Source organism: Paracoccus sigandri (assembly GCF_003709565.1).
In the GTDB taxonomy this organism is placed as follows: domain Bacteria; phylum Pseudomonadota; class Alphaproteobacteria; order Rhodobacterales; family Rhodobacteraceae; genus Paracoccus; species Paracoccus siganidrum.
Genome location: NZ_QNRC01000021.1, coordinates 1 through 52,933 on the forward strand (window position 1 = coordinate 1; position 52,933 = coordinate 52,933).

Here is a 52,933-nt window from a genome sequence, read left to right on the forward strand (position 1 = left end):
CCACCTATGTCGAGATCTACACCGGCCAGGCACCCCAAAAACGCGAAATCGCAAGGTTCAACGCAGCCGTGAACAGAAAAGCAAATCCAAAAGCCTAACAGCACCAGAACCGAGAGCCAGAGAAGGCACGCCGGGTCCCATTTCGCGGGGGCCCGGATCGAATGGCCAGCCGCCGGAGGCCCGCGCCTTCATCACTGAAAATCGCGGCCTCGGGAATGCGCGGGACCAGGATCCGCGTCGTCTGCGCCGAACAGGCGGTGGTGCTGCCCGCTTCGGCGCTGCAATTCGTCGTGGTGCGTCCGGCGGGGCCGTCCTTCTGCGCGGGCAAGCGGACCGTCCAGCAATTGCCGCAGAACCTGGCCTGAATGGAGCACCTAATCCCGCCCGGATCCCGGCAAGCGCCGAGGGACAAGGACTTCTTGGTAGGATGTGCCCGTCCCGACCCAACGAGGCGCGAAGAATACCCTCAGCCACGTGCACCCTCATCGCGGCATGGCGGGGCCAATTCAGGCTGGTGGCCTGGCCGAGAGGGAACGAAATGGCGGCGCGTCATGGATTTCCCCTGCCGAACCCGAGACTTATCGCGGTCGCCTGCACCCCGCCCGGCCTCACCGGTTGCAGTCGATCCAGCGCGACAGCAGCTGCCGGTCGCGGAAACATTCGTCCGGGACCGTGCGCCGCTTGATGCGCGCCAGCCGTTCCGCGAAGGCCACCTGCTTCGAGGTCGGCAGGCTGTTCGGCGCGGGCGTCATCTTCGCCTGGGCATCGATCCAGGCGCTGAGCGCCCGCCTGTCCTGCAGCGCGTCCCATGGCAGGGGCGCGTGGTTCCTGACTGCCAGGGAGCGGGCATAGGCGATCTGGCGCGGCGTGGCGGGCAGCGCGATACTGGTGGATTCCATCTCGGACCTCCGTAGCTGACCATGCCCCGGATATAGAACAGATCGGGAACAAAATCAATCCCGGCCGTTTCGGACCAGAACAGGCTCGCGCCCGGCGGGACTGCCGCGTCACGAATCGGCAGACCCCCGCGCAAGCCGAAGGATGCAGCGCGCCGCAGACCTGCGGGGGTCGCCGCGCAGGGGGTCACCGGGTCAGCGCAGATCGACGCTGTAATGAAAACCCTCGCTGGTGCATGTGCTGATCCGCCATTCGACGGGCTGGTTTTCCAGCGAATAGGCAATGCGACTGATCTGCAGCACCGGGGCGCCGGGGGCGAGCGACAGGAGCTTCGCCTCCTGCGCGCTGGCCGCGACGGCCTTCAGCCGTTCGGTCGAGCGCATGATCACCACCCCGAAATTGACCGCGAAAAGGCCGTAGAGGTTGTTCGGCAGCTCCATCCCCTGCAGCGCGCCGAAGATCCCCGCCGGAAGGATGACCGTCTCGACGATGGCGGGCAGCCCGCCGATCGAGCGGAGCCTTTCGATGCGGATCACCCGCGCGCCGGGATCGAGACCCAGAACCCGCCGCTCTTCCGCGCTGGCCGGGAAGGTGCCGGTCGAGAGGATGGTGCTGTCGGGAAACTTCCGCTCTCCCGCGTCGGGTTTCAGGCGGAAGAACTGGAACATGATGCGTTCGTCGTCGTGGCGGGCGACGAAGGTGCCGCGCCCCTGCTTGCGCACCACCAGGTTCTCGGCCGCCATCGCGTCCAGCGCCTTGCGCACCGTGCCCTGGCTGACGCCAAGCTCGGCGGCAAGCTGCATCTCGCTTGGCAGGATGTCGCCGGGCGCCCAGACCCCGTCCACCAGCCGACGCAGCAGCTTCTCGCGCACCTGCACATAAAGCGGCCGCAGACCGAGGCCCGCCGTCTCGTCCGTCCTGGCTGTCGTCATGCCGTCCCGCCCGTTTTCCATCGCCCCAATCTACGCATATGCCGCAGCGGTGAGAAGAGGCTTGACTATTATATAAGACATAAGATAGCTGTTATATGACCAAATCCCCGACCATCGCCGGGGCCATGCGTCTGACAAGCAGATCTTTCCCTTGAAAAACAGGGCGAAGGACATGACCGGCATCGCGACCAGGGGAAGGCCGCGCGGCACGCATCGGGGGGATGCGCGGGGCCTGATCGGGAAGGGAATGCAGGGGTCGCAACCAAGGACAGAGGGGAGGAGAACATGAACCCACGGCTTCAATCCGCGACGCTGGCCCTGCTTGGTGCGGCCGCGCTGGCCGCGCCGGCCCTTGCCCAGGACTATCCTGCGCATCCGGTCACGATCGTCGTGCCCTTCTCGGCCGGCGGGCCGAGCGATACGGTGGCGCGGGTCATCGCCCATGCGATGGGGCGCGAGATGGGCCAGCAGGTCCTGGTGCAGAATGTCGGCGGCGCGGGCGGGACGCTGGGGGCGGCTCAGGTCGCGAATGCGGCGCCGGACGGATACAACCTCCTGGTCCATCATATCGCGATGGCGGTCTCGGACGCGCTCTACGCCAACCTGCTCTTTTCCCCGACCAAGGACTTCACGCCCATCGGCCTTGCCACCGACGCGCCGATGGTCATCACCGGCCGGCCCGGACTGGCGGCCGACAGCATCGGCGAATTGCTGGAGCTGATCCGCGCGGAAGGCGCCGACATGACCATCGCCCATGGCGGCATCGGCGGCGCGGCGCATCTGTGCGGCATGTTGCTGCAAGAGGCCCTGGGGGTCGAGATGGTCACCATCCCCTATCAGGGCACCGGCCCGGCGATGACCGACCTGATGGGCGATCAGGTGGATGTCATGTGCGATCAGGCGACGACTACCGTCTCGCCGATCCGCAACGGCAGCATCAAGGCCTATGCGGTCACCTCGGATGAGCGCATCGACAGCCTGCCCGACCTTCCCACCACGGCCGAGGCCGATCTTGCGGCGGTCCGGATCGGCGTGTGGCACGGCCTCTATGGCCCCGCGGGAATGGAGGAGGCGGTCGTCTCCAGGCTGGAGACCGCCTTGCAGGCGGCGATCCGGGATCCCGAGGTGATCGCGCGGCTGGCCGATATCGGCACGGTCCCGATGCCCGTCGACGACGCCACCCCCGAGGCCCTGCGCGCGATGCTGGACAGGCAGATCGCCCTGTGGGAGCCGATCATCGAGCGCGCGGGCGTCTTCGCGCAATGACCGGCAGCCACCGGCCCGCAAGGGCGGTATCGTCGCAGCACCCGCGCCCCGGACGGAGGACACGAGCTTGAAGGCAGTCGTATCGGAATTCATGGAAGAGGATATCCTGCGCGAGCAGCTGGCCGGGTGGGATATCCTCTATCGCCCGGATCTGGTCGAGGACCGGCAGGGGCTGCTGGCCGCGCTTGCCGATGCCGATGCGCTGATCGTCCGCAACCGCACGCGGGTGGATGCGGAACTGCTGGCCCGCGCGCCCCGGCTTCGCGTGGTGGGCCGGCTGGGCGTGGGCCTGGACAATATCGACCTCGCCGCCTGCAAGGCCGCCGGGGTCGCGGTCTGCCCGGCGACCGGGGCGAATGACGTCTCGGTCGCGGAATATGTCATCGGCGCGGCGATGGTGCTGCTGCGGGGCACCTTCGCCATGCCCTCGCGGCTGGCCGGGGGCGACTGGGCGCGCAATGCGCTGATGAACGGGCGCGAGATGCAGGGCAAGCGGCTGGGGCTGGTCGGCTTCGGCTCGATCGCGCGGGAAACCGCGCTGCGCGGGCAGGCGATGGGGATGCGCGTCGCGGCGCACGATCCTTTCGTGGCGGCAGAGGATCCGGCATGGACGACGCCGCTCGGCCGCATCGAGCCGGCCGGCCTCGACCGGATCCTGCGGCAAAGCGACGTGATCTCGCTGCATGTTCCCCTGACGGACGCGACCCGCCACCTGATCGGGCCCGAGGCCATCGCCGCCATGAAGGACGGCGCCATCCTGGTCAATGCCGCGCGCGGCGGGGTGGTGGACGAGGCGGCGCTGGCACAGGCGCTGGCGGCGGGCCGGCTGGGCGGCGCGGCGCTGGACGTCTTCGAGACCGAGCCCCTGCCCGCCGATCAGGCCAGGGCCTTCGCGGACCTGCCCAATGTCATCCTGACGCCGCATATCGCCGGGCTGAGCCGGGAATCGAACCGCCGCGTCTCGGAAGTGACCGTCGCCTCGGTGCGGGCGCATCTGGCAGGGGAGGCATGAATGGCCAGGATCTCGCTTCATGACGCGCAGGACGTCGCCGGCGCCGCGCTGATCCGCAACGGCGCGGCGGGGCCGGTGGCGCAAAGCGTGGCGGGCGCGCTGGTGCGGGCCGATGCCGACGGCTTCAAGGGCCACGGGCTGGGGCGGCTGCCGTCCTATGTCGCGCAGCTGCGGGCCGGGAAGATCAACGCCTCGGCCAGGATCCGGCCGTCCCGGCCCCGGCCCGGCACCCTGCTGGTCGATGCCGATCACGGTTTCGCCTATCCGGCGCTGGACCTTGCCACTGGCGCACTGCCCGACATGGCGCGCAGCCAGGGCATCGCCTGCGCCGCCATCGCCCGTTCGCATCATTGCGGCGCGGCGGGCCTGTTCGCCGAGACCCTCGCCCGGCAGGGGCTGATCGCGCTGCTGTTCGCCAATACCCCCGCCGCGATGGCCCCCTGGGGCGGCAATCGCGCGGTCTTCGGCACCAACCCGATCGCCTTCGCCTGCCCCCGCGGCGCGCAGGATGATCCCATCGTCATCGACATGGCCCTGTCCAGGGTCGCGCGCGGCAACATCGCCGCGGCCGCCCGGCGGAACCAGGCGATCCCGCCGGACTGGGCCTTCGACAGCGACGGCCAGCCCACCACCGATGCGAAGCGCGCCCTGGAGGGCACCATGGCCCCGCTGGGGGACGCCAAGGGGATCGCGCTGGCGCTGATGGTCGAGCTGCTGGCGGCGGGCATGACCGGCTCGAACTATGCGGCCGAGGCGTCGTCCTTCCTGGATGCCGAGGGCCCGCCGCCCGGCACCGGCCAGTTCCTCGTCGCCATCGACGCGACGGCATTCGCGCCCGATGCCACGGACCGCTTCGCCGCCCTGGCCCGGGCCATCGAGGGACAGGAGGGCGCAAGGCTGCCCGGCGCAAGGCGCTTCGCCATGCGCGCCGAGGCCGAAAGGCAGGGGATCGAACTGGGCGACGACCTGATGCGAGAGATCGCCGCGCTCTGATCGCGGCACATGGGCGGCGGATCGGGACCTGCCTAGCCCATCAGGTGAACGCCGATCAGGACGAAGCCGGCCAGGAAGATGGTTTCCGCGACGATCAGGCCGACGGCGGTGCCGCCGACCGCCATCATCCGCACCAGCGAGGTCTTGATCCCGACCGCCGCGATGGCGGTCAGCAGCGCCCAACGGCTGAGTTCCTCGGCCGCATGGGCGACGAAGCCGGGAATGAGGCCGAACGAGTTCGCCGCCGCCAGCAGCAGGAAGCCGATGACGAAGCCGGGCAACAGGGGCGGGCGCCCGCCGCCCTCGGCGCCGGCCAGCCCGCGCGCGCGGATCGCCAGCGAAATGACCAGCACCACCGGGGCCAGCATCGCCACGCGGATCAGCTTGACGACGGTCGCGGCCTCGCCCGCCTCGGGACCGACCGAGAAGCCCGCCCCGACCACCTGCGCCACGTCATGGATCGTGCCGCCCAGGAAGACACCCGATTCCAGCGCCGAGAAGCCAAGCGTCGAGGACAGCGGCGGATAGGCGATCATCGCGACGGTGGACAGCACCGTGACGGCCATCACGGTGAAGGCCAGGTTGCGCTCGGACTTGTCGGTCCGGGGCAGGACGGCGGCGATCGCCATGGCCGCCGAGGCCCCGCAGATCGCGACCGCGCCCCCAGACAGCAGCGCCATCCACCAGCCGCGGCCGAAGAGGCGCGCGGCGAGCAGCGCGAACAGGATCGTCGCCACCACCCCGCCGATCACCAGCAGGACCATCGCGCCGCCCAGATCGGCCAGCATCCCGACCGAGATCCGCGCGCCCAGAAGCGCGACCCCCAGCCGCAGCACCGCGCGCGCCGCATGGTCGACGCCGGCCTGGGTCCGGGTGCCATCCTCGGCCAGGAAGTTCAGCGCCAGCCCCAGAAGCAGCGCCATCAGCATCGCCGGCGCGCCGTAATGTTCCGACAGGAACTGCGCCGCGACCGCGACCAGGATCGAGACCGCAATGCCGGGGAAAAGTTCCGAGAGGCTTCGCATCGCATTCTCCGGGGCCAGCACCGGCACCTTCAAGGCCCGGCGAACAGGGACGAACGGCCAGCCCCCGGATCGCGGGGCCGGCCGGCGGCGCAGTGCCGCGTTCAGGCGCTGCGATACAGCTTGGTCATCGAGAATTCGCGGTGTCCAAGCGCCTCGGCCGCCGTGGCGCGGCCATTGGCGGTGCGCAGGATCATCTCGATCAGCGCGTCGCCGGCCTGGTCGATGGTCATCTCGCGCGTCAGCACCCCGGTCACGTCCACGTCGATATGTTCGGACATGGTGCGCAGGGTGCGCGGATTGCCCGAGATCTTGATGACCGGCACGATCGGGTTGCCGACCACGTTGCCCTGCCCGGTCGGGAAGGTGTGGATGACATAGCCGCCCGCCGCCATCAGCGTGACGCATTCCGCCGCCGCCGAGGAACTGTCCATGAAGTAAAGCCCCGGCCCCTTCGAGGGCGCCTCGGCCGGCCCCATCGCGTCGATATAGGTCGAGCTTCGGCCGATCTTCTCCAGGTTCCCCAGCGCCTTTTCCTCGATCGTGGTCAGCCCGCCCAGGATGTTGCCCTTGGTGGGCTGGCTGTCGGACAGGTCGCTGGTCTTGAAGGCCTCGATCACCTCGTCCTGATAGGCCTGCCAGATCTTCCTGAACCTGGCCGCGGCCTCGGGATTGGCGGCGCGCTTCTCGCAGATATGCTCGGCCCCGGTGATTTCCGAGGTCTCGCCGAAGCAGCCATGGATCCCCAGCGGCAACAGCTTGTCATACATGTTGCCCACCGTCGGGCAGGAGGACAGGCCGGTGGTCGTGTCGCTCTCGCCGCATTTGGTCGAGATCCACAGCTCCGAGACCGGGCAGTCCTCCTTCTGCAGCTCGGTCGCCCAGTGGACATATTCCTTGGCCTTCCAGCTGGCCTGGCGGATGGTCTCGAAATCGCCCTTCTGCTCGATCGAGAAGCCGGCGACGGGCTTGCCGGTCCTGGCGATGCCGTCGACGATGACCTGCGTCCATTCCGGCTCGATCCCGATCACCACCACGGCGGCGACATTGGGATTCGCGCCGGTGCCGATGATGGTGCGGAAATGCAGCTCCAGGTCCTCGCCGAACTGCAGGCGGCCATAGGCGTGCGGGATCGCCAGCGTGCCCTTGACGTTGTTCGCCACCGCCTCGCAGGCCGCGTTCGAGATGTCGTCGACCGGCAGGATCAGGACATGGTTGCGCACGCCGACGCGGCCGTTCTCGCGGCGCCACGCCCGGACGGTCGCATTGCTGAAATCAAGAGCCATGGCTTACCACCGTTTGGTTTTGCAGTTGTGGGTATGGACGTGCTCGCCCACATCGGCGTCACCGACCATCCTGCCGATGTCCTCGCCGTATTTGACGACCGTGTCGCCGGCCTTCAGCGGCTTCAGCGCGACCTTGTGGCCGATCGGAATGTCGGCCTTCGCGGTCAGCCGGAAATCCGAATCGTCGGCGGTAACGACGCAAAGCATCTCGGTCCCCGCCGAAAGGTTCTCGACGACGACGACGCCGACATTGTCCTCGTGATCATGGACCAGAAGTTGTGGAATGCCCAAGTGCTCCTCCTGTGCAAGGGTAGCATGAAACCCGTGGGCCGACATTTATCATGTATAAGATGTCTTATACAAGAATAATCTTGGAAGGCGCCGCGAGCGGTTCCGCCATGGGCCGTCCGGGGGTTTCTCGCACGGGGAAAAGATCGCGCGGGGGGCGGTCCCGCGCGCTAAGTTCCGGACAGCGACGGGCCGGACCTGTTCGTCGCTGTCCGGGACGCCGAGGGAAGCCAGGACCGCGCGTCGGGCCATGGCCGTGGCGGCCGCATGTCGGCCCGCAGCCGTCGCGCGGGCCTTTCGCAAGCAGCCTGGCATTGTTTCAAAACTCGGGGTTAAAGCGTGGTTTCCCGTTGCCCCGTTCACGTCACGCCACGCGCTGGATCTCGGCAGTGCCAACTGCGTTGAAGCGGTTCATGAACGCGATGCGGATGTGGACTTCGGCCGTCTGTCTGTCCGGGTCTCGCGAGGCGATCCGCTCGCCGAAGGCTTGAGGTCGAGCAGGTGAACGCCACAGGTTCGAGAGAACCTGCGAGGTCATCTTCGTCTCGATCCGACTTCGGATGTGATAGCCGGACCAGCGCTTCCAGTTGGCTCGCCCGCAGGATGTCGTTGCGGGCACGGGCGGCGGGGCCGTCCTCCTTCCAGAAGCGTCCGTTCCTGCGGACGGGTATGACGGCCGCGCCGCCGCGATCCACGATTGCGGTGTGGCAACACCGGGTGTCGAAAGCGCCGTCGCCGGTCACGGTGCCGATCTGAAGCGCTTCGTTATAGCTCTTCCAGTTCGTCCTGCGGTAGCGGGCAGGCGCAGGTTTGCTCATGCAAGGGCCCTTAGCCTACCAAAGCGACCGCGTGAATCCCGCAGCAGACCCGAGTTCTGCAACAATGCCGCATTGCTCTGTTGACGGTTCTCATCGCGCCGTCTTGCCGAATCTGCAGATGCGCCGCGCGACGCCCCGGCAAGGACCCTTACCTTCCGCGACATCGGCGCCTATCCTGCGCCGGAACTGCCGCCCTGATCCGAAAGGTTTCCGATGAACTGGCTTGCCCCTGTCGACGCCTATTGCGAACGGACCGGCCCCGACTACTGGTCCGAGCCGATCAATGCGCTGACCAACCTCGCCTTCCTGATCGCCGCCCTGGTCCTGTGGCCGCGGCTGAGAGGGCCAGAGATGGCGATGGGCCGGGCGCTGGCGGCGGTGTTGTTCGTGATCGGCATCGGCTCCTGGCTGTTCCACACCCATGCCAACCAGCTGACCGGGCTGATGGACGTGCTGCCGATCCTCGCTTTCATCCTGCTCTATGTCTTCGCCGCCACCCGCGACTATTTCGGCGCGCGCCCCTGGATCGCCGCCCTGGTGACGGCGGGCTTCATCCCCTATGCCGCCGCGACGGTGCCGATCTTCGCGATGATCCCCGGCCTCGGCTCCTCGGCCAGCTATGCGCCGGTGCCGCTGCTGATCCTGATCTATGCGGCGCTGCTGCGCAGACGCCTGCCGGAAACGGCGCGCGGCCTTGCCATCGGCGCGGGGATCCTGATCGCATCGCTGACCTTCCGCACGCTGGACCAGCCGCTCTGCGGCGCCCTGCCCTTCGGCACGCATTTCCTGTGGCATGTGCTGAACGCGGTGATGCTGGGCTGGATGATCGAGGTCTGGCGCCGGCACCGGCTGGGATCGGCCAGCGCCTGACCCGTGGCGTCACAGACTATGGAGCCCCGTCTCCAGCCCGCCCTCGCCCGTGGCCAGGACCCTGGCGCCAGCCAGTCGGGTGTCACCTCGGCGAAACGGATCGTGCCGGTGCGGTCGATCGGCAGGATCGCCGGCATCGGCAATTCCCAGGTGCCGGCGCCGGTGGTCGTTGGCAGGTCCGAGCCGCAGGCGCTGGCAAGAGCCTCGGCATCCGGAAGGTCATGCCAAGCGCCAGCGCGTTGTCGGGATCGCTGGCGATGGTCAGGCCCGGATCATACCGCGTCCCGATGGCCTCCCGGCCGCTGCGCCATGCGGGTGATATGCGACAGGTTGAAATTCGCATCCGGCCAGGCGCCCAGGTGCGGTTTTCCGTCCGCACCCATCCCGGCGCCTCGATCAGATCAGGGTTTTCTGGAATTCGGGGCATAGCCAAGCTGCGGGCCCTCGCGCGGGTCGCGCAGCTTGGCGACCCATCGCGGATCGCCCAGCAAGGCCCGGCCGATCGCGATCAGGTCGAACTCTCCCGCCGCCATCAGGGCGGGAACGGTGCCGATGCCGGTGCTTTCGGCCGGCGTCGCCGCGCCGCGAATATAGGGCGCCTGAAGCCCGACCGAGCCCACCGCGATCACCGGCAGGCCGAACAGCTGCCGCGTCCAGCCCGCCAGGGTCAGGGGCGAGCCGTCGAAACCCGGCTCGTGATAGCGCCGGGTCGAGACGTGGAAGGCCGTCAGGCCCGCATCGACCACGGGCTGCAGCGCCGCGCGCAATTCGTCGGGCGTGGTCCAGGGCCGCGCGTCGTAATGCCCGCCCTTCCATTGCGAGAAGCGCAGGATCACCGGATAGTCCGGCCCGACCGTCGGGTCGGACCAGTGGCTTTGATAGAGGTCGATGTAATCGGTCTGCAGCCGCGCCAGCGAACCCTCGACCGCCTGCTCGATCCATGTCGCCGACAGGTCGACCCTGCCCTGGCCGATATCCGAGCCGACCTTGGTGACGACATGCACCCTGTCGCGATTGCCCCGCGCCTTCAGCCAGCACCCGATGATCTTCTCGCTTTCGCCGTCATTGCCCGGCACCCAGCACGAATAGACATCCGCCGTGTCCGGCGCGGCGAAGCCCTGATCGACGAAGGCATCGAAAATCGCGAAGGAGGTGGCTTCGTCCGCCGTCCAGCCGGCGGTGTTCGTGCCCAGGACAAGCGGCGCGATGTGAAGATCGGTCTGGCCCAGCTGGCGAAGCGTCATGATCTCGCTCTCTCTTCCGAGGGGTCCGGCTGGGGTGGTCGTCGCCGGCCTTCCTGCCCTCGCCCGGCCGCATCCGGGATGCGTTTCTGCGCGCCGCAAACCAGGGCCATGCCAATGCCACGCTCTGGAAACATGTCGCCGCCAGCCCGTGGCGGGTGTTCGCCGCGCTTCCGTGCACCATGGCGGTCGGGGTGCCCATCGGCCTGCTATCGCCAGGTCGCGGATCGGCCGGGGGATCCTCGATCCGCTGGTCGAGTTCATCCGGCCGCTGCCGCCCCTGGCCTATCTGCCGCTGATCCTCATCTGGTTCGGAATCGGCGAGACCTCGAAAGTGCCGGTCATCGGCATCGCCATGCTGGCGCCGATCGTGATCTCGACCGCCTCGGGCATCCGCGCCGCCCGCGCCTTCGGCACCGGCCCCTGGCAGCTGATCCGCGAGGCGATGTTTCCGGCCGCCCCGCCCTCGATCCCGACCGGCATCCGCATCGCGCTGGGGGCGGGCCGGACCACGCTGGTCGCCGCCGAACTGGTCGCCGCGACGCGCGGGCTGGGCTGCATGATCCAGTCCGCCGCGCAATTCCTGGTCACCGACATGGTCCTCGCGGGCATTCCGGTCATATCTGTGCTGGCGGCGGTTTCGGAACTGGTCCTGCGCCTGCCGGAGCGCCGCTTTCCGCCCCGGATCGGCAAGCACTGAACAGGTCCCGATCCGCCGCCGGCCTGCTTGCACTTGCGTCCGGGCGTCTCTAGCCTGAGCCTCCACGCCCCAGCCTCAGGAGACGTCGCCCGGTGGAAGCCCTTATCGAACACTATCTGGGCAATCCGCTGATACTGGCCGCGCTGCTGTTCCTGGCGAATTTCGTCATGGAGGAAGGCGCGATCGTCGCCGGCGCGGCGCTGGCCGCGGCCGGAGAGATCGGCACCGGGCTGGCCCTGGTCGCGCTGGTCAGCGGGAACATCGTCAGCGACTGGGCGCTTTACGGGATCGGCGCATTGGCGGGCAGCAGCCCCCTTGTGCGCCGCTGGGTCGACGGGGCGATGCTGGCGCGGGGACGGCGGCTGCTGGATCGCGGGGTCCTGCCGGCGGCGCTGCTGGCGCGGCTGCTGCCGCCGGTCTTCATGGCCAGCGGTTTCGTGCGCGTCGATTTCCGCCGCTTCGCGATCGTGAACGGCGTGGTGGCGGCGGTCTATACGGTGGCGCTGTTCTTCGGGGCCTTCGGGCTGAACCTCGTCCTGTTCGACCTGCTGGGCAACTGGGCCTGGCTGGTCGTGGCGGGGCTGGTGGTCGCGGCCGTCTGGCTGAGCCACCGTTTCACGGTCTATTACTTCGCCTCGGACAAGGACGAGGAGGACGGGTCGGCCGGCTGAGGCGGCGCCCCGCCATCGCCGATCACGCAATCCAGCGCCGCGCGCAAAAGCTCGGCATGGGTCCAGGGCAGGAAATGGTCGGCATCCTCGATCAGGATCACCCGTGGTCCGGGATCCCTGGGCAGATGCGCCTGCAGGAAGGGCACGTTATCCGGCGGCACCAGGGTATCGGCCAGGCCCTGAACGATGGTGACGGGCGCGGTGACACGCCCCAGATCGGCGGCCAGATCCTCAAGCCCCGGCTGCAGGTTCATCAGCTCTGCATTGGCATTGGCCAGTTCGGCGGGCAGAAGCCGGGCGAAGAAATCCAGCGCGGCCAGCTGCTGCAGCGGGTGGGTTTCTTCCAGCTGCGGATCGGCGGCGGCGCCGATCAGCAGGACACCCGCCACCCGGTCGGGATGATCGGCGGCAAGCCGCAGCGCGACCGGGCCGCCATAGGAATAGCCGACCAGAACCGCCGGCCGGGTGCCGGCCGTCAGAAGCGGCGCCACGGCGGCGGCCTGGCCGGCCAGTTCGGTCTCGGGCTCTTCCCCGCTGGCGCCGAAGCCGGGGCGGTCCACGGCCATGTGATACTGCCCGGCCGGAACGTCCAGCAGGAACCTGTCCCATTCCTCGGCGGTGCCGGGACTGCCATGCAGGAAGATCACCCGCCGCCCGCCGGGCTGGCCGGCCGCCAGATATCCCAGATATGCCTGCCCGTCCTCGCGCGCCAGCCGCATCCGCCGCACCGTGCGGTCCTGTTCCTCGGGCCAGGCGTCGTCGGGCTCCAGCCCCAGGCCGGTGATGGCCGAGAACTGTTCGCGCAGCGGCTGGAACGGCTCCAGCACGAAGCCGAGCGCCTCTTCGGCCAGCGTCTGTTCCGGCGCGGGAATCACGATGGTTTCGCCGGGGGGCTGGCAGATGGGCAGGTCGGGGATCATGCCTGGCTCCTGTGCAGCGGGCCGGATTGGCCCGCCGATCGATGGCACTGTCCCGCCACGCGCAACATTGCGCAAGGACCGTTTACGAGCTGGGGGGATAGATCCGCCGCAACGCCTCCTGCTGGCGCTGCAGCCGGATCATGCCGCGCAGGCCCACCGGCCGGGCCCCGCGCGCCCGCATCGTGGCGCCGATGGCGAAAAGCCAGCGATACTGCCGCCACAAGGCGCGATAGGCCTGCCGCAAGGTGCCGTCGCCGGCCCAGAAATGCAGCATCTCGGCACCGGCGCCATTCAGTTCCAGGATCCTGAAATCGCGGGCGGCGCCCAGGTCCTCGGGGCTGCGGAAGCGGATGTCGAAGCGGCCGAAATGGAAATCCGGTATCTCGCGCGAGATCTCGTCGATCAGCGCCTCCAGCTGCGGCGTCACCAGCGGCAGCGCGTCGCGATAGACCGCGCCCAGCCTGGCGCTGCGGGCATTGGTCAGGACGTGGAAGGCGCCGGGGCCGGGCACGGTCTCCCAGCTTTCGGGATGGCGGCCGCGATAGATGGCGCTGTTCGGACGCAGGACCTTGTCGGCCTGGACCAGCTGGGCCACGCTGCGCCGTCCGTCGCCGATCACATGGGGCGGATAGACGAAGGCCATCGAGACGATACGGCCCCGCGCCTGGTCCGGGTGGCGCAGATAGAAGATCCCCGCCTCGCCGGGCAGGTCGACCAGTTCCTGCAACAGGACCGCGGCACCCGGCGGCTGCACCGCCAGATAGGCCGCCAGGTCCTCGGCACGCTGGATCAGCCGGACGCCCCAGCCCTGATAGCCGCGATCGGGCTTGGCGACGACCGGGAAGTCCAGCCCGGCCTCGGCCATCGCGGCCAGCGCGCAATCGAGAGGGGCGTCGGCATCGCATTGCAGGCAGGCGAAACGCGCCAGCTGCGCCCTGCCCAACGGCCCGAACAGATCCAGCCCCTGCGATTTGCTTTCGCCCCACAGCCCGCCCGCCTCCATCGCCGGATTGGCGGCGCTGGGAAGCGTCAGGCTGCGATAGCGGATCGCCAGCGCCAGCCACATCAGCGCGGGCAGCAGGTAGAACAGCCGTTCCGGGATGTGACGCTTGAAGGCGGGATAACGCTCTCCCGCGGGTGGACGGAGCTGGGGAGAAGCGGCGTGAGGCGTAGAGGTCAATGGTCCGAATCGTCCTTCGCCGGGATCGCGGGCGGGGATCCGAACATGGCCGGGACACCCTTGCCGGAGATGCGCCCCGGCTTCCAACGCACCATCCGGAAGAAGGGGAACCATGGCGCAATTCGGCCGAAAGGTCCAGATTGGCGGGCCGGAGGCCCCATGGCATCGCGGCAGCGGCATGTCGCCCGGCCGCAGCCTCGCAGAATTTCGGCCCATGTCGCGCGCGCCGCCGATGCAGCGGTTGATGTTCGGCGCCCTCCCCCACATCTTGAGGCCAGACAGCGATCAGGAGACGTCATGAACGATTACACCCCGCCCCAGGTCTGGACATGGGACAAGGAAAACGGCGGCGAGTTCGCCAGCATCAACCGCCCCGTCGCCGGGCCGACGCATGACAAGGAACTGCCGGTCGGCACGCATCCCCTGCAGCTCTATTCGCTGGCCACGCCCAACGGGCAGAAGGTCACGATCCTGCTGGAGGAGCTGCTGGAAGCCGGGCATGACGCCGAATACGACGCCTGGCTGATCCGCATCGGCGATGGCGACCAGTTCGGCAGCGGTTTCGTCGCGGTGAACCCGAATTCCAAGATCCCGGCGCTGATGGACCGCTCGGCCACGCCGCCGCGGCGGGTGTTCGAATCCGGCGCGATCCTGCTCTACCTGGCCGAGAAGTTCGGCGCCTTCCTGCCCCGCGATCCGGCGGCGCGGACCGAGGCGCTGAACTGGCTGTTCTGGCAGATGGGCTCGGCCCCTTACCTTGGCGGCGGCTTCGGGCATTTCTATGCCTATGCGCCGGTCAAGATCGAATATGCCATCGACCGCTACACGATGGAGGTGAAGCGGCAGCTGGACGTGCTGGACCGGCATCTGGCCGATCACCGCTTCATGGCCGGCGAGGAATATTCCATCGCCGACATGGCGATCTGGCCCTGGTATGGGCGGCTGATCGCCGGCGAGGCCTATGGCGACGCGGCGACATTCCTGGATGCCGGGATCTACGGGAATGTCCGGCGCTGGCATGACGAGATCGCCGCGCGTCCCGCCGTCCGGCGCGGGATCATGGTCAACAAGACCTCGGGCGATCCGGCCGAACAGCTGTGGGAACGCCATGATGCGTCGGATTTCCTGACCAAGACCCAGGACAGGATCGGCGAAAAGGCCGACGGCTGATCCGCACCGCGCTGGATCCCCGATGCGCCGGAACGACCCCCGCCGGCGGCGGGGGGCGGGAAGCGGCGGGCTGACGCAGGGCTCACCCCCTCTGCGCCTGCCGCGCCATCTCTCGCGCCATCGCAAGGAATGCGGTGAGTCCCGCCGAGGGGTTCCTGCGGCCGGGGTAATACAGGCAGAAGCCGGGGCGCGGCGGGGTCCAGTCCTCCAGCAGGCGGATCAGGCGGCCGGCGGCGATGTCCTCGGCCACGTTCTGCTCGATGAAGAAGCCGATGCCCGCGCCCTCCAGCACGGCGGCGCGGGCGATGGCCGCCTCGTCCAGGATCAGGCGGCCGCGGACGTCGATCTGCACCACCTCGCCCTGCCGCTCGAAATACCAGCGGAACAGCTCTCGGTTCGGCAGCCGCACCCGGATGCAGTCATGCGCCAGCAGATCGGCCGGAACCAGCGGCCGGGGCCGGCCCACCAGCCAGGCCGGCGTCGCGACGACCGCATGGCGCTGCGGCTTGCCAAGCGGCAGGGCGATCATGTCGCGGGGGACCAGGTCGGCGATGCGGATGCCCAGGTCGAAGCCTTCGGCCACGATGTCGACCAGCCGCTCCTCGGTCACCAGGTCGACCTGCATCCGGGGATGGCGGCGCAGGAAGTCCAGCACCAGGGGCGAGATGATCTCTCGCCCCGCCACCGCCGAGGCATTGATGCGCAGCATCCCCGAGGGCGTCTGGCCCTGCGCGCGCACGCTGTCCATCGCCCCGCGGATCTCGGCCAGCGCCGGCGAGACGCTTGCGACGAACTGCCGTCCGGCATCGCTCAGCGACACGCTGCGGGTGGTCCGGTTGAACAGCCGCACGCCGAGGCCCGCCTCCAGCCGGGCGATGGCATGGGACAGCGCGGTCGTCGACATGCCCAGCTCGATCGCCGCCGCCCGGAAGGAGCCCCGGCGCGCGATGGCCAGAACGGCCTCCAGATCCCTCAGCCCGGCATCCTTCATTGTCCCGATCCTGTCATCACCAGATGCCATCTTATCCCGCTTATCCCGATAATGGTCGAGGCCCATGTTCCGCCTGCAAGCAACAGAAGGAACGGAACATGCAGCTTCCCGCGCCGATCAGAACCTATTTCGAGGCCCAACCCCCGCAGGATGCCCAGGCCCTGGCCGCGGCCTTCGCGCCCGATGCCGTGGTGCATGACGAACACCGGGCCCATCGCGGTCCCGAGGAAATCCTGGCCTGGTGGCAGGCGGCCAAGGCGCAGTATCGCCACAGGGCCGAGCCGCTGGACCTGACCCAAGCGGCGGGCAAGACCGTGGTCCGCGCCCGCGTCAGCGGCGATTTTCCGGGCAGCCCGGCCACGCTGACCTTCACCTTCGGCCTGGCGGGCGGCCGCATCACCGATCTGGAGATCCGCTGATGACCGGCTTTCTGACCCTGCAGGGCAAGCGCGCCTTGATCACCGGCGGCACCCAGGGCACCGGCGCCGCCACCGTGGCGCTGTTCCGGGAACTTGGCGCGCAGGTGCTGACCACGGCCCGCTCTCGCCCCGAGAACCTGCCCGAACAGATCTTCGTCGCCGCCGACCTGACCACCGCGCAGGGCTGCCAGGCCGTGGCCGAGGCCGCGCGCAGCCGGCTGGGCGGCGTCGACATCCTGGTTCATGTGCTGGGTGGATCGAGCGCGCCGGGCGGTGGCTTCGCCGCGCTGACCGACGAGGAATGGCGGAAGGAGCTGGACTGGAACCTGCTTTCCGCCGTCCGGCTGGACCGCGCGCTCGTGCCGGGGATGGTCGCGCAGGGCGCGGGCGTGGTGATCCATGTCACCTCGATCCAGCGCCTCATGCCGCTGCCGGGCTCGACCACCGGCTATGCGAGCGCCAAGGCCGCGCTCTCGACCTATAGCAAGAGCCTTGCGAAAGAGGTGTCGCCCCAAGGCGTGCGCGTCCTGCGCGTCGCCCCCGGCTGGATCGAGACCGAGGCCGCCATCCGCCATGCCGAGCGGCTGGCGCAGGAGGCCGGCACCGACTACGAGGGCGGCAAGCGGATCATCATGGAGGCGCTTGGCGGCATCCCCTTGGGTCGCCCCGCGCAACCGGCCGAGATCGCCAGCCTGATCGCCTTTCTCGCCTCGGATCGCGCAAGCTCCATCACCGGCGCGGAATATGTGATCGACGGGGGAACCGTCCCGACGGCGTGAGGTGCGCCTGGCTACGGCGCGCATGGCCGGACTGCATTTTGCCGATTGCGGGCGGCAGGCGTTCGGCATGTGGGCGGGCCAGATCCCGCGCCGCCCCGACCTCCGGGCCGCCGGCCGATATGCAAGCGGTCGGGGCGATGCGGGTTTCGGCGGCCCGGCCCGGCGGCGCGATCCCGACGGCATCGGCACGTCCCGGACGGTCGCCGAGGATTTTCGGGTCGGCGATTTCGCCTAGCTGTCCAGCACGAAAGTCACCATCATGTTCACCTGATACCGGCTGATCTCTCCGTTCTCGCAATCCACCTTCTGCTCCTTGACCCAGGCGCTCTTCACGTTCCGGAGCGTTTCGTTTGCACGCTGAAGCCCCTGCTTCAGGGCGTCCTCGAAGCTCGTCTCCGACACCGCGGAAATTTCGGTCACCCGTGCAACTGTCATGTCTTCCTCCTTTCAGAACGAAAGCAGGCAATCCTTTCGCGGCGCAATTGTTCCAGCGCGGACGCGAAAGGCATCGCGGTCTGGGTCCGGAATTGAGGGGGGTCGCGGCGCTGCCTGGAACATCCGCCCGCCGCAAAGGTTAGGCGCGACTGGAGGACATATCATGACCATGGACCAGTCGAAACGGCCCACCCCCGTCGCGGACCCGGAAGGCAAGGATGAAGGCGTATCACGCAAGCCGAAGGGGACCGAAGATAGCCGCCCGGAATCCGCCAAGCCCGTGAAGCCCGGCGGCCAGAAGCCGGATACGGCGATGTGCGAGAACCGCCGCCATCCCGGCATGATCGACAAGAACGAGGACTGCTGAGCGATCAGAGCCGGGTTTTGCCCGGCAACTCGTTTCCCGAACGCAATGGCGCCTTCGCTCCGCCACGGCGGCGTGCAGCGCGGCCCGGCTACAACGTGTCGGACAACTGGCGAATGATCGCTTTTCGCCCATGCCGGTTTCGGATCTGCTCGGACCAGGGTTTATCGGACCGCAGAAACAGCAGGTTGTTCTCGTTGGTCACATGGAACACGCGGCGCGCTGCGGCGATGCCGGAAGATGCCGCGGTCACGGCCGCAACGGTTATCTCGATGCGCGTCAGGTCCAGATCCTTCCGCTTCCTTTCGCTGCGCAGCGACGCCCGTTCCAGCAGGTCGTCTATGGAGCCGATCTCGACATGATCTCCGCTTTTGAGCGGGCGCTGCAGCGTTGCCACGTCAAGCGAAGGCCGGTCGCTCGGATGCAATTCGGCCCTGTCCGTGACCGATACGACGGATTCCTCGCCCTCGGCGTCGATCTTCAGGACGACATCGAGGACATAGATCGGCTCCAGCCCCAGGTTGCTGATGATGATCCTGCCGGCCAGCCCCCGGTCGCCTCCCAGGGTGATCAGGATCTCGGTCCGGCGCTGGCGGCGCATCCCCGCCACGAACATGTGCAGATAGGTGATCCAGACCAGGGCCGTCACCATGCCGACCATCGCCTGGACCACCGTGCTGTGCTGAAGGATCCAGTCCCACATGACTGCCAGTTAAGAACGGTTGCCGCAGGCGCAAGGCGAGGCCGGGAAGATCGCGCCCCATGGGCCGTTTTCAGCCGGGTCCCTTCCGGTCTTGCGTCACTGCAGGGCGGACAGCTTTTCCCGCCGCTCCAGTTCCCCCAATGCCTGGACCAGGCTTTCGATCGTGAACGGCTTGGCGATGTAGGACGAGCCCGACCAGCCCGCAGGCAGGGATTCCGGGCCGTATCCGGTGGCGAGGATGAACGGGATGCGCCGCTGCGCAAGCGCTTCGACGACGGGCTGGGCGCTGCGTCCCTTCAGATTGGCGTCGACGATGGCCAGATCGATATGCTGCGCCCCGATCTTTTGCAGCGCCTGATCGATGTTGTAGGCCGGGCCCACGATGCTGCTTCCGGCCGCTTCCAGCGCGGCCGCGATATCCATCGCCACCACGACCTCGTCATCGACGACAAGCACCTGCCGATCACGCAGATCCGCCGCATCGCGCGCCGCGCCCCGATCCTTGCCGGCGGATTTTCCCGAGGATGCCTTGGGTTGCCGGGGATTGTTCAGCAGAAGTTCCAGCCTGACCCGGCGCTCGGTTCCCGCCTGCTCGATCAGGCTCTGGCCGCCATTCGCATCGGCCACGCGCCGCAGCAACGAAGTGCCGAAACCTTCGCGCCCCGGTGTTTGCTGGATGCAGATCCCGGTCTCCGTCCAGGTCAGGGCAAGCCGCTGGCCGGCGTCGCAGGCCTCGGTCCGCCAGTCGACCCGCAGCCGGCCGTGCGTTTGCGACAGGCTGCCATATTTCCGGGCATTGGTCGCCAGTTCGTGGATGACAAGGCACATATGCGTCGCCAGGTCGCCCTCGATCAGCAGATCCGGTCCGTGAAACGCGCAGCGGTCCCGTTCGCCACCGCGCAGGGCAAGTTCCTCCTCCAGCAGGTCGCGCAGGTTCACCCCGGCCAGATCCTCGCGCACCAGAAGGTCATGGGCCTGGGCAAGGGCGCGCAGGCGTTCCCTGAACGCGCCGACGAAGGCCTCGGGATCGGGCGCCCCCGCCAGAGTCTGGGTGGCAATGGACTGCACCACGGCCAGGGTGTTCTTCACCCGGTGGTTCAGTTCGGCGATCAGCAGGGATTGCAGCTCTTCGGCACGTTTCCGCTCGGTGATGTCGCGGGCGATCTTGGAGGCGCCGACGATATTGCCCAGGCGATTGCGCAGCGGCGACACCGTCAGCGAGACATGCAGCCTTCTGCCGTCCCTGGTCAGGCGCTGGGTCTCGAAGTGATCGACCCGCTGCCCGTTGCGCAGCAGGCCCAGGATATGCTCCTCCTCCTGCTGCAATTCGGGGGGGATGATGCACAGGATCGACTGGCCGACCATCTCCGCCTCGGAATATCCGAAGATCTTCTCGGCCCCCTTGTTCCAGCTGAGGATGATGCCCGACAGGTTCTTGCTGATGATGGCATCGTCAGAGGACGAAACGATTGCGGCAAGTCGTTCAAGCTCGGCCTGCTCATCCAGATGCTCCGATGGCATTCCACCCTCCCGAGTATCGTTCATCCCGCCATTTCACACCCTTGCCGGCAGGAACGCCAGCGAACATGCCGCAAGATTGGCTAATAAAGATCAGTCGATACCAGCGAAAAAGGCACGGCACGCGATGCGGGCCGGCGGCGCCGCGTGCTTTCTCGCATGGAACGCCGGCCTTCAGCCAGGACCGCGTTCCTGGCTTTCGCGAAGCGCGGCGATGACCTCTGCATCCTCGACCTGGTCGAAATTCTCGTAATGCAGGCCCACCGCGCGGAAGGGCCAAGGTTCCAACAGGCAGATGATGCGGTCGGCCTCGGGCCGCAATCGCTCCAGCGCATCCGGCGCGGCGACCGGCACGGCCAGGACGATCTCGGCGGGCTTCAGCCGGGCCAGCGCCCGCAATGCGGCCAGGGCCGTCGCGCCGGTGGCGATGCCGTCATCGACCAGGATCGCGCAGCGCCCCGCCACCGGCACCGGCGCCCGGTCGCCCAGATAAAGCTGCCGCCGCCGCTCGATCTCGGCGGTCAGCCTGCGGATTTCCGCTTCCATATAATCATCGGGCGGCCGGAAAGCCTTGGGAATATGGTCGTTCATCACATGCTGCGGCTGCGCCCCATCGACCACGGCACCGATGGCGAATTCGGGATGGCCCGGCGCGCCGATCTTGCGCACCATCAGCAAATCCAGCGGCGCCGACAGCCGCCTTGCGATCTCGGCAGCGACCGGCACGCCGCCGCGCGGCAAGGCCAGGACCACGCAATCGCGGTCGCGGTAATCCGTCAGCCGCCCGGCCAGGCGGCAGCCGGCATCGCGTCGATCGGGAAAGCGTTCCATGACGACCTCCTGTGCCAGAGTGCCATCCCTCGAGAGAGTCGACCAGCATCAGCAGCCCATGAGCGGCCCGCCTGCCGAACCGTCGCCCGGCCGCGGCATCGTCAGGGGGGCGGCATCCCTGCCGTCCGGGCGCTGGCCTGTGCCACGGCGGGATCGTCAGCCGGCGTCGTCAGGCGGCTTCCGTGGCTGGGCCCTGCCCTGCGGCGTGGCGTCCTCCTTGCCGGCCTCGCGCCGGTCCGAGGATTTCAGATCGGGGCGCGGATCGAAATCCGCGCCGGCATTGGTCGTGTCCACGCGCTTCTCGATGATGCGCCTTTGCTGTTCGCGGGTCTTTTTCCCGATCATGGCGAAAGCCCTTCTACTTGTTCGTGCGGCCCTTCTGCCTTGGATCCACCGCCCCTTCGGGCGTCGTGTCGTTGAGCACGTCGCCCTCGAAGGTGCTTTCGCCACCGATCTGCGGATCCTTCCGGCTGGCGCCTTTCGAGCGGCCGATCCCCGGATCGCCCCGCAGGTCGGCATCCGAGGGGTTCTTCGATTTCATGTGCTTCGATGTCATGGATTTTCTCCCTGGCGGGGGTCAGGACCCGCCGTCGTCCTCGACTTCGCCATCGCGATTGGCGACATGTTCCTGCCCCTGCTGGGTCTGCACATGCCGGGAATCGAGGCCACGTTGATCGGAATGGCGCGACTTGTCGCGGTTGGTCAGGATTTCGCTGCGCGCGGGCTGCCCGACATCTTCCGGGGCCAGCCCGCCCGAGCCGTCACCCTTGCCCTGATCCTGCTGGCCGGCGCCGAATTTCTTGCTGCTTGCCCGAGCCATGGCATTCCTCCTTCTGTCCGTTGCGAAGGCAGGGAACTGGCAGGTCGCGCGATTGTTCCTGCACGCCGTCCGGCATCTGCCCGTCCGGGCCGGGTCCGGCAGGAACATTTCGGCCCCTTGCCCGTTCCCCAGCCCAACCGCCGCATGACGCGGCCCAGCCCGACGGGTCGGGCCCCGAACGCCGCCATCGCGGCACATCCCGGAACGGAGAAGACCGATGGAAATCCATGACACCTATCTGAGCTGGCTGCGCGACGCCCATGCGATGGAGGAGCAGGCCCTGGCGATGCTGGCCAGCATGAGCGACCGCCTGGCGCATTACGACAGCCTCCGCGCCCGCATCGACCAGCATATCGCCGAAACCCAGCGCCAGAAGGAGGCCCTTCGCCAGCTTCTGGAACGCGATTCCGGCACCTCGCTGATGAAGGATGTCAGCGGCAAGATCCTGGCGACCGGCCAGGCGCTGGGGGGCGTCTTCGCCTCGGACGAGGTCATCAAGGGCACGATCGCGGGCTATACGTTCGAACATATGGAGATCGCATCCTACAACGTCCTGATCGCCACCGCGCGGATCATCGGCGACAGCGAGGCGATCAAGATCTATGAGCAGAACCTGGCCGAAGAGCAGTCGATGGCGAACTGGCTGGCGCAGAACATCGAGGCGACCACGGATTTCTATCTCAGAAGCCTCGGCTCGGACGAGCCGGCGAAAGGCTAGGGCATCGTCTTTTTCCCGCAGCCCCGCCTTTAATGGTATCGCCCTGCCCCGCGAAGGCAGGGCGTCCTCTCGCGCCGATGCGGCGAACCGGACAGCGACGCCTTACCCTGCGGCGTCAGAATGGTGTCGTCAAACCCGGCCGTCGCCGCTGATGAGATGTTCGGGGCCGCCGCCCGCAAGCGCTGGCGGAAATCGCGCGGGCCGCCGGGGCCGGATGCCCGGCGGCCTGCATGTGCGAATGGCTCATTCCCCGCCATTGGTGGCGCGGTCGTTCTGGCGCGCCTTGCGGTCGCCGGCTTCGCGGTTCTGCCCGCCGGCATTCGGCTCGTTCGAGCGGTTCTCGTGCTTGGGGTTCACGAAGGGGTCGGCCTCGGCCATCTTCGCGTCCTGCGCGCCCTTGCGGATGTTGAACTTCTCGTTTTCGGCTTTGGGGTCGAATTTCTCGGCCATGTTGATCTTCCTCCTGTCGGGGCGGAACGGCCTGGCCGGGCAGATGTTCCTGCCCTTCCGGCGAAAGTTGCGCGGCTCAGGTCCCGTCGGGCAGCGCCCAGGCGATGAAATGGTCGCCGATCGGCGTTTCCATGAAGGTATGCCCGCCCGCGTTGATGACCAGGTACTGGCGGCCCTCGACCTCATAGACGGCGGGTCCGGCCTGGCCGCCCGCCGGCAGGGTGTCGCGCCACAATTCCTCGCCGGTCTCGATGTCGATGGCGCGGATCAGGTTGTCGGTGGTCGCGGCGATGAAGATCAGCCCCGACGCAGTCACCACCGCGCCGCCGTTGTTCGGCGTGCCGATGGTGAAGGGCAGCCCCGACGGAATACCCCAGGGCCCGTCGCCGCGCGCCGTGCCGAAGGGCTTGTCCCACAGCACCTCGCGCGTTTGCAGGTCCACGGCCATGATCCCGCCATAGGGCGGCTGGGTGCACAGAAGCTGGGTAAAGGGCACGCGCCAGCCGGCATTCACCTCGATCCCATAGGGCGTGTCGGCCTGCGGAGAGACATCCTCGGGGCTGTTGTCGGCCCAGCCGGGTTCGTCGATGGGCACCACACCATATTCATCGACCTGCTCGCGCGGCACCAGCCGGGTGCGGTTGGCGGTGATGTTGTAATTGGCGACCATGATCCCGCGTCCGGGATCGACCGCCACCCCGCCCCAGTCCGAGCCGCCGTTATAGCCGGGAAACTGGATCCACCAATCGGTCGAGGGCGGCGTATAGATGCCCTCGTAGCGGCTCTGGCGATACTGGATGCGACAGAACAGCTGGTCCAGGGGCGTCATCCCCCACATGTGGCGCTCCTCCAGGTCGGGCTTCAGCAGGTTGGGAAAATCCACAACGAAGGGCTGGGTCGGCGACAGCCGATCGGGCTCGACCCCGCCCTGGGGAACGGGGCGGTCCTCGACCTCGACCAGCAATTCGCCGGTGCGGCGGTCGAAGATCCAGAACATGGACTGCTTGGTGGGCAGGACCAGCGCCGGGACCGGGCCGTCGGGCGTCGGAAAGTCGATCAGCGTCCCCTGCGAGCCCAGGTCGTAGTCCCAGATGTCATAGCGGACGGTCTGGTAATGCCAGGCGACCTCGCCGGTCTCGACATCCAGCGCCACCAGCGCGGTGGAATATTCGTTCTCGGCATCCGAGCGGTCGCCGCCCCAGTAATCCACCGCCGAATTGCCATGCGGCAGATAGACCAGCCCCAATTCGTCGTCGCCCGAGGCGATGGTCCAGACATTGGGCGTGCCGCGCGTATAGGTCTCGCCCTCGGCCGGGGGGCCGATTTCGCCGGGGCGCCCCATGTCCCAGGCCCACAGCATTTCCCCGCTGGCGGCGTCATAGCCCCGCACCACGCCCGAGGGCGCGTCGCGGCGCTGGCCGTCGCGGACCTGCGAATGCACCACCGCGACGTCGCGCACGATGGTCGGCGGCGAGGTCGGCGCATACCAGCCCGGCACGGTGCGGCCGATGCCTTCCTCCAGATCGACGCTGCCGCCGTCGCCGAAGCCCTCGCACAGCTGGCCGGTCCGCACGTCCACCGCCAGAAGCCGCGCGTCCAGCGTGTTCATCAGCACGCGCTCGGCGCAGGGGTCATCCTGGGACAGGTCGGGCGCGGCGTAATAGGCCAGCCCGCGGCAGGTCGCGTTATAGGGGATCGCATCAGGCGAAACCCCCGGATCGTGGCGCCACAGTTCCAGCCCGGTCGCGGCATCCAGCGCGATCACCTGGTTCATCGCGGAACAGACCAGCAGCCGGTCGCCGATCTTCAGCGGCGTGTTCTGGTTGGAAAACCGTTCGTCCGCCTCGGGCATGTCGCCGGTGCGGAATTCCCAGACCTGCTCCAGATCGCCGACATTGGCGGGGGTGATCTGTTCCAGCGACGAAAAGCGGGTGGCGTGATGGGTGCCGCCATAGGCTGGCCAGTCCGCCCCGGCCTGCGGCTGCGCGCTGGCCGGCGGGTCGGGATCGTCGCCGGTGGCCTGCTGGGCAAGGGCGACAATATCGCCGCGTGCAGCCAGCAGCGCGGTCGCGGCAAGCCCCGCAATGGCCGCGACCCCGGCAATGGTCCTGCGGTATCGCGGCCGCCCGCCGCGCAGCACCGGCAAGGTCAGCACGACCAGGACCAGCACAACGGATGGCGCGACCAGCCGGGGGACCTGCGCCCAGCCGTCCAGGCCGGCCTCCCACAAGGCCCAGGCCAGGGTTCCGGCGAAGGTCAGCAGATAGACCCACAGCGCGGCGATGGAGCGGCGGAACAGCAGCCATGCCGTGACCAGCAGTCCCAGCCCGGCGAACAGGTAATACCACGATCCGCCCAGCACGATCAGCCAGACGCCGCCGCCGAGGATCGGCGCCCCGAAGATCACCAGAACGACCCCCAGAAGCATGGTAAGGGCCACGCCCAGGCCGCGGGACGTGCCTGGCTTGCCGGAGGCTGCCATATCCTTTCCTCCCTGTTTTCCGGGTCATGCAACAGGAAAGCCGGGGAAATGTTCCTGACTTGCCGCGAAAGATCGGCAGCGACGGGAACATCCGTGGACGGCCGGGGTTCCAGGGCCCCATTGCAGGAAGGAGGCCGCCCATGCCGGAAGACAGGAAAGACCAGTATGGCCCGTCGGATTTGGATCCTACCGGCACCGAAGCCGAGACCGATCGCTCGGCAGGAGAGGCCGGCGAGCTTGCCGACATGGACTATTACCGCAAGACCAGGCCGGTCGGCGCCCGGCTGGCGCTTGGTGCCTGGGCGCCCGCGCTTGTGCTGCTGGCCTTGATCGCCATCGCGGCCCTGTGGTTCTGGGCGGGCTGAGGGACGCCCCCCCGCTTCGCCGGTTTCATGCCGGAAGCAGCCAGAAGACCAGGGCCGGCGCCGCCGCCAGAACCATGATCGCGACCAGCACGAAAAGCCCGTCATGGGCCAGCATCGCCAGCGACATGAGAAACACCACCGTCCCCAGGATCGACGAGGCGAAGGGAAGCAGCTCCAGGAATGGCATGCATAGCCCCGCGATCAGGCAGATCAGCTGCGCGATCCAGCGAAACGGCGGGTGCAGCAGCACGGTCAGCCGGCGCCGGCTCAATCCGTCGACCCATCCGGCGGGCGTCCGCAGCTGCGCGGCCACGCTGCGCAACCGCTTGCTGGAAATGCTGCGCCGCATCAGGAAATCGGGCAGCCAGATGTGATCGCGCTGCAGCATCATCTGCGCGGATACCAGCGCGATCCAGATGCCGCAGGTGCTGGAGAAAAGCGGGATGCCCGACAGCGGGGAAACGATCGCCAGCGCCGGCAGCATCAGGTTGGGGATGAAGGATGCCTTCCCCAGCGCGGCCACCACGTCGCGCATCCTGGTCTCGGGCCCCGCCGCGCAATCGTGGATCCGGTCCAGCACCGATGTCACCCCGGCATCGGCCGGGACATCCGGCCGGGACCGGCCTGGGCCGGGGTCATTCATGGCACGCGGCTTTCGCAACAGGCCCATCGTCGCTATCCGCCATCCCGCCGGCTGCCGCCCGGCTGCTTGCTGTTGTCGTCGCCGCGCCAGTTCGGGTCCTCGGTCAGTTCTCCGGCCGGATCGATCCGCTGCTGGCGCTGGTCCAGTTCGGCAGGCGCGGGACGGCGCAACCTGTCCAGGGCCGTCGGCGGCTCGTGTTCCGCAGCGGGTTCCTGCACGGGTCGGGCAGGATGGATGGGCGCTTGGGGGTGGCGCCTTCGGACCATGTCCAGCCCCAGCGCGATGCCGATCCCCAGCGCCGCCAAACCGGCAACGACGCCCCAGGGCGGCAGAACCAGCTCCCATCCGGGGCTGAGGCGAGCGGGGATCACCCCGTAATCGACCACCCCCGCCAGCAGGGCGGTGCCCAGACCGGCTGCCCAGGCCGCACCGGCGCGTGCGCCGCCCGCCGCCCGCAGCAGAAGGATCGCGACCGCGGCCCAGAAGAAGGCCGATCCGACATGGATGATCGCCCCCAGGGCCGTGTGGCCGAGATTCGCGTCGGTGACGGTCGCGGCCGCGGGACCATGCAGCACATGCGAGGTGGCATTGAGCGGCATCCAGGGCGGCAGGTCGCGAAGCATGGCCGACAGGCCAAGCGCCAGTGCGGACAGAACCGCCGCAAGCGTGCCGGCCAAGGGCAGGGCAAGCCGCAAGCGTGCCATCGGGTTGCGCAGGGTCATGGGGTTCTCCCTTCATGCTGGCCTGGTTAACCGCGATGCCCGCGACATGTTCCCGCAAGATCGCCGAAGGGGAAACTTGCCAGGGATTTTCGCGGGATGGGGCGCAGGGATCGATTTCCGCGCGGCGCGGCAGGAACATCCTGCCCGGCTTCTTGTTGCTTTCGCCGTCCGCCGCTGGACGCGGCGCAACCCGAAGGAGATCCCGATGAAGACCAAGGCACTCGACGATCTGTTCCACGATACGCTGAGGGATATCTATTACGCCGAACGCCAGATCCTGAAGGCGCTGCCCAAGATGGCGCGCGGCGCGCGGTCGGAAGAGCTGCGTTCCGCCTTCGAGGCCCATCGCGAGGAAACCGAGGCCCATGTCGAACGGCTGCAGCACGTCTTCGAGCTGATCGGCAAGCGGCCGCGCGGCAAGACCTGCCCCGCCATCGACGGCATCATCGAGGAAGGCGAGGAGATCCTAGACAGCTTCAAGGATTCCCCGGCGCTGGACGCGGGGCTGGTCTCGGCCGCGCAGGCGGTCGAGCATTACGAGATCACCCGCTATGGCACCCTGAAACGGTGGGCCGAGGTGCTGGGCATGGACGAGGCCGCCGCGCTGCTGTCCCGGACGCTGGACGAGGAATCGGCCGCGGATGAAAAGCTGACCGGCATCGCCGACAAGACCGCCAATCCCGAGGCCGCCGAACCGGTCGGATAGGCCCTGCCGATCCCATGCTGAACAAAGGAGATGTCATGCCAAGGATTTCCGACGCGAGGATCCTGATCCTTGCCACCGACGGGTTCGAGCAATCCGAACTGGAGGTGCCGCGCGACCGCCTGCGCGAGGCGGGCGCGACGGTCGATATCGCCTCGCCCGATGGCGAAAGCATCCGCGGCTGGCAGGACGGCGACTGGGGGCAGACGGTCCAGGTGGATCTGCCCCTGGGTTCCGTCGATGCCTCGGCCTATGACGCCATCGTTCTGCCGGGCGGCCAGATCAACCCCGACAAGCTGCGCACCGAGGCGACCGCGGTCGCGCTGGTGCGGCGTTTCCACGAGGACGGCAAGGTCGTCGCCGCCATCTGCCACGGCCCCTGGCTGCTGGTCGAGGCGGACCTGGTCCGGGACCGCAAGGTCACGTCCTACAAATCCATCCGCACCGACATGGAAAATGCCGGCGGCCAGTGGACGGACAGCGAGGTCGTGACGGACCAGCGCATCATCACCTCGCGCAGCCCCGAGGATCTGGACGCCTTCTGCACCCGGATCGCGGCAGAGGTCGAGGAGGTCGACAACGGATAGCAGAGCGGCCGCCGGTCAATCTCGCCGGAATGCCCCCTGCACGCGGCTTTCTTCCGTGCTGGCCCGGAACTTCCTGCCGGAAGCGACGTCGCGGCCATCGACGCGCCCGAGCGGGACCATGCGCCTCGCCCTATCACCCCGCCCCCCGTGCCATTCCTGGTGCGGGGGGTTTCCACCGACGCCGCGCAACCATCGGGCAAGGACGGTGTTGACCCCGAAGCCCCCTGCCCGCGGATCACGACATGCCCAAGGACGCGCCTGCCATTCCCGATGCCTGCGACGCCGCGAAACAGGCGGGGCTGGTCTATGTCAATGACGACATACCGGGCATCACCCGCATCCGCGCGGGCAAGGGCTTTTCCTATCGCGACGCGAAGGGCCGCAGGATCGCCGACCGGGCCGAGCGCGACCGCCTGGCCGCGCTGGCGATACCGCCCGCCTACAGCGATGTCTGGATCTGCCCCGATCCGCGCGGCCACATCCAGGCCACCGGCCGGGACGCGCGCGGGCGCAAGCAATACCGCTATCACCCCGATTTCCGCGCGTTTCGCGACAGCGCGAAATACGACCACATGCTGGAATTCGCGGCGCTTCTGCCGAAGATCCGCGCCCGCGTCGACAAGGACATGTCTCGCCGCGGGCTGCCTGCCCGGAAGGTGCTGGCCACCGTGGTCCATCTGCTGGAAAACACCATGATCCGGGTGGGCAACAGCGATTATGCCCGCCAGAACAGGTCCCACGGGCTGACCACGCTGCGCGACCGGCATGTCCGGTTCAACGGCAGCGAGGTGCGGTTTCGCTTCACCGGCAAGGGCGGCAAGGAATGGGACCTGGGCATCCGCGACCGCCGCGTGGCCCGGATCGTGCGCGCCGCGCAGGACATCCCCGGCCAGCATCTGTTCCAGTATCTGGACGAGGACGGCCGGCGGCAGAAGATCACCTCGACCGATGTGAACGACTATCTGCGCGAGATCTCGGGCAGCGAGGTGACGGCCAAGGATTTCCGCACCTGGACCGGCACGGTGCTGGCCGCCCTGGCCCTGTCGGAATACGAGAGCTTCGACAGCGAGGCGGCGGCGAAACGCAACGTCCGCGAGGCCATCGAAAGCGTCGCCAGCCGCCTGGGCAACACGCCGGCGATCTGCCGCAAATGCTATGTCCACCCCGAGGTCATAGACGCCTATCTGGCCGGCGAGCTGAAGCTGCAGCTGCGCGACCGGATCGACGGCGCCCTGAAGGAACCGGGGCTGCGGCACGAGGAACGGCAGGTGCTGAAATTCCTCGGCAAGCGGCTGAAGGCCTGAACGGCCGGGCCCGCCGGGGCCGCCGCCTTGACCAGCACGGGTCGGGAACATTTCGGCCGCCATCTTGTTTCCGGCCGGTTCCGACATGGGACCGGGCGCGGATGCCGGCGGTTCCTTTCCCAGCTTTCGCACAGGAGGACATCTGATGCCACGCGGCGACAAGTCGAAATATACCGACAAGCAGGAGCGCAAGGCCGATCACATCGCCGAAGGCTATGAGAAGCGCGGGGTGCCCGAGAAGGAAGCCGAACGCCGGGCCTGGGCGACCGTCAACAAGGATGACGGCGGCGGCAACAAGTCCGGCTCGGGGCGCGGGAAGCGGACGGGCAACCCCGCGGCGAAGAAGGGCGGCGAGAAAGGCGGCAAGGCTTCCGCCGCGCGCCCTGCTGCGGAACGGTCCAGATCGGCCAGGAAGGCGGCAGAGACCCGCAAGCGCAACCAGGCCGAGGGCTAGGGGTCCGGGTGGCATGGTCGCCCGCGAAACCACGACCGCGACATCCCGCCCGCAGCGGCGGCGGGTCACGCTGACCCATCCCGACCGTCTCTATTGGCCCGAGGAAGGGATCACCAAGGAGGGCCTGGCCGATTACCACGCCGCGGTCTGGCCGCGGATCGCGCCGTTCATCGTGGGCCGTCCGCTGGCCCTGCTGCGCTGTCCCACCGGCATCACCGGCCCGGCCTTCTTCCAGAAGCACGCCTGGAAGGGCATGAGCAGGCATATCGTCCCGGTCCACGACCCCAGGGACAAGCAGGGCGCGCCGCTGATCGCCATCGAGGATCTGGACGGGCTGATCGGGCTGGTGCAATCCGCCGCGCTGGAGATCCACCCCTGGGGCGCGACAGCGGCCGACTGGGACCATCCCGACATGATCACCATGGATCTCGATCCCGGCGAGGGCGTCGACTGGGCCGCGGTGATCGAAGCCGCGCAAGAGGTGCGGCGGCGGCTGGAGGATGCCGGGCTGGCGGCTTTCGTCAAGACCTCGGGCGGCAAGGGGCTGCATGTCGTCGCGCCGCTGAAGCCCCGGGCGGGCTGGGCGGCAGTCAGGCGGTTTGCGCGGGCCGTCGCGGAGGGCATGGCGGCGGACAGCCCGGATCGCTACGTCTCGACCATCGCCAAGGCGAAGCGGCGGGGCAGGATCCTGATCGACTGGCTGCGCAACCAGCGCGGCGCGACGGCGGTTGCCGCCTACTCGCCCCGCGCCCGGCCCGGCGCGGCGGTGTCCATGCCGCTGGCATGGGAGGAACTGGGTCCGGAGATCGGCCCGGCCCATTTCACGGTGGCGAATGCGCCCACTCGGCTGGCAGCGACGGGCGATCCGTGGCAGGATTTCCGCTCGGCCGAGGTGCCGCTGAGGGCGTGATCATTTCCGTGTCGAACGGATTTGCCGCGTGGCGCCGGCAGGAACCCTTTGCGGCCTCGCGGGTGGCGGGAACATTCCGGCGCGATGAAGGTTGCTCGCCCTCCACGGGTTTGCAGAACCCCCTGAAAGGGAGAAAGCACATGTTCCTGCGCATCGACAGATTGCAGATCGACCTGCCCGCCCCCAAGCGGCAGGACGCGAACGCGGCGGCGGCGCTGCAAGAGCTTCTGGGCGGCAAATACGGCGAGATGTCCACCCTGGGCAACTACATGTTCCAGAGCTTCAACTTCCGCAGCAAGAGCAAGCTGCGGCCGTTCTATGGCCTCGTCGCGGCGATCACGGCCGAGGAACTGGGCCATGTCGAGCTGGTCAGCAACGGGGTGGCGATGCTGGCCAACGGGCCGGATGCGGATCGGGACGACCAGGGGCCGGGCGGCGACATCTCGGACGCCCCGTTCGAGGCGATGAAGGATGCGCGGCTGGCCGCGGCCTTCTACTCGAACGGCGGCGGGGCGGTTCCGGTCAACAGCAACGGGCAGTCCTGGAACAGCGACATGGTGACCACGACGGGCAATGTCGTCGTGGACCTGCTGCACAACTTCCACCTGGAATGCGGCGCCCGGCTGCACAAGCTGCGCGTCTATGAAAGCCTGACCGACCCGACCGGCCGCGAGGTCTGCGGCTATCTGCTGGTGCGTGGCTCGGTCCATGCGCATGCCTACGCGCTGGCGCTGAAGAAGATCACCGGGGTGGACCTGGACAAGTTCCTGCCGACGCCGAACATCCCCTTGGGCAATATCCCCGAATGCCAGAAATACCTGGAAGAGGGCGCGCATCGCCGGCTCTATACCTTCAGCCCGGACGACTATCAGGAGATGCGGGGGATCTGGGGCAATGGCGAGGTGGCGCTGCCCGACGACCCGCCCGGAGAACTGGAGGTGGTGGACGGCGCGCCGGAGGGCGGCAAGATCCACGACCTGACCGGCACGCCCTCGGCCTTCACCCCCGATTACGCACCCGAGGAAATGTTCGAGATCGCCAGCAAGCTGTATCAGAAATCGCGATAAGCGGGGTCGCGGGCGGCGCATCATCGCCGGGGCCGACGGTCGTCCGGCTCCTCTCGGGGCCGGTTGCGACGCGGCCGGGGATGGGCCTTCCCCCGACCATCTGCAGCGAAGCCCTGGGCTTTCGGGCAGATGGTCGGGGCGCGGGGTCAGAAGATCCGGCCCGTGCCTGCCGGCAGCGGATCGGCGACGGGCAGCGGGCACAGGCGGCGCTGCGCCTCCCTGACCAGGATCCGGCCCAGTTCGGCCCCCAGTCTGTCGGGATCGTCGTCCTCCAGGTCCAGGCCGACGATGTCATCCGATCTGACATGGACGGCGCCGCCGTCATAGAGGTTGAAATGCAGGGTGACCGAGGTCAGCCGGGTCATGTTCTTGTCCTTTCGGGGATGAGGATGGTCAATCGTGGTCGGTCGGGGGATCCGCCGCGACCTGCGCAGCGGATCCCGGAGCCTTCGCCGGAACGCGGGAAGGCGGCTCTCAGCCCCCGGTCGTGTCGGGGTCGTCCTCGTCGAATTCGGGCAGCGCCTCCAGCTGTTCCTGGGTCCAGGGCAGGTAGATGCGCAGCTCGTCCTCATTCGTGAACACCACCAGGTCGGCGACGGGAATCGCCACCCGATGTTCGCCCAGGCCAAGGAAACCGCCGACATCGATGATCGCATGGGTGATCTCGGCGCTTTCCAGCGGCATCTGATCCACGGGTCCCGGATCCCCCACGGTGCCCTGCGCCGCGCCGGCCTGCGTCGTGGTCTCGTCGATCTGGCCTGCGGAACCGGCGGCATCGTCGGCGGCGCCCTCGGTTTCCGCTGCGGCATCATCGGGGGGCGTCGCGGCCGCCCCATCGCCATTCGCGCCGCCGATGGAGGAGCTGCCGTTGGAGAAGACCAGGCCGTGAACCTCGCCGATCTCGTCGCCATCCGCGTCATGGACGGTCGCGCCTTCAAGATTGTCGGTGGACAGGACCACGTTCTCCTCGGCAAAGCCTTCGGGCGGGGTGATGGTCAGCCGGGCGTCGGTCTGCGTCGCGGTGGCGTCGGGCGCCTCTTCGCTTTCCGTCTGGGCATGGGCGGGCAGGCAAAGAAGGCTTGCCGCAAGGGCGGATGTCGCCAGCAGTTTTCGCATGTTCACTCCTCCTGAAAATCGATGTTGCTTGCATCGGCGCCATAATCTTTCCAGGCGGCAAATGTTCCCGCGCGGCGTGACCGGATGGGGAACAAGACCGCGCGGCAGCCGTTCCCCTTCCCAACGACGTCACAGGGGGACGACATGGCCAATGGAACCACCCGGCTTCGGGGAATTACCGTCGAGAGAACCGGGGACGGTTTCCTCATTCACCTTGCCGACGACGCGGATGAGGTGTTCGAGATCCGCGCGAGTGCGGAAACCGTCGAACTGATGGTGAGCGAGCTTCAGATGGCGCTGGCCGCGGGCGCAGAGGGATCGCCTTCGGAATGACGGCAAAGGCACCGGCGCCGGGGACAGGGTCGCATGGCGGTTTGCGGCAGCCGCAAAAAGCCGTGCCACAATCGGAGACTGCACGTCCTGTGCCTGCAATCTGCGGATTGCAGGGAACCGAAGCCTGCGGGTTGCATTGGGTTGGTTGGAGAGGAAAGGCAGACGCCTGATGGCTGACCATGTCGGATGATATCCTGACGCATGTAAGGGCGCTGCGCGCCTATGCCCGTTCGCTGTGCGGGACCGCCGCCGATGCCGAGGACCTGGTGCAGGAAACGCTGCTGCGCGCCATCGAGAAGGCGGACAGCTATCAGCCGGGAACGCATATGCGCGCCTGGCTGTTCACCATCATGCGCAACAAGTTCTTCACCGACGTGAAGAAGGCGGCGCGCGAGCGGACCGGCAGCGGCGACTGCGCCTCGACCCAGCCCTCGGTGCCCGCCGGCCAGGAATGGCATCTGCGTCACCAGGAACTGCGCGTCGCGCTGAACGAGATGCCGCTGCACTATCGCGAGGCGATCGTCCTGGTGGCGGTGATCGGCGAAAGCTATCTGGACGCCGCCCGGATCCTCGATTGCGACATCGGCACCATCAAGAGCCGGGTCAACCGCGCCAGGAACATCCTTCGGCGCGCGCTGGAGCCCGAGCATAACGATTGACCGCGCCGCCGGGGCGCGGCAGGTCCGGGCCGGTCATTTCATCCGCGACTTGCGGCTTCTCTCCAGCGCGGCCTCCAGCTGCCGGGCCAGTTCGCGCAGCCGCGGCGAGATCGGTTCGGCATCCACCTGCGCCAGAAGCTCGGACAAGGCGGCGTCCAGTTTTGGATCCAGCGCCGGATCTTCATTCGTGTCGCGGTTCATTCAAAGCTCCAGATGCGCCTCTTCAGTTGCCTTATGTTAAGCCATCCCCGCTGTGCAAGGGGGCACGATCATCCAAATTTGTCCCGTGGTGTTGCAGGTTTTCCCAGTTTTTCGCACCGTTCACGGCAGTTCCCGGCGGCATCCGCTTCCCGACAGATGCCTTCTGCTCAACGGGTTAGGCAAGACATCTGCCCCCGGAACGGCGCAAGGTTTCGCCCGTCGCGCAGGCCTGACAACAGGATGTTCCCGGATTTGTTCCTGAAGATTCCCGCTTACCCGGTCCCGCGCCGTCAGGGTTCCGCGAGGCCGTCGCGATGGCTGCGCGCCAGGCCGATCAGTCCGCCGCAATCCTGACGGGCACGGATTTGGCGGCCGGCGTCTTGCTTTTCTCATCGTGATGCCACAGCGGGATCAGCGCGTTGCATTCGGGATAATAGGCGGCGATCGTGCCCGCCGGCAGGTCGCGGTCGATCGCGCGGAAACCGCCCATGCTGCGAGTCACGCCGTCCTGTGCCGCACAGGTCAGGCGCACCATGCCGCCGCTTGCGATACCGTGCCGGATGCGGTCGTCGGGATTGAGCATGACGATCATCCGCGATCCGTAGATCCCGCGCAGCCGGTCGTCATGGCCATAGATGGTGGTGTTGAACTGATCGTTCGAGCGCAGGGTAATGAGGCGCAGGATATCGCCATCCTCCCCCGCGCCGGCATCCGCCGACAGCGCGCGGGGGCGCAGGAAATTCGCCTTGCCGCTGTCGGTTTCCCACTGGCGCCGCCGCGCCGGGACGGGCCGGGCAAAGCCGCCGGGCAGGTCCAGCCTGCCGTTGAAGTCGCGGAAATCATCGGGGAAGCTGGCCTCGATCGCATCGCGGATCAGCGCGTAATCCGCCACCCATTCCTGCCACGGCACCGCCGGATTGTCGGGCAGCGTGGCCTGGGCGATCCCCGCCACGATGCGCGGCTCGGACAGCAGCTCCGGGCTGGCCGGGCGGAACTTGCCGCGCGAGGCATGGATGCAGGTGGTCGAATCCTCCATCGTGACGATCTGCGGGCCGGTCGCCTGCTGGTCGATCTCGGAGCGCACCAGGGTCGGCAGCAGGAAGCTGCTGCGTGCCGGCACCAGATGGGTGCGGTTCAGCTTGGTCGCGATCTGCACGGACAGGTCCATCCCGGCCCATGCCCGCTCCATCAGCTCGCGTTCGGGGACCGCGCGCAGGAAATTGCCGCCCAGGCCCAGGAAGGCCCGCACCCGGCCCGCGATCACGGCCTCGCAGACCTCGACGGTGTTCATCCCGTCCTTGCGCGGCGGCTGGAACCCGTATTGCGCGGCCAGCCGGTCCAGCGGCACCAGATCCGTCTTTTCCGCGATGCCGACGGTGCGCTGGCCCTGCACGTTGGAATGGCCGCGCACCGGGCAGATGCCCGCGCCCGGCCGTCCGATATTGCCGCACATCAGCAGCAGGTTGATCAGCATCTGCACATTGTCGCAGCCCAGCCGGTGCTGGGTCAGGCCCATGCCATAGACCGCGATGACCGAGCGCGCCCCGGCATAGGTGCGGGCGGCAGCCTCCAGCGCGGCGCGCGGCAACCCGCTGACGGCGGTGATCCGCGACCAGTCGGCGGCCCTGACCTGCCGCTGGAACGCCTCGAACCCCTGCGTATGCTCGGCGATGAAATCCGCATCGAGGATAGGCTCCGACCCGCTTGCCTTCGCCGCGTCGTCCCATTCCAGCAGTGCCTTGGCCATGCCGGTCATGGCCGCGATGTCGCCCGCCGCCGAGACCTGGTAATATTGCGTGGCGATCCGGGTGGGCCGGTTCGCCAGCATCTGGCCGGGACGCTGGGGATTGACGAATTCTTCCCAACCGCGTTCGCGCAGGGGGTTGAAGACCACCACCGGCACGCCGCGGTCCCGCAGCTTCTGCAACTCGTGCAGCAGGCGGGGAGAGTTGGTGCCGACATTCTGGCCGAAGGACAGCACGCAGTCGGTCCTTTCGAAATCCTCCAGCAGAATCGTGCCGACCGGCGTGCCGATGCTTTCGGGCAGCGCGACCGAGGTGGTCTCGTGGCACATGTTCGAACTGTCGGGCAGGTTGTTGGTGCCGTAAAGCCGGGCCAGCAGCTGATACATGTAGGAGGTCTCCAGCGAGGCCCGCCCCGAGGCGTAGAACACCACGCTGTCGGGATCGCGCCCCTTCAGCCCGGCGCCAATCTCCGCGAAGGCGTCCTGCCAGGATACCGGAAGATACCTGTCGCTGGCCGCGTCATAGCGCATCGGATGGGTCAGCCTGCCCTGGTTTTCCAGGTCGTGGTCGGACCATGCGCGCAGGTCCGAGACCCTGTGCGTGGCAAAGAACTCGGGCGGGACGCGCCTGGAGGTCAGGTCCCAGAAGGTGGCCTTGGCGCCGTTCTCGCAGAACTCTCCGACATGCGGTCGGGCCGGCTTCGCCCATGCGCAGCTGGTGCACATGTAGCCGCCGGTCTTGTTGTGATCGCGAAACAGCCCCGGCCCGGCGCGGAGGGCGCGCTGGCGCAGGACGTGCCGGGCCAGTGACTTGATCGACCCCCAGCCGCCGGTCGGCTGACGATAGGGTTTGTCGCGCGTGCTGTCTGTCATAACATCCTCCTTGGGGATGCGAACCGGCAGGCGGGGGATATGTTCCCGCGAGAGGCCAGATGGGGCGGGCAGGAGCAAGCGGATATGGACGATTTCGACAAGCATTTGCAGGCGCTGGAGGGCCGCATCCTGGCGCAGCGGCGGGTGCTGGCCCGGCTGCTGGCGCATTGCCCCGACCAGGAATGGCGGCAGCTGGCCGACTGGCTGGCGGATCGCCAGATCCTGCATGACGGACAGGAAGATCCCGGCGCCGTGCCGGCCGAGGGGATGGCGCAGGAACTGGCCATGGCCACCGAATTCCGCGAACTGGCGGACCTGGCCAGCCGCTACCGGCGGGAAGAATAGGCGCTCAGACCCGCCACTGGTCCAGCAGCTCGGCCAGCGGCGCGGTCTCGACCTGCTGCCCGAAGCGCGCCTCGTAGATCCGCAGCGCCGCATCATGGGTGGGGTCGCTCGAAGAGCAGACCGCGTCCGACACCAGGATCACCCGATAGCCGCGATCGATCGCGCCCAGGACCGTGGCCAGGACGCAGACCTCGGTCTCGCCCCCGGTGACAATCAGGGTCGAGATCCCTGCTCCGCGCAGGAACCGGTTCAGCCTGCCGGAACTGCTCCCGCGCGCAACCTGGGCACATCGACCGAGTTTCGATTGTTCATGCAGGGCGCGTTTGCAGGCGTGTTCACCGCGATCGGCATCTGCGATCATGTTCCGGATGTAGACGCACGAGGGGCGGCGCGGGCATGGGCCACGGCCCTCATCCCCAATGCCGGATGAGGGCCGTCGGGTTGCCCATCAACGAGGTGGTTAAAGGGGGCCGAAAGGCCCCCTCTGCCTGTCAGGATCGAGCCGCCTATCCAGCATCCTGACGGAAAAATTTTCGTGCCAAAGCTAGTGCCACGTTCTGCCAAAGCTGGCGCGCCGCTACACAGGAAAGCCTCCTGCCCCGCCGCGCGGCCCAGATGCAGCGCATCGGCAAAATCCACCCCCCGCTCGGCAAGATCGAAGGCAGCGGCCATCGTCGCCACGTCCTCGATGGTGACCTGCGGCAGACCGCCGAAGGCCCGCAAGGCCCGCGCGACATCACCCAACTGGCCCAGCCAGAGGAGATCTTTGTCGAGAAAACGCCCTGTTCAGCCATCGGCTTGGGCGGGCCACCATGAATAAAGCTGGGCCTGCGCCACCTGATGATCGCGGAATATATTTTACGAACCAGATCGACGTCAAATGATGTGTCTTGAAGGGGGCGGCGGATTGTAAACTCCAGGTGGTCATTCATCCACACCCAGTCTTTTTCCCATTGGCATCTGCACGACGATACTGCGGGGTCATTGCCGTCTTTGGAAACGAGTGCGGAGAAGACATCTTCCTCATCCGGCAGTTGATGCATCTCCCATATTTTGACATATTCCTCAAATTGAACGAGTGGCGATGTCTTCAATCCGGTCTCCTCATCCAGCATCATAATTTTGGTGAAATATTCAGAAACGGATTCGGCACGCCTGAGTAATCGGCTCCATAACTCGATACCATCCCGCAATCCAAGCCCATCTTTTGGGATGAACGCGCAAATTGAGAGGCCGGAAACATCTTTATTTGCAACTCAGAAGCAATGGCATTCCGTCTATCTGAAAACCGCGCGATGCGGGGCGGTCCAGTCGGGCGGCATGTCATAGGGCGGCAACAGCAGGAGATCGTTCAGTCCGACCTCGACGTCCTGCATCCTCGCGATCTCCTGGCTGTACTCCTCCATTCGCCAGCCGAAGGGCTCCGGGGTCGCGAAGATCAGCGAGCCTCCCTCCAGCGGATCGACGGAATGGGCCATCGGCAGGTCGGCATGGGTGATGGCTTCGGGCACCCAGCTGGCCCAGCCGGAAGAGATCTTTGTCGAGAAAACGCCCTGTTCAGCCATCGGTTTGGGCGGGCCACCATGAATAAAGCTGGGCCTGCGCCACCTGATGATCGCGGAATACATTTTACGAACCAGATCGACGTCAAATGATGTGTCTTGAAGAGGGCGGCGGATTGTAAACTCCAGGTGGTCATTCATCCACGCCCAGTCTTTTCCCCACTGGTATCTGCACGACGATACTGCGGGGTCATTGCCATCTTTGGAAACGAGTGCGGAGAAAGCATCTTCCTCATCCGGCAGTTGATGCATCTCCCATATTTTGACATATTCCTCAAATTGAACGAGAGGCGATGTCTTCAACCCGGTTTCTTCATCCAGTATCATCATGTTTGTGAAATATTCAGAAACGGATTCGGCACGCCGGAGGAATCCGCTCCACAACTCGATACCGTCCCGCAATCCAAGCCCATCTTTTGGGATGAACGCGCGAAAATCCGAGGCTGGAAATATCTTCATTGGCTTTCCTCGTCTATTTCATTTTCCCCGATTTCAGGTTCGCGACTGAACAGAGAAGCCGGTGCCTTTATGAGATAGACCCAGATTCGAGTTGATATCCGTGCTTGAAGAGCGTGTTCCCGCAGGCACAACTCCATCAGGCTGTTACTGACAACCCAGATGACATTGTGGTCGTGCTCAGAAAAATACTTTCTCTGATATTTTGCTGCAATCGAGTGATGAGATGAAATTTGTGTCGTTACACGCTTCATCGCGCGTTCTGCAGACGGTGTATCACGCCAAACGACTTTGCCCCTCTCCCAGTCCTGCCTGAGATACTTCGAATATCCCAGCTTCGCCTCGACCAGAAAGCAGGGATGGATCGCCAGACCGTCCATCGCCCGCTTGCCGCCGCGCGCGGATGCGTCGGCGATGTCGAATTCCTGGATCTGCCTCGCGCTCGGAACATGCGGCTGCCAATGGATGACGTGATGCTGGTACTTCATCGCCCACACCATGAGCTGGTTGCCGCCATAGTTCTTCATGGCGAACTCGCCATCGCGCAGGAAATCACAACGCTCGCATTCCTGGCACTCGTCATCCTCACGGGATTTTCGCGCCAGTTCCTGTTCCATGCGGGCATCGACCTGGGTCGTCGGAGACGCCGGTGCCCCGCCCATCGGTGGTTGAGGTTGCGGATCTCCGACATGCTCTCCCGGGGAAGGTGCCGGCGGCGCCGACGTTCCCGAGCCGGGCATCGCCGGCGGAGATCCCGGCGGGGTCAGGATGATCCCCGGCCGCTCGGCGCCGTCATCATCCGGTGCGGGCATCTCGCCGGGGGGCGCCCCCCATTCCTCGGGCCATTCTTCCGGGGCGACGAACGGCACGCCCGACCCGTAATCGCGTCGCAATGGCGCCGGAGGAACATCGGTTGCCGGAGGAGCAGACCTTCGATTGCCGAGCCACTCCATGGTGCCCTGAATGCCCTGGTTCAGCGCCTCTCCCATGAGACCAAGCAAACTGGGCCGGCCTCCTCGTTGACCTGCTAGTCCAGCCATCCGGTACCCCCTTTAAGCAGGACGGTCACCACCATGCCCTGAATCCCCCGTCCATTCTTGAAAGTTGCAGCTTCAGGACGTCAAGGGAATCCCTGAGATTTTCTTCCGCGGTTGCGCCTGGCCGTGTCACGGCTGCCCGGAACGCCGGGCTTTCCTGCAGTTTCGGCAGGTAGACCGTCGAAAGCAGGATGTAACGTCCGATCAGCAAGCCGTCCGACACCCCGATCGACCGCATGAACGATTGTGCGAGGTCCACCCGCCGATAGACCTCCCGCAACGCGACAGCCGCCAGCTGCGGATAGGTCCCTTTCAGGTCGCGTGCCATCTCATAGGTATTCTGCTGCCTTCTCAGTGCCTTGAGGGCCGCCCGTTCCTGCTCGTCAAGGATCGGCGGTGCCGCATCCACATGTTCCAGCAGATCGACGCGCGGCGACGCCTGCTGGAACACCTCCTTGCCAAAGGAGCAGTTGATGAAGGTGATCGGCATGCCATCACGGGTCAGGCACAGCCGCCGGATCAGGTCGGGCCGGTTGGTCGCGAAATGACGCAGGTATGAATAGAGATAGCCCGTCTCCCAAAAACGGAAAAGCAGCCAGTTTTCCTGACTGTCCCTCATCCGGATGAACTTGCGGAAGTGCTGCCAGAGCTCTTCAAGCGATGCGGTAGAACGCAAATAGATGCCGGGATCGCTCTGCCAAAGATGCCATGATGCGTCGCCCCTGGTGAACAGGTTGCGGGTGAAGCCGTTGTTCTCCTCCAGGCGGACAAGCCATGGGGCAACGTCCCCCAGGTCGTCATAGGCCTTGCCCTTGAAGAGACAGCGATGCTCCAGCCCGCTGTGCTCGAGCATTTCGCTGAGGCCGGTGACCTTGGCTGCGTCGAGAATTGCAAAGGTCTGGCTGTCCGTCTCTGCGAACAGGGCATCGCGCAGGAATGCGGGCACGTTGCTCTTTGGAAACCACCCTATCTGCAGGTCCAGAGGTGTCGGAGGAGAAAGTTCCGAAATGACCAGGGCGCCCTGCCCGATGGCAACCTGGTCCTCCGGCCGGTCAGGCGACGGAATGCTCCAGGGGTCGTCTATAGGCATGCGATGACCAGCAGCTTCATTCAATAATCCAGATGACCCGCACCTGCTGGCGCAGCAGAGCAAAATATCGGCGGCATCAATAATACAAGGATTCCATACCCCAGAAGGCCAGTTTCAGCAAGTCGCGGGCAGGCTAATCGACCATATCCGTGCCATCATCTGCCCTGCACTTCCATGCGGGGCTCCTCCCTCCCCTGTTTCCCGAGATGCGGGATACTTCTCCTATCGCAGGGACTGCCTGCCCATGCGACCGATCTCCAAGCCACTCCACGCCTGTGACTTTTGAGCGAACTGAGCGGGTGGGGTTTCCCTGGCGGACACGCTGTGCATACCGTCGCGGTCGGTCCATTTCGTGCCATAGCGGTGGCCACGGCCAGCTTCTGCGCCCGTCCCGCCATATTACCGGACCGGGCCAACCGTAACCTGGATCGGCATGGCAATAACATCCCTCTCCTCGCCCCGACAGACTGATCGTTCTCGCCTCGAACCACGCGACCTTCCGGCGGAGGTCGGGAGGGTGGCCGGAAAGGCAGGGTGGCAGGTGCCTGGCCCGAAAGCCCTGGTTTCGATGAGCCGATGATGCCGGCAAGGACGATGAAGCTGCGACCTGTCTCCGATCCGCTCCCGGACGCACCAATCCCTCCGCCTGACTGATCCCCTAAGTCCGTTCGGTTTCCACCAGCAACCCCCAAGGCTCCGGACCGTGTTGCCGCGCGAGCGCGGCTGAGCCGCGATCAGCTCCGCCAGCTGAAGGAGCTTCAAAAGGAGAACGAGCGGCTGCACAAGGCGGTTGGCAATCCTCGTTGGCCCAGAGCCCGACATAGGGGTGATCGACCTTCAATTGCGTTTCCCCCGCCCGCACGGGTTGGGCCGGAAGCATTGCGACGATGAGAACTGCGAAGGCGCGCTGCATGGTCTGATTCCTCGTTTCGTCTGGCGTGTCCAATTGGAACGAACGGGCGCGGAAGCGGCGGTTCCAGATCGATGACGGAAAGCGCCCCCCCGGCGAGGTCGGTTCAGGGCGGGCTACTGCTCGCGCGGCTCGTTGTTGTCGACGACTTCCTGATAGGCCACGAGATCGAGAAAGGCCTCGGCTTCGACCACCAGACCTTCCTCCATCCGGAAGATCCAGACGAACTGATTGTCGTAAGGCGCCCCGGACGTCGTGACGGCCGAGGCGTCGAACCGGATGACGACCCGGTCCCCAACGGACCATATGTGGCGCACATCCGGCATCAGCGGAGACGCGAGACGGCTGACGAGAGGGGTCGATCCACGCTGCACGAAATCCTCGATGCCGTTGTAGGTATCGGCAACCGGACCGGAGCCGCGGATCGTCCAGCGGATATCGGGCGAGAGAAGGTCGAAGACATTGCCCTCCTGGCTGGCCCATCCCTCGAAGGCCTCGCGGACGATGGCTTCGTTCCGGGCCTCGGTTTCCGCGACTGCCGCTGCGGCAGCCCTGGCCTGGGCCGGTGTGGCGGCGGCAACGAAGGCCAGGGCGATCAGCAGATTGCGGACGACAGCCGCCGCGGTTCCGGTCGGTGAGGCAATAGTCATCGGGTCACTCCATTTTCCAAGGATGCTGGCGAGGCCACTGCCGCGGCCCCGGCTTGCGGCGGCCCTGCGAAGGGCCGCTGCGGATCGACGCGCCGGCGTCAATTGCTTGATCCGGTCGGCCTGACGGTGATTTCGCTGGTATCGACGCCCGCAGGCGCCTCGATCACATGCCGGATCGCGCGGGCAATATCGGCGGGCTGGAGGGCGACCGCGCGATAGGCGTCCATCGCCGCCATGGTCTCGGCATGGGTGATAGTCGAGGCGAGCTCGCTTTCCACGACGCCGGGATTGACGCAGGTAACGCGGATCTTGCTGCTTTCCTGGCGCAGCCCGTCCGAGATCGCCCGCACCGCAAACTTGGTGGCGCAGTAGACGGCAGCCGTCGGCACCACCGACAGCGCACCGATCGAGCCGATATTGATGATCTGGCCGCTGCCCTGCCTCTCCATGACCGGCAGCACGGCGCCGATGCCCCACAGCACGCCCTTGATGTTGACGTCCACCATGCGTTCCCATTCGTCCTGCTTGCCGGCGGCAAGCGGCGAAAGCGGCATCACGCCGGCATTGTTGACCAGGACGTCGATGCGTCCCCATTTCTCTATCGCATCCCCGGCAAAAGCGGCCATGGACCGGCGGTCGGTGACGTCCAGCGCCTTCGCCTCGGCGGTCCCACCCGCCTCGCGGATCCCTGCCGCGACGGCTTCGATGCGGTCCAGCCGGCGTGCGCCCAGCAGCACCTTCGCGCCAGCGCCCCCCAGTTCTCGGGCCATGCCCTCGCCGATTCCGCTGGAGGCTCCGGTGATCAGGATGATCTTGTCCATGCTGTGCTCCCTGCATGAGTTCAGGAAGAAGATGGACGCTTGCCACTGGTGCCGGTATCCATCAATTGCTTGACTGGATGGTTAGGAAGGCTGGACAATGAAGATCGACCTGAACCTCCTGCCGTTGTTCCTCGCCGTCGCGGAAGAACATAATTTCCGCGCCGCGGCCGATCGCCTGGGCGTGACCCGCTCGGCGGTCAGCCAGGGGGTTCGTCGTCTAGAGGATACCTTCGGCGCCACATTGGTGATGCGCACGACGCGCTCGGTGCGCCTGACGGAAGCGGGCGAGCGCCTGCGCGACGCGCTGTCGGGGCCGCTCTCGGAAATCGGAACGGCGCTTGAAGGCGTGGCGGCCGAGAATGCGCCGCGCGGGCTTCTGCGGATCGCCGCCAGTTCGATCGCCGAGCAGTTCCTGGCGGGCCCGCTGATCGCCTCCTTCGCGGCGGCCCATCCCGGCGTGACGATGGATGTCACCGTCACCGACGAAGAATTCGACATCGTCGCTGCCGGCTTCGACGCGGGCGTCCGGCTGGGCGAGGTCATCGAACAGGACATGATCGCGATCCCGCTGACCGGCAATCAGCGCGAGACGGTGGTCGCAGCGCCCGCCTATCTGGCCGCCCACGGCACACCGGCGCATCCGCGCGAACTTGTCCGTCATCGCTGCATCGGCTGGCGGCCGGCGCCGAACGTCGCCCCATACCGCTGGGAGTTCGAGGAGAACGGCATTCCCTTCGACGTGGCGGTCGAACCGCAGATCACCACCAACGACCTGCGCCTGATGCTGCGCACCGCGCTCGCCGGAGGCGGCATCACCTTCGCGTTGGAGGAGACTTTCAGGCCGTTCGTGGAAACGGGCGAACTCGTGCCCCTGCTGGACGATTTCCTGCCGCCATTTCCGGGATTCTTCCTGTATTTCCCACAGCGACGCAACATGGCGCCCAAGATGCAGGCGTTGATCGAGCATGTCAGGCAATGGCGATAGCACTCCTCGGCGTCGTGTCCTGAAACCGGCAACGATGCCGATCGGCCTCTTCGCCCTGCGGCGCCTTCAGGGTCCCCATCGCCGGATGATCGCGGTCATGGGCCGGCAACCTCGCTTTCCGCCTTCCGCCTCAGGATGCGAATGCGCCGCTGCAAGGTCCGCGCCGATGCGCTGATCCTGCTCGCACCCGATCCCGTGCAGGAGCCGCGTGTCGAGGGCATCATCAGGACGCGCCCGGCGATCACGCGCCCCTGCAACGGGTGATGCACGTCGATGATCCTGCCGGTGGCGGGGTCCACCCCGCCCCAGAAGCTGAGCGGCTCGTCCGAAAACAGGACGGGCCCGTCTGCGATGCCCGGCAGGATGCTGGATGCGGTCATGGTCATCTGTTTGGTCTCCGGCCGGTCCTGGCCCTGTTGCTTCGGTATCCGCGTATTGCCCCAGGCGTCGTCGAAATCGACGGAATAGCCGTGCTGCCCGGTGATCCGGACGCCGACGACACCACGAGAAAGGCGCGAGCACATCGGGGTTGTCCTTTCTTCAGGCGGCGGAGCCGGGCATCAGCGCATCGATGCGGGGCAGATGGCCGGCCAGCATATCGACGCCGGACGCGTGACTGCGCACGCGGGCATTGGCCCATGACGAAACTCCGCGCCACCAGCGCCGAGAGGACGAGGCTGGAAATCTTGCCGGGCGTCATCGTCACCGTGTTTTCCATCGCTCAGCTGCAGATCGAAGGAGTCGCGGACGATGCGCGCCGGGATGGCGCGCATCGTTGCAGACCAGCCCGCCCGGTTCAGGCGGAAAAAGCGCCGGTCACAGCGTCGCACCGATTTCGCGCAGTTGCTCGATCACCGGCGCTTTCGGCATCCAGATCTTGTCGAAGGCGGCGATGATCTCGGTCGTGTCCTCCTTGGGGACCTCGTGCATCGGCACCCCGGTCTGGCGGAGGTTCTCGATCAGCGCCGGCTCCTCGCCCGCCAGGCTGTCGATCTGCTCGTCCAGCACGGTCCTGACCGCGGCCGCGATCAGCTCGCGATCAGCCTCCGGCATGGCCGTCCAGACCCGGCCCGAGGCGACCGCGGCCGCCGGCATGAACACGGCGTTCATGCGCAGGATGGACTTTGCCACCTTGTCGAAGCGCTGGTTCCACGAGAACTCGATATCGGCCTCCAGCCCGTCGACCTGGCCGTTCGACATGGCGTCGAAAACCTGCGGCGTCGGAATCGGCGTCGGCGCCGAGCCCAGCAGCTGGTAGAAGTCGCGATAGACCGGCGTCGGGTTGATGCGCAGCTTCATGCCGTTCAGCCCGGCGATGCTGTCGATGGGCTTGACCGAAAACACGGTGCGCATGCCGGTGATGGCCCAGCCAAGGCCGATGGTGCCGGTCTGCTGGGGCAGAACGTCGAACAGCTTCAGCACTTCGGGGTGGCGAACCAGCCTGGCCACGGCATCGGTCGAGCGCACCAGATAGGGCGCATTGATCGCCGCGATATGCTCGACCCGAGAGCCCAGTTCGGCGGCCTGGATGATGCCCATGTCCAGCGCCCCCGATTGGAGCTGCTGCATCATCGCGGGCTCGTTGCCCAGCTGGCCGGAATGAAAGACGGTCATCGTCAGGCGGCCGTCGCTTTGCTGGGCAAGGCCCTCGGCCAGGCGCAGCGCCGCATCGTTCCACGAATGGCCGACCGGGGTGATGAGGCCAAGTCGCAGCTCGGTCGATTGCGCACGGGCTACCAGCGGAGCCGCGAAAGGCAGGGCGGCGGCGCCTGCGATCAGATGGCGGCGGGACAGTTTCATCATGTTGGGTCTCCTGTTGGGTTGGCTTACGGTCCGATGAAGATCAGCGAGATGCCGGGAAAGACGGACAGGATCACCAGAAGGACGCAGGTGATCAGGAAGAACGGCATGGTGACCATGAACATCCTCCCGGGATTGGCCCCCGTCGCGGCGGCGGCGACGAAGAAGCACAGGCCGACCGGGGGCGACAGCAATCCCAGCACCAGGTTGATGACCACGACGACGCCGAAATGATGCGGGTCGATGCCATAGACCTCGGTGGCGATCGGCAGCAGGATCGGAACCGTCATGATCAGGCCGGGAATGCCGTCGATCACCGTGCCGATCACCAGCAGGATCACATTGGCCAGCAGCATGAAGGTGACCGGGTCCCTGGCCACCGTCTGGATCCAGCCGGCGACCTCTTGCGGGACGCGCCCGAACACGAGGATCCAGGACAGCACGCCCGCCGCCACGACCAGGAACAGCACGATGGCCGAGTAAAGCCCCGCGCGGGTCATGATCGCCGGCAGGTCCGAAAAGCGCAGCCGCTTCGTCCAGAAGCGGCCGATTAGCAGCGACATCACCGCGCCGACGGCGCCGGCCTCGGTCGCGCTTGCAAGGCCCGAGAAGATCGAGCCGACGATGACGATGGGGATCGACAGCGACGGCACCGCCGCCCAGACCGTGGCGGCGCGCTGCCTGAATGTCTGCGGCTCGCTGCGCGGGAACTTCCGGCAATGGCCGATGACGGCGATCACCACGCAGAACAGCGCGGTCAGGATCAGCCCCGGCACCAGCCCCGCCATCAGCATGTCCGACACCGAGACCTGCGCCATGACGCTGTAGACCACGAACATGACCGAGGGCGGCATGATTGATCCCAGCATCCCGCCATAGGCGGTCAGCCCTGCGGAGAAGTCCTTGTCGTAGCCCTTCTTCTCCATCTCGGGGACCATGATCTGCGACATGATCGCCACCTGCGCCGTGGCGGAGCCGAGGATCGAGGCCACGAACATGTTCGCGATGGCGTTCACATAGGCCAGCCCGCCGCGCAGCGAACCGACGAAGGCCATGGCCATGTCGACGATCTTCTTGGTGATGCCGCCCGCATTCATGATCTCTCCGATCAGGACGAACAGGGGGATGGCGATCAGGCCATAGCTGTCCACCGCGTTGAACATCTGCAGCGGATAGCTTTGGAACAGCACCATGTTGCCGCTGGCCAGCACATAGACGATGGCCGCGACGCAGAGGCACAGGCCGATGGGCACGCCCACCAGCATCACGATCAGGAAGGCGGTTGAGGTCAGCATCAGCTCACCGCCTCCTCGGCGTTGATCATCGTCGCACGCTGGATCCTGGGGACCGCGCCCACGTCTTCCAGCAGGTTCGCGATCCCGTGGACGGTCATCGACAGGGCAAAGATCGGCAGGATCAGATAGAGGATCCAGGTCGACCAGTTCAGGGTCTGCGTGCGCTCGGTATAGATGAAGTTGAAGGTCTGCCCGGCGAATTCGCGGGCATCGAAACCCGCGCGCGCAATGCCCAAGGGTTCGAACCAGAGCCAGCACATCAGGGCAAGGCCGATGCCGAACAGGACGACGACAATGGTCGCCGCGATCCTGGCCAAGCGCGCCGCGCCGGGCGACAGCCGCTCGGTCAGCATCGTCACGGCGAAGTCCAGCCGCAGCCGCGTCATCGTCGAGGCGCCGATGAAAGTCAGCCAGACCATGCAATAGACCGCAAGCTCATCGATCCAGTAAAGCGGCATTCCCAGATAGCGGGTGACCACGTTCAGCAGGATCGCGCAGCTGAGCAGCGCCATCAGCATTGCGACGGCGTGGCGCTCGACGACCAGAAGGCCCTCGGACGCGCGGATCAGCGGGGACCATCTGCTTGGCGGGGCGGAAGGGCTTGGATGTCGTGGCATGGAGGGCACCTGGTTGGGCATAAGTGATCTTCGGAAGCGGCCTGCGACGGCCGATCCCATGCTTTCTCATGCGCCCCGGCCAGCGGTCAGGGCGTCGGCCTTTCGTTTGCATCGCGCCGTCGCGCGCTCACTTCACCACGAAGCCATGGGCGAAAGGATCACGCTCGGCATCGATGAAGATGGTGTTCAACCCGGTCTGGCGCGCCCATCCGGCGATCGAGGGGATGATCGCGTCGCGACCCGCCACGGTCGCGGCGGCCTCGATGCGGCCCTTGAAGATCGAACCGATGATCGACTCGTGCCAGAACTCGTCGCCGACCCGCAGCTTGCCCTTGGCCGCAAGCTGCGCCATCCGGGCCGAGGTGCCGGTGCCGCAGGGGCTGCGGTCGATGGCCTTGTCGCCATAGAAGACGGCGTTGCGGGCATGGGCGCCGGGCACGGTCGGCGCGCCGGTCCACTGGATATGGCTCAGCCCATTGATCTCGGGGTGCTCGGGATGGGTGAATTCGTATTTCTCGTTCAGCGCCGCGCGCAGCGTCAGCGACCAGCCGATCAACTCGCTTGCGGTATGGTCGGCCATGTCGCGGAAGTTCTTCTGCGGCTCGACGATGGCATAGAAATTGCCGCCATAGGCCACGTCCACGACGATCTCGCCCAGGCCCTCGACCTTGGCCGTCAGGCCCTCGGCATGAAGGAAGCCGGGCACGTTGGTCAGCCGGACCTCCTCGACATGGCGGCCCTCCTGCCGGTATTCGATGTCCACCTTGCCCGCCGGGGTCTCGATGGACAGGCGGCCGGGCGTGCGGGGGACGATCAGCCCGTTCTCGATCCCCATGGTGATCGTGCCGATGGTGCCGTGGCCGCACATGGGCAGGCAGCCCGAGGTCTCGATATACAGCACCGCCACCTCGCAATCCCCGCGCGTCGGCGGATAGAGGATCGCGCCCGACATCATGTCGTGGCCGCGCGGCTCGAACATCAGGCCGGTGCGGATCCAGTCGAATTCGCGCAGGAAATGCGCGCGCTTTTCCAGCATGGTCGCGCCCTCCAGCCGCGGCGCTCCGCCCGCGACCAGGCGCACCGGATTGCCGCAGGTATGGCCGTCGATGCAGGGAAAGATGTATTGGGTCATGATCGCCTCAGAAACGCGCGGGAGAGAACGGGGCCAGATCGATGCCGGGATCCGTGCCGGCCAGCAGGTCGGCCACGATACGCGCCGTGCCCGCCGATTGCGTCAGGCCCAGATGGCCGTGCCCGAAGGCGCAGATGACGTTCGGATGGCCGGGCAAGGGGCCGATGGCAGGCAGGCTGTCGGGCAATGACGGGCGAAAGCCCATCCATTGCTGCCCGCCCGTGGTCCTGAGCCCCGGCAGGAAGGCCTTGGCCTTCTTCAGCATCGCCTCGGACCGCTTGTAGTTCGGGGGCAGATCCAGCCCGCCCAGCTCGACCGCGCCGCCGACGCGGATGCCCGAGGAGAGTTTCGAGATGACGAAGCCATGCCCCCCGAAGGTGACCTGGCAGCGCAGGTCGAAGGCATCCGCCGGCAGCGTGGTGTTATAACCGCGCTCGGTCTCCAGCGGGATGCGGACACCCAGCGTCCGGGCCAGCAGGTGCGAGAACGCCCCCGCCGCCAGAACGACCCGGCCGGTCAGCTTGCCCGAGGCGGTCAGCACCCCGTCATCGGCCAGCCCGGTCACCTCGGCGATGGCGATCTCGCCACCGCCGGCGCGGAAACGCTCGGCCAGCGCCAGCGTGTAGTCGCGCGGATCGGCGATGGAATACCAGCCGGGCGTGAAGGTGCCATGGGTGAAGCGCGGCGCGAGGCCGGGCTGGAGCGCGGCCATCTCGTCAGGGGTCATGTGCCAGAACGCGATGCCGTGATCCTCGCGCGCCTGCCAGCCGGGCAGCGAGGCGTCGAACTCGGCCTGCGATTCATAGACCTGGAGGTTTCCCTCCTTGCGCAACATCCACGACGTGCCGGTCGCGGCAAGAAAGGGCTCCAGCTCGGCCTTGGACAGGTCCATCAGCGCCGTCTGCGCGGCGGTCGAGGCACGCACCCGCGCAGGCGAGCAGGCCCGCCAGAAGCGCCACATCCAGGGCGCGATCCGCAGCGCATAGGAAGGCGGCACGGTCAGCGGCCCCAGCGGGCCCAGCAGCCATTTCGGCGCCTGCCGCATGATGCGGGGCGAAGCCAGCGGCAGGATATCCGTAAAGGCAAAGGCCCCTGCATTGCCGGCCGAGGCGCCCGCCGCCGGCCCCTCGCGGTCGATCACCTGCACCGCGAAGCCCCGCGCCTGCGCCGCCAGCGCGACGGACAGGCCGACGACGCCCGCGCCGATGACGACGACCTTGCCGGTCATTGCCGGGTGCTCGACAGGAACTTGCGCGTCTCGGGGTGCTGCGGATCGCCGAAGATCTGCTGCGGCGGACCGATCTCGGCCATGACGCCCTGATGGAAGAAGGCCACCCGATCCGACACGTCGCGCGCAAAGGCCATCTCATGGGTAACCAGGATCATGGTCATGCCCTCCTGGGCCAGCATCTTCAGCGTGTCCAGGACCTCGCCCACCAGTTGCGGGTCCAGCGCCGAGGTCACCTCGTCGAACAGCATGTATTCGGGCGACATGGCCAGCGCGCGGGCGATCGCCATGCGCTGCTGCTGGCCACCCGACAGCCGGCCCGGATAGGTCTTCAGCTTGTCGCCCAGCCCGACATGGGTCAGTTGCCGGACGGCGATCTCCTCGGCCTCGGCCCTTGCCATGCCCAGCACCTTGCGCGGCGCCAGGGTGACGTTCTCCAGCACGGTCAGGTGCGGAAAGGCGTTCCACTGCTGGAACACGATGCCGACCTTGCGGCGCAGCTTGTTGAGGTCGGTGGATTTCGCGTGGACCTCGGTCCCGTCGATCAGGATGCGGCCGGAATCGATCGGCTCCAGCCCGTTGATGCAGGTCAGAAGCGTCGACTTGCCCGAACCCGAGCCGCCGATGATCGTGACCACCTCGCCCTTGCTGACCGTCAGGTCGATGCCCTTCAGAACCTCCAGCTGGCCGAAGGATTTGCGGACATGTTCGATCTCAATCATTGGACCACCGTTTTTCCAGATAGCCGCCGAACCGGGCCAGCGGGAACGAGATGACGAAATAGAAGGCGCCGCAGATCATCAACAGCAGCAGCGGCTCCTGAAGCCGCGTGATCAGGATCTGGGTCGAGCGCAGAAGCTCGGTCACCTGAACGACATAGACCAGCGCCGAGTCCTTCATCACGCCAAGCGCCAGCCCGATCCAGGACGGCAGCGCGACCCGGGTGGCCAGGGGCAGAACGATTTCCCGCATGTCCTGGCCCCATGTCATGCCGAGCGAGCGCGCCGCGCGCCGCGTCGTCGCCGGCACCGCCTCGATGCCGCCGCGCACGATCTCGGCGCAATAGGCGGCGGTATACATCGACAGCACGATGCAGGCGACGGTGAAGCCCGACATGTTCAGCCGCAGGATCGTGCCCATGAAGGCATTGGCCAGCACAAGCTGGATCAGCAGCGGGATGGACCGGAAGATGTCCAGGACGAAGATCAGCGGCGCGGCCCAGATCGCGCCAAGCTGATAGCGGATGACGCCGAAGACGATGCCCAGGACGGTGCCGGCGATCACCGAGATGATCGTGACCACGATGGTCATGCCGGCGCCCTTGGCCAGAAAGATGAAATCGGCGGCCGTCAGTGCGGTATCGAACATCGGATGGCCCTCAATACCGGAACAGCCGGGCGGCGATCAGCCGCGCGCCAAGAGTGACGATCTTGGTGATGACGTAGAAGATCACCGCGGCCAGGGCGAACAGTTCGAACGTGCGGAAGGTCAGCGCGTTCAGATCCTGGGTGACGCCGTAAAGGTCGGTATTCATCCCCACCGTGACGC

The 52,933-nt window shown here is 66.8% G+C and carries 64 protein-coding genes and 1 pseudogene (1 of these 65 cut by a window edge); 25 read left to right on the top strand and 40 right to left on the bottom strand.

The window, feature by feature from the left end; all coding sequences use genetic code 11:
- Positions 1–215: 215 nt before the first annotated feature.
- Positions 216–365 (top strand): hypothetical protein, encoded by a 150-nt coding sequence (locus C9E82_RS24580; protein ID WP_170161966.1) that lies wholly within the window; start codon positions 216–218, stop codon positions 363–365.
- Between the two features lie 243 nt (positions 366–608).
- Here the strand turns inward: C9E82_RS24580 and C9E82_RS16725 are convergent, their stop codons facing one another.
- Both C9E82_RS16725 and C9E82_RS16730 read right to left on the bottom strand, forming a co-directional pair.
- Entirely contained in the window at positions 609–899 is a 291-nt protein-coding gene (locus C9E82_RS16725) for a hypothetical protein (RefSeq protein ID WP_119896410.1), read from the bottom strand.
- A gap of 192 nt (positions 900–1,091) precedes the next feature.
- Positions 1,092–1,829 (bottom strand): GntR family transcriptional regulator, encoded by a 738-nt coding sequence (locus C9E82_RS16730; protein ID WP_170161965.1) that lies wholly within the window; start codon positions 1,827–1,829, stop codon positions 1,092–1,094.
- Between the two features lie 285 nt (positions 1,830–2,114).
- On the opposite strand from C9E82_RS16730, the gene C9E82_RS16735 reads away from it, so the two are divergent.
- The 3 genes from C9E82_RS16735 (at position 2,115) to C9E82_RS16745 (ending at position 5,100) form a co-directional block, all read left to right on the top strand.
- Positions 2,115–3,095, top strand: a complete 981-nt coding sequence (locus tag C9E82_RS16735) for a tripartite tricarboxylate transporter substrate-binding protein (protein WP_119896408.1) — start codon at positions 2,115–2,117, stop codon at positions 3,093–3,095.
- A gap of 67 nt (positions 3,096–3,162) precedes the next feature.
- Complete coding sequence (locus C9E82_RS16740) at positions 3,163–4,107, top strand: hydroxyacid dehydrogenase (RefSeq protein ID WP_119896407.1); 945 nt, start codon at positions 3,163–3,165, stop codon at positions 4,105–4,107.
- A complete protein-coding gene (locus tag C9E82_RS16745; protein WP_119896406.1) occupies positions 4,108–5,100 on the top strand; it encodes an Ldh family oxidoreductase in 993 nt (330 codons plus the stop codon).
- Between the two features lie 32 nt (positions 5,101–5,132).
- Here the strand turns inward: C9E82_RS16745 and C9E82_RS16750 are convergent, their stop codons facing one another.
- From C9E82_RS16750 to C9E82_RS16765, 4 genes and pseudogenes are all read right to left on the bottom strand, one after another.
- Complete coding sequence (locus C9E82_RS16750) at positions 5,133–6,125, bottom strand: YeiH family protein (RefSeq protein ID WP_119896416.1); 993 nt, start codon at positions 6,123–6,125, stop codon at positions 5,133–5,135.
- 101 nt (positions 6,126–6,226) lie between these two features.
- Positions 6,227–7,408: a UxaA family hydrolase gene (locus C9E82_RS16755; protein WP_119896405.1), complete on the bottom strand. Its 1,182-nt coding sequence runs from the start codon at positions 7,406–7,408 to the stop codon at positions 6,227–6,229.
- Between the two features lie 3 nt (positions 7,409–7,411).
- Complete coding sequence (locus C9E82_RS16760) at positions 7,412–7,699, bottom strand: UxaA family hydrolase (protein ID WP_240643393.1); 288 nt, start codon at positions 7,697–7,699, stop codon at positions 7,412–7,414.
- Between the two features lie 361 nt (positions 7,700–8,060).
- Positions 8,061–8,451: pseudogene (locus tag C9E82_RS16765) on the bottom strand (transposase); the annotation flags it as partial.
- Between the two features lie 276 nt (positions 8,452–8,727).
- Between C9E82_RS16765 and C9E82_RS16770 the strand changes: the two are divergent.
- Entirely contained in the window at positions 8,728–9,384 is a 657-nt protein-coding gene (locus C9E82_RS16770; RefSeq protein ID WP_119896403.1) for a ceramidase domain-containing protein, read from the top strand.
- 401 nt (positions 9,385–9,785) lie between these two features.
- On the opposite strand, the gene C9E82_RS16775 is transcribed toward C9E82_RS16770, so the two are convergent.
- Positions 9,786–10,628, bottom strand: coding sequence for an aldo/keto reductase (locus C9E82_RS16775; protein WP_119896402.1), 843 nt, complete (start codon positions 10,626–10,628; stop codon positions 9,786–9,788).
- 148 nt (positions 10,629–10,776) lie between these two features.
- Here C9E82_RS16775 and C9E82_RS16780 point away from each other — a divergent pair, with 148 nt between their 5' ends.
- Both C9E82_RS16780 and C9E82_RS16785 read left to right on the top strand, forming a co-directional pair.
- The gene (locus tag C9E82_RS16780; protein WP_221035996.1) at positions 10,777–11,325 is read left to right on the top strand and encodes an ABC transporter permease subunit; all 549 of its coding nucleotides are present in this window, start codon (positions 10,777–10,779) and stop codon (positions 11,323–11,325) included.
- Positions 11,326–11,417: 92 nt separating this feature from the next.
- Complete coding sequence (locus C9E82_RS16785) at positions 11,418–11,996, top strand: VTT domain-containing protein (RefSeq protein ID WP_119896401.1); 579 nt, start codon at positions 11,418–11,420, stop codon at positions 11,994–11,996.
- Here C9E82_RS16785 and C9E82_RS16790 read toward each other — a convergent pair.
- The gene (locus C9E82_RS16790) at positions 11,951–12,916 is read right to left on the bottom strand and encodes an alpha/beta fold hydrolase (RefSeq protein WP_119896400.1); all 966 of its coding nucleotides are present in this window, start codon (positions 12,914–12,916) and stop codon (positions 11,951–11,953) included. The two genes, C9E82_RS16785 and C9E82_RS16790, sit on opposite strands and share 46 nt — an antisense overlap.
- 82 nt (positions 12,917–12,998) lie before the next feature.
- Positions 12,999–14,096 (bottom strand): hypothetical protein, encoded by a 1,098-nt coding sequence (locus C9E82_RS16795; protein ID WP_119896399.1) that lies wholly within the window; start codon positions 14,094–14,096, stop codon positions 12,999–13,001.
- 297 nt (positions 14,097–14,393) lie between these two features.
- Here C9E82_RS16795 and yghU point away from each other — a divergent pair, with 297 nt between their 5' ends.
- Complete coding sequence (gene yghU, locus C9E82_RS16805) at positions 14,394–15,266, top strand: glutathione-dependent disulfide-bond oxidoreductase (RefSeq protein WP_119896397.1); 873 nt, start codon at positions 14,394–14,396, stop codon at positions 15,264–15,266.
- Between the two features lie 82 nt (positions 15,267–15,348).
- On the opposite strand, the gene C9E82_RS16810 is transcribed toward yghU, so the two are convergent.
- Entirely contained in the window at positions 15,349–16,257 is a 909-nt protein-coding gene (locus tag C9E82_RS16810) for a LysR family transcriptional regulator (protein ID WP_119896396.1), read from the bottom strand.
- A 98-nt stretch (positions 16,258–16,355) separates the two neighbouring features.
- On the opposite strand from C9E82_RS16810, the gene C9E82_RS16815 reads away from it, so the two are divergent.
- From C9E82_RS16815 to C9E82_RS16825, 3 genes are read left to right on the top strand one after another with little or no spacing between them, the layout of a single operon-like run.
- Positions 16,356–16,676, top strand: a complete 321-nt coding sequence (locus tag C9E82_RS16815; protein ID WP_119896395.1) for a nuclear transport factor 2 family protein — start codon at positions 16,356–16,358, stop codon at positions 16,674–16,676.
- Positions 16,676–17,455, top strand: coding sequence for an SDR family oxidoreductase (locus tag C9E82_RS16820; RefSeq protein ID WP_119896394.1), 780 nt, complete (start codon positions 16,676–16,678; stop codon positions 17,453–17,455). The genes C9E82_RS16815 and C9E82_RS16820 overlap by 1 nt, the downstream gene beginning before the upstream one ends.
- Before the next feature lie 22 nt (positions 17,456–17,477).
- On the top strand, positions 17,478–17,690 hold the full coding sequence (locus tag C9E82_RS16825; protein ID WP_119896393.1) for a hypothetical protein: 213 nt from the start codon (positions 17,478–17,480) through the stop codon (positions 17,688–17,690).
- On the opposite strand, the gene C9E82_RS16830 is transcribed toward C9E82_RS16825, so the two are convergent.
- On the bottom strand, positions 17,687–17,890 hold the full coding sequence (locus tag C9E82_RS16830; protein ID WP_119896392.1) for a dodecin family protein: 204 nt from the start codon (positions 17,888–17,890) through the stop codon (positions 17,687–17,689). The genes C9E82_RS16825 and C9E82_RS16830 overlap by 4 nt on opposite strands.
- A gap of 163 nt (positions 17,891–18,053) precedes the next feature.
- On the opposite strand from C9E82_RS16830, the gene C9E82_RS16835 reads away from it, so the two are divergent.
- Positions 18,054–18,257, top strand: coding sequence for a hypothetical protein (locus tag C9E82_RS16835; protein ID WP_119896391.1), 204 nt, complete (start codon positions 18,054–18,056; stop codon positions 18,255–18,257).
- A gap of 88 nt (positions 18,258–18,345) precedes the next feature.
- Here C9E82_RS16835 and C9E82_RS16840 read toward each other — a convergent pair whose 3' ends face one another.
- The 6 genes from C9E82_RS16840 to C9E82_RS16865 all read right to left on the bottom strand — a co-directional run bounded on the left by C9E82_RS16840 (position 18,346) and on the right by C9E82_RS16865 (position 22,126).
- Positions 18,346–18,957: a hypothetical protein gene (locus C9E82_RS16840; RefSeq protein ID WP_119896390.1), complete on the bottom strand. Its 612-nt coding sequence runs from the start codon at positions 18,955–18,957 to the stop codon at positions 18,346–18,348.
- A 96-nt stretch (positions 18,958–19,053) separates the two neighbouring features.
- The gene (locus C9E82_RS16845) at positions 19,054–20,478 is read right to left on the bottom strand and encodes a PAS domain S-box protein (protein WP_170161964.1); all 1,425 of its coding nucleotides are present in this window, start codon (positions 20,476–20,478) and stop codon (positions 19,054–19,056) included.
- 171 nt (positions 20,479–20,649) lie between these two features.
- On the bottom strand, positions 20,650–21,306 hold the full coding sequence (locus C9E82_RS16850; RefSeq protein WP_119896388.1) for a phosphoribosyltransferase: 657 nt from the start codon (positions 21,304–21,306) through the stop codon (positions 20,650–20,652).
- A gap of 156 nt (positions 21,307–21,462) precedes the next feature.
- Positions 21,463–21,651, bottom strand: a complete 189-nt coding sequence (locus C9E82_RS16855; RefSeq protein ID WP_119896387.1) for a hypothetical protein — start codon at positions 21,649–21,651, stop codon at positions 21,463–21,465.
- A gap of 13 nt (positions 21,652–21,664) precedes the next feature.
- Positions 21,665–21,862 (bottom strand): hypothetical protein, encoded by a 198-nt coding sequence (locus tag C9E82_RS16860; RefSeq protein WP_119896386.1) that lies wholly within the window; start codon positions 21,860–21,862, stop codon positions 21,665–21,667.
- Between the two features lie 21 nt (positions 21,863–21,883).
- Positions 21,884–22,126 carry a hypothetical protein gene (locus tag C9E82_RS16865; protein WP_119896385.1) on the bottom strand — a complete coding sequence of 81 codons (243 nt, stop codon included), beginning with the start codon at positions 22,124–22,126 and terminating at the stop codon, positions 21,884–21,886.
- A gap of 217 nt (positions 22,127–22,343) precedes the next feature.
- On the opposite strand from C9E82_RS16865, the gene C9E82_RS16870 reads away from it, so the two are divergent.
- Positions 22,344–22,844 carry a ferritin-like domain-containing protein gene (locus C9E82_RS16870; protein ID WP_119896384.1) on the top strand — a complete coding sequence of 167 codons (501 nt, stop codon included), beginning with the start codon at positions 22,344–22,346 and terminating at the stop codon, positions 22,842–22,844.
- A 243-nt stretch (positions 22,845–23,087) separates the two neighbouring features.
- Here C9E82_RS16870 and C9E82_RS16875 read toward each other — a convergent pair whose 3' ends face one another.
- Positions 23,088–23,294: a hypothetical protein gene (locus C9E82_RS16875; protein WP_119896383.1), complete on the bottom strand. Its 207-nt coding sequence runs from the start codon at positions 23,292–23,294 to the stop codon at positions 23,088–23,090.
- A 76-nt stretch (positions 23,295–23,370) separates the two neighbouring features.
- Positions 23,371–25,776 (bottom strand): membrane-bound PQQ-dependent dehydrogenase, glucose/quinate/shikimate family, encoded by a 2,406-nt coding sequence (locus C9E82_RS16880; RefSeq protein WP_119896382.1) that lies wholly within the window; start codon positions 25,774–25,776, stop codon positions 23,371–23,373.
- A 140-nt stretch (positions 25,777–25,916) separates the two neighbouring features.
- Between C9E82_RS16880 and C9E82_RS16885 the strand changes: the two genes are divergently transcribed.
- The gene (locus C9E82_RS16885) at positions 25,917–26,141 is read left to right on the top strand and encodes a hypothetical protein (protein ID WP_119896381.1); all 225 of its coding nucleotides are present in this window, start codon (positions 25,917–25,919) and stop codon (positions 26,139–26,141) included.
- A 25-nt stretch (positions 26,142–26,166) separates the two neighbouring features.
- On the opposite strand, the gene C9E82_RS16890 is transcribed toward C9E82_RS16885, so the two are convergent.
- Together C9E82_RS16890 and C9E82_RS16895 are read right to left on the bottom strand one after the other, a co-directional pair.
- Positions 26,167–26,784: an exopolysaccharide biosynthesis protein gene (locus C9E82_RS16890; protein WP_119896380.1), complete on the bottom strand. Its 618-nt coding sequence runs from the start codon at positions 26,782–26,784 to the stop codon at positions 26,167–26,169.
- A 32-nt stretch (positions 26,785–26,816) separates the two neighbouring features.
- Positions 26,817–27,506, bottom strand: coding sequence for a hypothetical protein (locus C9E82_RS16895; protein ID WP_240643392.1), 690 nt, complete (start codon positions 27,504–27,506; stop codon positions 26,817–26,819).
- Positions 27,507–27,711: 205 nt separating this feature from the next.
- Between C9E82_RS16895 and C9E82_RS16900 the strand changes: the two genes are divergently transcribed.
- The 6 genes from C9E82_RS16900 (at position 27,712) to C9E82_RS16925 (ending at position 32,531) form a co-directional block, all read left to right on the top strand.
- On the top strand, positions 27,712–28,212 hold the full coding sequence (locus C9E82_RS16900) for a YciE/YciF ferroxidase family protein (RefSeq protein WP_119896414.1): 501 nt from the start codon (positions 27,712–27,714) through the stop codon (positions 28,210–28,212).
- 35 nt (positions 28,213–28,247) lie between these two features.
- Positions 28,248–28,796 carry a type 1 glutamine amidotransferase domain-containing protein gene (locus C9E82_RS16905; RefSeq protein WP_119896379.1) on the top strand — a complete coding sequence of 183 codons (549 nt, stop codon included), beginning with the start codon at positions 28,248–28,250 and terminating at the stop codon, positions 28,794–28,796.
- 242 nt (positions 28,797–29,038) lie between these two features.
- Entirely contained in the window at positions 29,039–30,100 is a 1,062-nt protein-coding gene (locus C9E82_RS16910; RefSeq protein ID WP_170161963.1) for a DNA topoisomerase IB, read from the top strand.
- 145 nt (positions 30,101–30,245) lie between these two features.
- Positions 30,246–30,554 carry a plasmid stabilization protein gene (locus C9E82_RS16915; RefSeq protein ID WP_119896377.1) on the top strand — a complete coding sequence of 103 codons (309 nt, stop codon included), beginning with the start codon at positions 30,246–30,248 and terminating at the stop codon, positions 30,552–30,554.
- A 13-nt stretch (positions 30,555–30,567) separates the two neighbouring features.
- Positions 30,568–31,464 (top strand): non-homologous end-joining DNA ligase, encoded by an 897-nt coding sequence (ligD, locus tag C9E82_RS16920; RefSeq protein WP_119896376.1) that lies wholly within the window; start codon positions 30,568–30,570, stop codon positions 31,462–31,464.
- Positions 31,465–31,604: 140 nt separating this feature from the next.
- Positions 31,605–32,531 carry a manganese catalase family protein gene (locus C9E82_RS16925; RefSeq protein WP_119896375.1) on the top strand — a complete coding sequence of 309 codons (927 nt, stop codon included), beginning with the start codon at positions 31,605–31,607 and terminating at the stop codon, positions 32,529–32,531.
- 146 nt (positions 32,532–32,677) lie between these two features.
- On the opposite strand, the gene C9E82_RS16930 is transcribed toward C9E82_RS16925, so the two are convergent.
- The gene (locus tag C9E82_RS16930; protein WP_119896374.1) at positions 32,678–32,896 is read right to left on the bottom strand and encodes a hypothetical protein; all 219 of its coding nucleotides are present in this window, start codon (positions 32,894–32,896) and stop codon (positions 32,678–32,680) included.
- 109 nt (positions 32,897–33,005) lie between these two features.
- Positions 33,006–33,647 carry a photosystem reaction center protein H gene (locus C9E82_RS16935; protein WP_119896373.1) on the bottom strand — a complete coding sequence of 214 codons (642 nt, stop codon included), beginning with the start codon at positions 33,645–33,647 and terminating at the stop codon, positions 33,006–33,008.
- Between the two features lie 144 nt (positions 33,648–33,791).
- Between C9E82_RS16935 and C9E82_RS16940 the strand changes: the two genes are divergently transcribed.
- Positions 33,792–33,980 (top strand): hypothetical protein, encoded by a 189-nt coding sequence (locus tag C9E82_RS16940; RefSeq protein ID WP_147393026.1) that lies wholly within the window; start codon positions 33,792–33,794, stop codon positions 33,978–33,980.
- A gap of 179 nt (positions 33,981–34,159) precedes the next feature.
- Complete coding sequence (locus tag C9E82_RS16945; RefSeq protein ID WP_119896371.1) at positions 34,160–34,639, top strand: sigma-70 family RNA polymerase sigma factor; 480 nt, start codon at positions 34,160–34,162, stop codon at positions 34,637–34,639.
- Between the two features lie 33 nt (positions 34,640–34,672).
- Here the strand turns inward: C9E82_RS16945 and C9E82_RS24585 are convergent, their stop codons facing one another.
- The gene (locus tag C9E82_RS24585; protein ID WP_170161962.1) at positions 34,673–34,840 is read right to left on the bottom strand and encodes a hypothetical protein; all 168 of its coding nucleotides are present in this window, start codon (positions 34,838–34,840) and stop codon (positions 34,673–34,675) included.
- A 334-nt stretch (positions 34,841–35,174) separates the two neighbouring features.
- Complete coding sequence (locus tag C9E82_RS16950) at positions 35,175–37,457, bottom strand: FdhF/YdeP family oxidoreductase (RefSeq protein ID WP_119896370.1); 2,283 nt, start codon at positions 37,455–37,457, stop codon at positions 35,175–35,177.
- 84 nt (positions 37,458–37,541) lie between these two features.
- Here C9E82_RS16950 and C9E82_RS24135 point away from each other — a divergent pair, with 84 nt between their 5' ends.
- Positions 37,542–37,802: a hypothetical protein gene (locus tag C9E82_RS24135; protein ID WP_170161961.1), complete on the top strand. Its 261-nt coding sequence runs from the start codon at positions 37,542–37,544 to the stop codon at positions 37,800–37,802.
- Between the two features lie 4 nt (positions 37,803–37,806).
- On the opposite strand, the gene C9E82_RS16955 is transcribed toward C9E82_RS24135, so the two are convergent.
- Positions 37,807–38,163: a cysteine hydrolase family protein gene (locus C9E82_RS16955; protein WP_119896369.1), complete on the bottom strand. Its 357-nt coding sequence runs from the start codon at positions 38,161–38,163 to the stop codon at positions 37,807–37,809.
- 254 nt (positions 38,164–38,417) lie between these two features.
- Between C9E82_RS16955 and C9E82_RS24590 the strand changes: the two genes are divergently transcribed.
- Positions 38,418–38,618, top strand: a complete 201-nt coding sequence (locus tag C9E82_RS24590; protein ID WP_183154101.1) for a hypothetical protein — start codon at positions 38,418–38,420, stop codon at positions 38,616–38,618.
- A 461-nt stretch (positions 38,619–39,079) separates the two neighbouring features.
- Here the strand turns inward: C9E82_RS24590 and C9E82_RS24140 are convergent, their stop codons facing one another.
- The 5 genes from C9E82_RS24140 to C9E82_RS16985 form a co-directional block, all read right to left on the bottom strand.
- On the bottom strand, positions 39,080–39,823 hold the full coding sequence (locus C9E82_RS24140) for a hypothetical protein (RefSeq protein WP_147393025.1): 744 nt from the start codon (positions 39,821–39,823) through the stop codon (positions 39,080–39,082).
- Entirely contained in the window at positions 39,820–40,809 is a 990-nt protein-coding gene (locus C9E82_RS24145) for a hypothetical protein (protein WP_183154102.1), read from the bottom strand. The genes C9E82_RS24140 and C9E82_RS24145 overlap by 4 nt, the downstream gene beginning before the upstream one ends.
- 76 nt (positions 40,810–40,885) lie before the next feature.
- Entirely contained in the window at positions 40,886–41,947 is a 1,062-nt protein-coding gene (locus C9E82_RS16975; protein WP_119896366.1) for a DUF4123 domain-containing protein, read from the bottom strand.
- 1,026 nt (positions 41,948–42,973) lie between these two features.
- Positions 42,974–43,507 (bottom strand): nuclear transport factor 2 family protein, encoded by a 534-nt coding sequence (locus C9E82_RS16980; protein ID WP_119896365.1) that lies wholly within the window; start codon positions 43,505–43,507, stop codon positions 42,974–42,976.
- Positions 43,508–43,605: 98 nt separating this feature from the next.
- A complete protein-coding gene (locus C9E82_RS16985; protein WP_119896364.1) occupies positions 43,606–44,328 on the bottom strand; it encodes an SDR family oxidoreductase in 723 nt (240 codons plus the stop codon).
- Positions 44,329–44,425: 97 nt separating this feature from the next.
- Between C9E82_RS16985 and C9E82_RS16990 the strand changes: the two genes are divergently transcribed.
- The gene (locus C9E82_RS16990) at positions 44,426–45,313 is read left to right on the top strand and encodes a LysR family transcriptional regulator (RefSeq protein WP_119896363.1); all 888 of its coding nucleotides are present in this window, start codon (positions 44,426–44,428) and stop codon (positions 45,311–45,313) included.
- Positions 45,314–45,408: 95 nt separating this feature from the next.
- On the opposite strand, the gene C9E82_RS25065 is transcribed toward C9E82_RS16990, so the two are convergent.
- The 9 genes from C9E82_RS25065 to C9E82_RS17035 all read right to left on the bottom strand — a co-directional run.
- Positions 45,409–45,837, bottom strand: coding sequence for an aconitase X swivel domain-containing protein (locus C9E82_RS25065; RefSeq protein ID WP_240643391.1), 429 nt, complete (start codon positions 45,835–45,837; stop codon positions 45,409–45,411).
- A gap of 292 nt (positions 45,838–46,129) precedes the next feature.
- On the bottom strand, positions 46,130–47,116 hold the full coding sequence (locus C9E82_RS17000) for a TRAP transporter substrate-binding protein (RefSeq protein WP_119896362.1): 987 nt from the start codon (positions 47,114–47,116) through the stop codon (positions 46,130–46,132).
- A gap of 23 nt (positions 47,117–47,139) precedes the next feature.
- Positions 47,140–48,408, bottom strand: a complete 1,269-nt coding sequence (locus C9E82_RS17005; RefSeq protein WP_119896361.1) for a TRAP transporter large permease — start codon at positions 48,406–48,408, stop codon at positions 47,140–47,142.
- Entirely contained in the window at positions 48,408–49,025 is a 618-nt protein-coding gene (locus tag C9E82_RS17010) for a TRAP transporter small permease (protein WP_119896413.1), read from the bottom strand. The genes C9E82_RS17005 and C9E82_RS17010 overlap by 1 nt, the downstream gene beginning before the upstream one ends.
- Positions 49,026–49,152: 127 nt before the next feature.
- Positions 49,153–50,157 (bottom strand): 4-hydroxyproline epimerase, encoded by a 1,005-nt coding sequence (locus tag C9E82_RS17015; RefSeq protein WP_119896360.1) that lies wholly within the window; start codon positions 50,155–50,157, stop codon positions 49,153–49,155.
- 7 nt (positions 50,158–50,164) lie between these two features.
- Positions 50,165–51,385: an NAD(P)/FAD-dependent oxidoreductase gene (locus tag C9E82_RS17020; protein ID WP_119896359.1), complete on the bottom strand. Its 1,221-nt coding sequence runs from the start codon at positions 51,383–51,385 to the stop codon at positions 50,165–50,167.
- Positions 51,382–52,107: an amino acid ABC transporter ATP-binding protein gene (locus tag C9E82_RS17025; protein WP_011751080.1), complete on the bottom strand. Its 726-nt coding sequence runs from the start codon at positions 52,105–52,107 to the stop codon at positions 51,382–51,384. Before C9E82_RS17025 ends, C9E82_RS17020 begins: the two co-directional genes overlap by 4 nt.
- Entirely contained in the window at positions 52,100–52,753 is a 654-nt protein-coding gene (locus tag C9E82_RS17030; RefSeq protein WP_119896358.1) for an amino acid ABC transporter permease, read from the bottom strand. The genes C9E82_RS17025 and C9E82_RS17030 overlap by 8 nt, the downstream gene beginning before the upstream one ends.
- 10 nt (positions 52,754–52,763) lie before the next feature.
- Positions 52,764–52,933 carry the 3' portion of an amino acid ABC transporter permease gene (locus tag C9E82_RS17035; protein ID WP_119896412.1) on the bottom strand. It continues 496 nt past the right edge of the window, so only the last 170 of its 666 coding nucleotides appear in the window; the start codon falls outside the window, past its right edge — the gene reads right to left on this strand; its stop codon occupies positions 52,764–52,766.

Excerpts from the sequence above, each read along its gene's own strand:
- C9E82_RS24580 (WP_170161966.1), top strand. The coding sequence starts at position 216 with ATGCGCGGGACCAGGATCCGCGTCGTCTGCGCCGAACAGGCGGTGGTG.
- C9E82_RS16725 (WP_119896410.1), bottom strand. The coding sequence starts at position 899 with ATGGAATCCACCAGTATCGCGCTGCCCGCCACGCCGCGCCAGATCGCC.
- C9E82_RS16730 (WP_170161965.1), bottom strand. The coding sequence starts at position 1,829 with ATGACGACAGCCAGGACGGACGAGACGGCGGGCCTCGGTCTGCGGCCG.
- C9E82_RS16735 (WP_119896408.1), top strand. The coding sequence starts at position 2,115 with ATGAACCCACGGCTTCAATCCGCGACGCTGGCCCTGCTTGGTGCGGCC.
- C9E82_RS16745 (WP_119896406.1), top strand. The coding sequence starts at position 4,108 with ATGGCCAGGATCTCGCTTCATGACGCGCAGGACGTCGCCGGCGCCGCG.
- C9E82_RS16750 (WP_119896416.1), bottom strand. The coding sequence starts at position 6,125 with ATGCGAAGCCTCTCGGAACTTTTCCCCGGCATTGCGGTCTCGATCCTG.
- C9E82_RS16755 (WP_119896405.1), bottom strand. The coding sequence starts at position 7,408 with ATGGCTCTTGATTTCAGCAATGCGACCGTCCGGGCGTGGCGCCGCGAG.
- C9E82_RS16770 (WP_119896403.1), top strand. The coding sequence starts at position 8,728 with ATGAACTGGCTTGCCCCTGTCGACGCCTATTGCGAACGGACCGGCCCC.
- C9E82_RS16775 (WP_119896402.1), bottom strand. The coding sequence starts at position 10,628 with ATGACGCTTCGCCAGCTGGGCCAGACCGATCTTCACATCGCGCCGCTT.
- C9E82_RS16790 (WP_119896400.1), bottom strand. The coding sequence starts at position 12,916 with ATGATCCCCGACCTGCCCATCTGCCAGCCCCCCGGCGAAACCATCGTG.
- yghU (WP_119896397.1), top strand. The coding sequence starts at position 14,394 with ATGAACGATTACACCCCGCCCCAGGTCTGGACATGGGACAAGGAAAAC.
- C9E82_RS16810 (WP_119896396.1), bottom strand. The coding sequence starts at position 16,257 with ATGAAGGATGCCGGGCTGAGGGATCTGGAGGCCGTTCTGGCCATCGCG.
- C9E82_RS16815 (WP_119896395.1), top strand. The coding sequence starts at position 16,356 with ATGCAGCTTCCCGCGCCGATCAGAACCTATTTCGAGGCCCAACCCCCG.
- C9E82_RS16820 (WP_119896394.1), top strand. The coding sequence starts at position 16,676 with ATGACCGGCTTTCTGACCCTGCAGGGCAAGCGCGCCTTGATCACCGGC.
- C9E82_RS16825 (WP_119896393.1), top strand. The coding sequence starts at position 17,478 with ATGGCCGGACTGCATTTTGCCGATTGCGGGCGGCAGGCGTTCGGCATG.
- C9E82_RS16830 (WP_119896392.1), bottom strand. The coding sequence starts at position 17,890 with ATGACAGTTGCACGGGTGACCGAAATTTCCGCGGTGTCGGAGACGAGC.
- C9E82_RS16835 (WP_119896391.1), top strand. The coding sequence starts at position 18,054 with ATGACCATGGACCAGTCGAAACGGCCCACCCCCGTCGCGGACCCGGAA.
- C9E82_RS16840 (WP_119896390.1), bottom strand. The coding sequence starts at position 18,957 with ATGTGGGACTGGATCCTTCAGCACAGCACGGTGGTCCAGGCGATGGTC.
- C9E82_RS16845 (WP_170161964.1), bottom strand. The coding sequence starts at position 20,478 with ATGCCATCGGAGCATCTGGATGAGCAGGCCGAGCTTGAACGACTTGCC.
- C9E82_RS16850 (WP_119896388.1), bottom strand. The coding sequence starts at position 21,306 with ATGGAACGCTTTCCCGATCGACGCGATGCCGGCTGCCGCCTGGCCGGG.
- C9E82_RS16855 (WP_119896387.1), bottom strand. The coding sequence starts at position 21,651 with ATGATCGGGAAAAAGACCCGCGAACAGCAAAGGCGCATCATCGAGAAG.
- C9E82_RS16860 (WP_119896386.1), bottom strand. The coding sequence starts at position 21,862 with ATGACATCGAAGCACATGAAATCGAAGAACCCCTCGGATGCCGACCTG.
- C9E82_RS16865 (WP_119896385.1), bottom strand. The coding sequence starts at position 22,126 with ATGGCTCGGGCAAGCAGCAAGAAATTCGGCGCCGGCCAGCAGGATCAG.
- C9E82_RS16870 (WP_119896384.1), top strand. The coding sequence starts at position 22,344 with ATGGAAATCCATGACACCTATCTGAGCTGGCTGCGCGACGCCCATGCG.
- C9E82_RS16875 (WP_119896383.1), bottom strand. The coding sequence starts at position 23,294 with ATGGCCGAGAAATTCGACCCCAAAGCCGAAAACGAGAAGTTCAACATC.
- C9E82_RS16880 (WP_119896382.1), bottom strand. The coding sequence starts at position 25,776 with ATGGCAGCCTCCGGCAAGCCAGGCACGTCCCGCGGCCTGGGCGTGGCC.
- C9E82_RS16885 (WP_119896381.1), top strand. The coding sequence starts at position 25,917 with ATGCCGGAAGACAGGAAAGACCAGTATGGCCCGTCGGATTTGGATCCT.
- C9E82_RS16890 (WP_119896380.1), bottom strand. The coding sequence starts at position 26,784 with ATGAATGACCCCGGCCCAGGCCGGTCCCGGCCGGATGTCCCGGCCGAT.
- C9E82_RS16895 (WP_240643392.1), bottom strand. The coding sequence starts at position 27,506 with ATGACCCTGCGCAACCCGATGGCACGCTTGCGGCTTGCCCTGCCCTTG.
- C9E82_RS16900 (WP_119896414.1), top strand. The coding sequence starts at position 27,712 with ATGAAGACCAAGGCACTCGACGATCTGTTCCACGATACGCTGAGGGAT.
- C9E82_RS16905 (WP_119896379.1), top strand. The coding sequence starts at position 28,248 with ATGCCAAGGATTTCCGACGCGAGGATCCTGATCCTTGCCACCGACGGG.
- C9E82_RS16910 (WP_170161963.1), top strand. The coding sequence starts at position 29,039 with ATGCCCAAGGACGCGCCTGCCATTCCCGATGCCTGCGACGCCGCGAAA.
- C9E82_RS16915 (WP_119896377.1), top strand. The coding sequence starts at position 30,246 with ATGCCACGCGGCGACAAGTCGAAATATACCGACAAGCAGGAGCGCAAG.
- ligD (WP_119896376.1), top strand. The coding sequence starts at position 30,568 with ATGGTCGCCCGCGAAACCACGACCGCGACATCCCGCCCGCAGCGGCGG.
- C9E82_RS16925 (WP_119896375.1), top strand. The coding sequence starts at position 31,605 with ATGTTCCTGCGCATCGACAGATTGCAGATCGACCTGCCCGCCCCCAAG.
- C9E82_RS16930 (WP_119896374.1), bottom strand. The coding sequence starts at position 32,896 with ATGACCCGGCTGACCTCGGTCACCCTGCATTTCAACCTCTATGACGGC.
- C9E82_RS16935 (WP_119896373.1), bottom strand. The coding sequence starts at position 33,647 with ATGCGAAAACTGCTGGCGACATCCGCCCTTGCGGCAAGCCTTCTTTGC.
- C9E82_RS16940 (WP_147393026.1), top strand. The coding sequence starts at position 33,792 with ATGGCCAATGGAACCACCCGGCTTCGGGGAATTACCGTCGAGAGAACC.
- C9E82_RS16945 (WP_119896371.1), top strand. The coding sequence starts at position 34,160 with ATGTCGGATGATATCCTGACGCATGTAAGGGCGCTGCGCGCCTATGCC.
- C9E82_RS24585 (WP_170161962.1), bottom strand. The coding sequence starts at position 34,840 with ATGAACCGCGACACGAATGAAGATCCGGCGCTGGATCCAAAACTGGAC.
- C9E82_RS16950 (WP_119896370.1), bottom strand. The coding sequence starts at position 37,457 with ATGACAGACAGCACGCGCGACAAACCCTATCGTCAGCCGACCGGCGGC.
- C9E82_RS24135 (WP_170161961.1), top strand. The coding sequence starts at position 37,542 with ATGGACGATTTCGACAAGCATTTGCAGGCGCTGGAGGGCCGCATCCTG.
- C9E82_RS16955 (WP_119896369.1), bottom strand. The coding sequence starts at position 38,163 with ATGATCGCAGATGCCGATCGCGGTGAACACGCCTGCAAACGCGCCCTG.
- C9E82_RS24590 (WP_183154101.1), top strand. The coding sequence starts at position 38,418 with ATGCAGCGCATCGGCAAAATCCACCCCCCGCTCGGCAAGATCGAAGGC.
- C9E82_RS24140 (WP_147393025.1), bottom strand. The coding sequence starts at position 39,823 with ATGAAGATATTTCCAGCCTCGGATTTTCGCGCGTTCATCCCAAAAGAT.
- C9E82_RS24145 (WP_183154102.1), bottom strand. The coding sequence starts at position 40,809 with ATGGGAGAGGCGCTGAACCAGGGCATTCAGGGCACCATGGAGTGGCTC.
- C9E82_RS16975 (WP_119896366.1), bottom strand. The coding sequence starts at position 41,947 with ATGCCTATAGACGACCCCTGGAGCATTCCGTCGCCTGACCGGCCGGAG.
- C9E82_RS16980 (WP_119896365.1), bottom strand. The coding sequence starts at position 43,507 with ATGACTATTGCCTCACCGACCGGAACCGCGGCGGCTGTCGTCCGCAAT.
- C9E82_RS16985 (WP_119896364.1), bottom strand. The coding sequence starts at position 44,328 with ATGGACAAGATCATCCTGATCACCGGAGCCTCCAGCGGAATCGGCGAG.
- C9E82_RS16990 (WP_119896363.1), top strand. The coding sequence starts at position 44,426 with ATGAAGATCGACCTGAACCTCCTGCCGTTGTTCCTCGCCGTCGCGGAA.
- C9E82_RS25065 (WP_240643391.1), bottom strand. The coding sequence starts at position 45,837 with ATGTGCTCGCGCCTTTCTCGTGGTGTCGTCGGCGTCCGGATCACCGGG.
- C9E82_RS17000 (WP_119896362.1), bottom strand. The coding sequence starts at position 47,116 with ATGATGAAACTGTCCCGCCGCCATCTGATCGCAGGCGCCGCCGCCCTG.
- C9E82_RS17005 (WP_119896361.1), bottom strand. The coding sequence starts at position 48,408 with ATGCTGACCTCAACCGCCTTCCTGATCGTGATGCTGGTGGGCGTGCCC.
- C9E82_RS17010 (WP_119896413.1), bottom strand. The coding sequence starts at position 49,025 with ATGCCACGACATCCAAGCCCTTCCGCCCCGCCAAGCAGATGGTCCCCG.
- C9E82_RS17015 (WP_119896360.1), bottom strand. The coding sequence starts at position 50,157 with ATGACCCAATACATCTTTCCCTGCATCGACGGCCATACCTGCGGCAAT.
- C9E82_RS17020 (WP_119896359.1), bottom strand. The coding sequence starts at position 51,385 with ATGACCGGCAAGGTCGTCGTCATCGGCGCGGGCGTCGTCGGCCTGTCC.
- C9E82_RS17025 (WP_011751080.1), bottom strand. The coding sequence starts at position 52,107 with ATGATTGAGATCGAACATGTCCGCAAATCCTTCGGCCAGCTGGAGGTT.
- C9E82_RS17030 (WP_119896358.1), bottom strand. The coding sequence starts at position 52,753 with ATGTTCGATACCGCACTGACGGCCGCCGATTTCATCTTTCTGGCCAAG.